Raw genomic sequence first — 43,576 nt, forward strand, 5'->3', positions numbered from 1 at the left:
TCGTCGCCGGGCGGGTGCTGGACGCGGCGGGTGTGCCGCACCAGCTGTACCGCCGGTGGGAAGGGGAGCTCGGTGGCGGCTCCCGTGTATGAGGGCCGGTCAGCGCTTCTTGGCCGCGCGCGGGGCGCGGGCCTTGTCGACGCGGTGGGCCGCGGCCGGCTGGTGGGCACGCGAGCGGTTGGCCAGGTCCTGCAGCTCGCGCATCCGGGCGTAGGCCATCTCGATCGTGTACACGGTGAAGTTCACTCCTGAAGATTCGAAAGCGTTTCTTGGATGATCTGAAAGATTCGCAGGGTGTGAACCCTGTTATGCCTTAGATTCTACACATAGACTCGCGGTACTGCTGAACAATGGAAGGTTTCAGTCATATGGACGCGGTGGACAGGCAGCTCATCCAGGCCCTCAGAGAGAACGGCAGGGCCTCGTACGCCGAGCTCGGACGGCTCGTCGGGCTCTCCGGGCCCAGCGTCACCGACCGCATCAACCGGCTGGAAACCGCCGGTGTCATCACCGGCTACCGGGCGACCGTCGACGCCGCGTCCCTGGGGCTCGGCGTCACCGCGCTCATCGGCATCTCGCTCTCCGACGCCGCCGACCACGAGGACGTGGCGCACCGGCTGAAGGACCTGGCGGAGATCGAGGACTGCTGGTTCATCGCCGGCGACGACTCGTTCATGCTCAAGGTCCGGGTCGGTGACGTGGACGGTCTGGAGAAGACGATCCGCAGGCTCAGCGGCACGAAGGGGGTCTCCCGGACGCGCACCACGGTCGTGCTCTCGACCAAGTGGGAGAACCGGGTCGGAGAACTTCCCGACGAGTCGTAGGCGTACGGTTGGCTGCCGGAGTCTGTTACGTAGAGACATGAGAGGGGCACTGGTGGACGCGGGACTCAAGCGCGAGCTGGAGGAGAAGGTCCGGGCCGGTGAGCGGCTGACCCGCGAGGACGGGATCGCGCTCTACGAGTCCGACGACCTGGCCTGGCTCGGTGGGCTGGCCCACGAGGTGCGCACGAGGAAGAACGGCGACGTCGTCCACTTCAACGTCAACCGTCACCTCAACATGACCAACGTGTGCACGGCGTCCTGCGCCTACTGCTCGTTCCAGCGGAAGCCGGGCGAGAAGGACGCGTACACGATGCGCATCGAGGAGGCCGTCCGTCTCGCCAAGGCGATGCAGGGCGAGAACCTCACCGAGCTGCACATCGTCAACGGGCTGCACCCCACCCTCCCGTGGCGCTACTACCCCCGTTCGCTCAGCGCGCTCAAGGAGGCGCTGCCCGAGGTGGCGCTCAAGGCGTTCACGGCGACGGAGATCCACCACTTCGAGACGATCTCCGGGCTCTCGGCCTCCGAGATCCTCGACGAGCTGATCGACGCCGGTCTGGAGTCCCTGACCGGCGGCGGCGCGGAGATCTTCGACTGGGAGGTCCGCCAGCACATCGTCGACCACAACACCCACTGGGAGGACTGGTCGCGCATCCACCGTCTGGCGCACGAGAAGGGGCTCAAGACCCCGGCGACGATGCTGTACGGGCACATCGAGGAGCCCCGTCACCGCGTCGACCACGTGCTGCGCCTGCGCGAGATGCAGGACGAGACCGGCGGTTTCCAGGTCTTCATCCCGCTGCGCTACCAGCACGACTTCGTGGACATGAAGGACGGCAAGGTCCGCAACACGCTGCAGGCCCGGACGTCGATGGCGACCGGCGCGGAGGCGCTCAAGACCTTCGCGGTCTCGCGGCTGCTCTTCGACAACGTCCCGCACGTCAAGGTGTTCTGGGTGATGCACGGCGTGCAGACCGCCCAGCTCGCGCTCCAGCACGGTGCGGACGACATGGACGGCTCGGTCGTCGAGTACAAGATCACGCACGACGCGGACGACTACGGCACGCCGAACAAGCTCGGCCGTGAGGATCTGCTGGACCTGATCCGGGACGCGGGCTTCCGGCCCGTGGAGCGCAACACCCGGTACGAGATCCTGCGCGAATACCCGGGACCGGACGCGGAGCGGCGTGAGTCGCCACAGCCGATGCGCGTCTGAGGCACCTCCGCCCGACGCCGCGCGACAGCCCCGGCCAGCCGCCCACGGCCGGGGCTCTCTCGCGTTCTGGACACGGTTTGAGGGCGCGAAGCGTAATAGTTAATCTGCGTATATGGCACTTACATTCGAGGTGGATCCCGCGTTCGACCGCACGCTGCGGGACGACATCACCGCCCTCTGGGTCGACGTCACCAACGCCGGCGGAGCCGTCGGGCTCGTGCCGCCGGTCACCGCCGGGGACGTCCGGCCGGAGCTGGTCACGCACCTCTCCGGGATGGTCGACGGCCGGACCCGGCTGGTCGTCGGCCGCGACGAGGACGGCACGGTGGCCGCCACCGCCTTCCTCACCCTCAACACCCACCGGCTGATGCGCCACTGGCTCCGGCTCTACACGGTGATGGTCCACCCGCGCCACCAGGGCAAGGGCTACGGGCGCGAGCTGATGGCCGCCGTCGCGGACGCGGCCTGCGGCATCCACGGCATCGACGCCATCCGGCTCACCTGCCGCGGCGGCACCGGTGCCGACCGCTTCTACGCCTCCTGCGGATACAAGGAGGTGGGCCGGGTCCCGAACGCCATCCGCGTCGCCGACGACGACTACCGCGACGACATCATCATGCTGCTCCCGCTCTTCCCGCAGAGGGCACCGGAGGCGGGCGCGACGCTCCGGGGGAACCCTGGGAAGTGATCGGATTCCGGGGCGTGCTTCACTGGTCGGGCGGAACCACAGACTGAACGACCGCACACCGAACAACCGCAGGAACGTCGGACGTAGAGAGAAGGCCAGCCGTGTCCGCTGCCAAGCCGAGCGCAACGATCCGGTACACCGCGATGCGCCTGCTGATTTTCGTCGGCTGCTTCTTCGTCTCCGGCGTGGCGGTGCACTTCGGCGTCCTGCCCGCGGGGGTCGGCGGCTCCAACGCCGTCTGGGTCGTCCTGCTCGGCCTGCTGCTCTCCGCGCCGCTCAGCTTCATCCTGCTGCGCAAGCAGCGCGACGAGATGTCCGAGCAGCTCATCTCCACGGTCGACCGGACCAAGGCCAGGCTCGAGGCGAACCGCACGCGCGAGGACAGCGTCACCCGGTAAGGGCCGCGTAAGGTTCCTCACACCCAGCACCCCGTACGCACGAAGACCCCGGACCGGAGCGACGCGCTCCAGCGCCGGGGTTTCGGCGTTCCGTGGGGTGCCGACCGGCCGTCCGACGCCCCCCGCAGGCCGCGTCTCGATCAAAGCGGACCTTTGAGGTCCTCAAAGTTCAAGTGTTAACGTATCCGTCATGAACGCAGCAGCGCGCCCTCGCCACGCCATGAGCACCCCGCTCGTGGTGCGCCTGCACGTCGATCTCTGCCGCTGTATGTCCGCGGTCTGTTGCCGCGACGTCTGAACCGGCATCATGCAGCGGCGCCACCCTTGACGCGGGCGCCGCACCCCCGTCCCCCGCTCGACCGCACGACCGTACGTCTGTCCTCGTACGTCCCGATGCGTCCCGTCTGGAGTGTCCGTGTCCGCGAATTCCGCGCCCCCCACCGCGACCGACGCCGGAAAGCCGTCCGGCTCCGGCTTCCGCATACCCCGCGTCCCGTTCTGGGCCCAGATCGTCGCCGGTCTGGTCCTCGGTGTCCTGCTCGGCTGGCTCGCCCGCAGCCAGGACATCGACTGGCTCTACACCACCCTCGACCAGGTCGGCCACATCTTCGTCCAGCTGCTGAAGCTGGCCGTCGCGCCCCTCGTCTTCTTCGCGATCCTGGTGTCGATCACCAACCTGCGCAAGGTCAACAACGCGGCCAGGCTGGCCACCCGCACCCTGCTCTGGTTCATGATCACGTCGCTGATCGCGGTCGCGATCGGCCTCGGGATCGGCCTGGTGACCAACCCGGGCGCCGGTACCGGTCTCACCCCGAAGGACGGCGAGCTCCCCGAGAGCAAGGGCTCCTGGCTCGACTTCCTGACCGGCATCATCCCGGACAACGTGATCACGCCGTTCACCGAGCTGAACGTCCTGCAGATCGTCTTCATGGCCGCCGTCGCCGGTATCGCCGCGCTCCAGCTCGGTGAGAAGGCCAAGCCCATCCTCACGCTCAGCGAGTCGATCCTGGAGCTCCTCCAGAAGGCCCTGTGGTGGGTCATCCGCCTCGCCCCGATCGGCACCGTCGGCCTCATCGGCTACGCGATCGCGGACTACGGCTGGGACCTGATCGGCAAGTACGCCACGTTCACCGCCGACGTCTACATCGGCTGCGCCCTGGTGATGTTCGGCGTCTACCCGCTGCTGCTCGCCACCGTCGCCAAGGTCAGCCCGCTCCAGTTCTTCAAGGGCGCCTGGCCCGCGATCCAGCTCGCCTTCGTCTCCCGCTCCTCGGTCGGCACGATGCCCGTCACCCAGAAGGTCACCGAGCGTCTCGGCGTCCCGAAGGAATACGCGTCCTTCGCCGTCCCGTTCGGCGCCACCACGAAGATGGACGGCTGCGCCGCGATCTACCCGGCGCTGGCGGCGATCTTCATCGCGCAGATCTTCGACGTGCAGCTGGGCATCGGCGACTACCTGCTGATCGCGTTCGTCTCGGTCATCGGCTCGGCGGCCACCGCCGGTCTCACCGGTGCGACGGTCATGCTGACCCTCACCCTGTCGACGCTGGGCCTCCCGCTGGAGGGCGTCGGCCTGCTGATGGCCATCGACCCGATCCTGGACATGATGCGCACGGCCACGAACGTGGCCGGCCAGGCGCTCGTGCCGGTGATCGTCGCGGCCCGCGAGAAGATCCTCGACCACGACGCGTACAACTCGGCCTCGGCCTCCCCGGTCGACGAGGCCGAGGTCGAGGTCGAGGACGCGAGGCCGTCGGGCGTGCCCGTCGCCGTGTGACGTCACCGAATTCGTGGAAGGACGTGCCCCGCACCCCCCCGGACGGGGTGCGGGGCACGTTCCGTCGGCGTGGACCATTGCCTCATGCGGCTGGTGAAGCTTTCGGCCGGTGACGAAGTCGGGCGGAGTCAGACACAGGAGCGCCCCGGCCCCCTACTCACGGAGCCGGGGCGCTCCTGTGTCCGCCGGGTCAGGGCTGATGGAGGACGACCTCGGGGTTGCCCGGTGTCGGGCCGTCCAGGAGTGGCTGGTGCCGGCCGTACAGGTGCTGGTCGAGGAAGGCGGCGACGTAGTCACGGGTGATCCGGACCTGGCGTTCGGTGGAGATCGTGACCGAGGGATCCAGCGTCACCTCCATCCGGTCCTCCAGGACGGGCACGTCCGTGAAGCTGGAATGGCCGGAGCCCTCGACACCGATCCAGCGCTTCCAGCCGTCCAGTCGCTGCCAGCCCTGGTCCCAGGACTCGTCCTCGCCGCCGGGGGAATGGAAGGCGTTGGTCCCCAGCATCATGAAGGGGCGCTCGCCGAGACCGGAAGCGGGAACGGGCTCCCTGAACGTGCCGTCCATGTTGACCCCCGCGTCGAAGCGGCGGTCGGCGAGCATCGCGGAGGCGGCCGCACTGCCCCCGATGGAATGGCCGGCCACGGCGACCCGGCCGGGGTCGATCATGCGGGAGTTCTTCCAGGCGGGACGGTGGCCGGTCAGCCGGTCCAGTACGAAGGAGAAGTCGGCGGCCCTGCCGGTGGAGAGGAGCCTGCCCAGCTCCTCCCGGGCCTCCTCGGAAGGCGCGGACGATATCTTCTCGCAGGCCACGCAGGTCAGGAGCCGGCCGTCGGGCAGCTCGGTCCCGACGGACTCGTAGGCATGGTCGACGCCGGCCACCACGTAGCCGCGGCTCGCCAGGTCCTCCGCGAGCGAGGTGACCGTGGCCCGGGGATTACCGAACCCGGGGGAGAGCAGCACCAGGGGGAACCGCCGGGGGGCCGTCCGGGCGCCGGTGCGGGCGTGGGTGCCGAGCTCGCTGAGCGCCGTCGGTTCCACGGGGACTTCCAGGCCGATGCCCGCCAGCACCAGCCGGGCTTCGCCGGTGGTCATGTACGGGGCGGTGGCGCCCGGCCGTCCGGGGCGGGCGGGGCGGGCGGGGTAGTACAGGGACACCATCAGTTCCCGGTCCCCGGCTTCGGGCACCCAGGGGTCGGTGCGGCTGCGGTCGGTGAGGTGCAGGACCTCGGTGCCGACGGCGTACGGGCCGGTCGGGCGGGGCAGTTCGAGCGTGGCCGCGGATGTGGCGGGGGTGGGCGCGGGGCCGGACAGGGCCTGGGCGGTGACGGTGGGCGCGGTCAGCAGGGTCAGGGCCGTGAGGGCGACGACGGCCGTTCGTCCGCGGAGTCTGATCGTCATGCCAGGGACACTAGGCGGCGGTATCGGACGACAGCATCGGACCACGGTGTGACTCCGTGGGGTACCTGGGGCGTACGGGGTGCCCCCGTCAGGGGCGGGGTGGACGACTACCGGTCAGCGTGGCCGGGCGGCGCCCCTTCCGTACGACGGGGGTGGGAGCCGCGCCGTACTCTTACCGAGAGGTAGGGCAGTGGGGGCGGGGAGGGGAGTTGGACATGAGTGCGGTGAAGAGCAAACGGATGCCACGCGCGGTGCGCGAGCAGCAGATGATGGACGCTGCGGTGCGGACCTTCGGGCAGCGGGGGTACCGTGCCGCCTCGATGGACGAGATCGCCGAGTCGGCCGGGGTCTCCAAGCCGTTGGTCTACCTGTACCTGAACTCCAAGGAGGAACTCTTCACCGCGTGCATCCGCCGTGAGGCGAAGTCGCTGGTGGAGGCGGTGCGGGCCGGAGTGGAGCCGGGGCTGCCCGCCGACCGGCAACTGTGGTCCGGGCTGCGGGCGTTCTTCACGCACACCGCGGAGAACCCGGACGGCTGGGCCGTGCTGCACCAGCAGGCGCCCTCACAGGGGGAGCCGTTCGTCAGCGAGGTCGCGGTGCTGCGGGAGGAGATCATTGCGTTCGTGACGGGTCTGATCGGGGCCGCGGCGCGTGAGGCGCACCATGATCCCGCGCTGCCCGACCGTGATGTGGCCGGGCTCGCGCAGGCGCTCGTGGGTGCCGCGGAGGCGCTCGCCGGATGGGCGAACGTCACTCCGGGCGTCTCGGCCAAGGAGGCCGCGGGCACCCTGATGAACTTCTCGTGGGCGGGCCTGGAGAACCTCATGCACGGCCGCGGCTGGCAGTCCCGGGGGGAGTGACCCGGCGGGCTGTCAGTCGGCCTCCCGGGTGATGCTGCCGGTGAGGTGGACGCGGTCGGTGCCGCGGACCTCGAAGGCGGAGCCCGCCGCGGCGTACGTCACGGTGGCCGGCAGCAGGACGGGGGCCCTGAAGTCGGCCCGTACGGAACGGATCCGGCCGTCGGTCCCTTCAGCTGCCCCCACACCGGCTTCCGCTGCCGCCGCCGCTTCCGCGAGGCAGCGGGCGACGGTCCACATGCCGTGGGCGATGTGCCGGGGGAAGCCGAACAGCCGGGCCGTCAGCGGGTGCAGGTGGATGGGGTTCCGGTCGCCCGACGCGGCCGCGTACCGCCGCCCGAGGTCGCCAGGCAGCCGCCACTCCGCCACGGCGGGGAGGTCCGTCGGGGCCGCCGCGTGCGGAGAAGCGGCGGTGGCCGTCGTGTGGCGGGACAGATAGCCGCTGCGGGACTCCCAGGCCAGGTCCCCGGCCAGCCGTGCCTCGGTCACCATGGTGACCTCGGTGCCCCGGCGATGGGGTGTCAGTTCATCGGCGTACACGCTCAGTTCGAGCGCGTCCGCCGGGCGCGGGGTGCGGTGGGCGGTGATCTCGATCCAGGTGTGGACCAGTCCCAGCACCGGCAGCGGGAAGGCCCGGCCCGTCATGACGCGCATGGCCAGGGGGAAGCCCAGGACGTGCGGGTAGGTGAGCGGCAGCACGTCCGGCTCGGTGAAGCCGCAGATCCTGCGGTAGGCGGCGAGGGGGGCGGGGGCGGCGCGGCCGGGCGGCAGCACCGCGCGGCCGGTGGGCAGTGTGGCGCCGGGGCGCCCCGGCCGCTTGAACGGGGAGGTGACGGCCCCGCGTACGAGGGACACGCTCAGACCGGCCACGGGATCAGGCCCCCAGCAGGCTCTGGCCGCAGACCCGCACGACCTGGCCGTTGACGGCACTGGACGCGGGCTGGGCGAACCAGGCGGTGGTCTCGGCGACGTCGATCGGGAGCCCGCCCTGGGACAGCGAGTTCATCCGGCGGCCGGCCTCCCGGATGAAGAGCGGCACGGCGGCCGTCATCCTCGTCTCGATGAAGCCGGGCGCGACCGCGTTGACGGTGACGTCGTGGTCGGCGGCGGCGCGCGGGGCGAGGGAGCGGACCATGCCGATGATGCCCGCCTTGCTCGCCGCGTAGTTGGTCTGGCCGTTGTTGCCGGCGATGCCCGCGATGGACGCGGTGGCGACGATCCGGCCGCCCCGGTTGACCGTGCCCGCGTCGAGGAGGGCGTCCGTGGTGCGCAGGACGCTGTCGAGGTTGACCTCGATGACCGAGGCCCAGCGGTCGGCGGGCATGTTGGCGAGCCGCCGGTCCCGGGTTATGCCCGCGTTGTGGACGAGGACGTCGAGGCCGTCGGGGGCCGCCTCGGCGATCCGGGCGGCGGCGTCGGGCGCGGTGATGTCCAGCGGCAGGGCGGTGGCGCCGAGCCGGTCCGCGGTGCGGATCAGCTCCTCCTCGGCCTGCGGGACGTCCAGGCAGATCACCCGGGCGCCGTCGCGCGCCAGCACGGAGGCGACCGAAGCGCCGATGCCGCGGGCCGCGCCGGTGACCAGTGCGGTGCGCCCGGCCAGCGGTGCCAGCCAGTCGGCCACCGGGCCGGGGGCGGCCGCGGTGAGCTCGATGACCTGGCCGCTGACGTACGCGGACCGGGGGGACAGCAGGAAGCGGAGCGTGGACTCGGCGGACGCGGCCGCCCCCGGGGCGACGCGCAGCAGCTGCGTGGTGGCTCCCCTGCCGATCTCCTTGCCGAGCGAGCGGACGAATCCTTCGAGGGCCTGCTGGGCGGCCGCCTGGTGGTGGTCGTCGGGGGAAGGCGGTGTGCCGAGGACGACGACACGGCCGCCGGTCGCCAGGGACCGTACGACGGGGTGCAGTGCGGTGTGCAGGTGCCCGAGGCCGGCGGCCGAGGTGATTCCGGTCGCGTCCACGACGATGCCCGCAGGGCGTTCGGCGTGCTCGGTGACCTTCAGGCCGGTTGCCGCGAGGACCGGTCCGAGCGTGCCCCCCAGGGCCGACCCGCCCGCTGTGAGGTGCAGCAACGGCCCGTCGAGGGCCGGTGTGCCCACCGTCCAGCGGCGCAGTCGCTCGGGCTGTGGGAGCCCGAGCCGGCGGGTCAGAAAGCGGCCGGGTGCTGTGCCGGTGAGGTGCAGATAGCGGTCGGCCATTGTCCAGACTCCCTGCTCATCGTAGATTTACTCTTGAGTAAGGTTACTCAAGAGTCAGGAGCTGGTCGAGATGAGCTGGTCGAGTTGATACCCCTCGCACTTCCGCAGCCCCGCCGCGTCGCCGTCCTCGGCGGCAGCCGCATCCCGTTCGCACGCTCCGACGGCCCGTACGCGCGCGCCTCCAACCAGCAGATGCTCACCGCCGCGCTGGACGGGCTCGTCGAGCGGTTCGGCCTGGGCGGACGGCAGGTGGGCGAGTTCGTCGCCGGCGCGGTCCTCAAGCACAGCCGGGACTTCAATCTGGCCCGCGAGACCGTCCTCGGCTCCGCCCTCGACCCGCGTACCCCGGCGTACGACATCCAGCAGGCGTGCGGAACCGGACTGCAGGCCGTCGTCGCGGCCGCCAACAAGATCGCGCTCGGCGCCGTCGACTCCGCGATCGCGGGCGGCGCGGACACCACGAGCGACGCCCCCCTCGGCGTCAACGACCAACTGCGCAGGATCCTGCTGGACGCGCGCCGGGCGAGGTCCACGGGCGGCCGGCTCAAGGCCCTGGCGGGCGTACGCCCCCGCCACCTCGTCCCGGACATCCCGCGCAACGCCGAACCCCGCACCGGCCTCTCGATGGGCGAGCACGCCGCCGTCACCGCCCGGAAGTGGGGCGTCGCCCGCGCGGACCAGGACCTGCTGGCGGCCACCAGTCACCAGCGGCTCGCCGCGGCCTACGAGCGGGGCTTCCTGGACGACCTCGTCGTCCCCTACCTCGGCCTGGACCGTGACCAGAACCTGCGTCCCGGCTCCACGGTGGAGAAACTCGCCACGCTGAAGCCGGTGTTCGGCGCCGATCACCCGGACGCGACGATGACGGCGGGCAATTCGACCCCCCTCACGGACGGTGCGGCCACCGTGCTGCTGGCGAGCGAGGAGTGGGCCGAGGCCCACGGTCTGGAGCCGCTGGCCTACCTGTCGCTGTACGAGACGGCGGCCGTGGACTACGTGGACGGCGAGGACGGGCTGCTTATGGCGCCCGCGTACGCAGTCCCGCGCATGCTGGAGCGCGCCGGGCTCACCATCGAGGACTTCGACCTCTTCGAGATCCACGAGGCCTTCGCCTCCCAGGTCCTCGCCACGCTGGCCTCCTGGGAGCAGCGGGGCCTGGCCCCCGTCGACAGGGACAAGCTGAACGTGGTCGGATCGTCCCTCGCCACGGGCCATCCGTTCGCCGCGACCGGTGCCCGGATCGTGGCGACCCTGGCCAAGCTCCTCGCGGAACGGGACGCACCCGGCCGGGGCCTCATCTCGGTCTGCGCCGCGGGCGGCCAGGGGGTGACGGCGATCCTGGAGCGCCCCTGACCCCGAGCCACCCCGCAGCTCGCACGTGTACGACCCCCCGCACCCAGCAGCCCGTACGGCGCCGGACCCCAGGCACGGGCCCGGCGCCGGCCCCCATGTCGAGGAGCCGCTCGTGTCCACGCCCGCATCCGCCGCCGTATCCGCCACGCCCGCCGTGCCCGTCCTGGTCGAGCCGACCAGGGTCAGGGCCGCCGACGGCACGGTACGGGAGGTCTCCGTACCGCTGTTCGCACCGACGGTCCGACGCGGATCGCTCGCCGAGATCCCGTTCGACAACGCCGCCGAGGCCCCGGACGAACCCGTCCTCAGCCGCAAGCAGGCAGACGACAGCTGGCAGGACGTGACCGCCGCCGACTTCGCCGCCGAGGTCCGGGCCGTCGCCAAGGGCCTGATCGCCGAAGGCCTCCGGGCCGGAGACCGGATCGCGATCATGGCCCGTACGACCTACGAGTGGACGCTGCTCGACTTCGCGTCCTGGGCGGCCGGGCTGGTCACCGTGCCGATCTACCCCACCTCGTCCGCCTTCCAGGCCCGCTGGATCCTCCAGGACTCGGGGGCCGTCGCCTGCGCCGTCGAGACGAAGGAGCAGGGACGGCTGATCAGCCAGGAGCGCCAGCAGCTCGGCGACCTCGCCCATCTCTGGCAGTTCGACACGGGCGCCGTCGGCCGGCTGAAGAAGCTCGGCCGGGAGATCCCGGACGCGGTCGTCGCCGCCCGCCGCGCCACGCTGGAGCCGCACAGCCCCGCCACCCTCATCTACACCTCGGGCACCACAGGCCGCCCCAAGGGCTGCGTCCTGAGCCACGGGAACTTCTTCGCCGAGGTCGACAACGCCATCGAGCTGCTCCACCCGGTCTTCAAATCGGTCTCGAAGTACCCCGCGTCCACCCTGCTGTTCCTGCCCCTCTCGCACGTCTTCGGCCGGATGGTCGCGATCGGCTGCATGCGCGCCCGGGTCCGGCTCGGGCACGCGCCGTCCATCCGGACGGAGGACCTGCTCGCGGACCTGGCGGGCTTCAAGCCGTCGTTCCTGCTGGCCATCCCGTACGTCCTGGAGAAGGTCTACAACACCGGCCGGGCCACCGCCGAGAACATGGGCCGCGCCTCGTCCTTCGACCGGGCCGCCCGGATCGCGCAGCGCTACGGCGAGGCGGTCGAGGCGCAGCAGCACGGCACCGGCCCCGGCCCGGGCCTCGGTCTGCGCGCCGCGCGCGCCCTCTACGACCCCCTGGTCTACCGGCGCATCCGGGCCGCGCTGGGCGGTCACGTCCGGTACGCGATCTGTGGCGGCTCGCCGCTGGGGCACCGGCTCGCCGCCTTCTACGCGGGCGCGGGCATCCAGATCTTCGAGGGCTACGGCCTGACGGAGACCACCGCCGCCGCCACGGTCACCCCGCCCCTCAAGCCCCGGCTGGGCACGGTGGGCTGGCCCCTGCCCGGCACCGCCGTACGGATCGCGGACGACGGGGAGGTCCTGCTCGGCGGCGGCCAGGTGTTCCAGGGCTACTGGGACGCCGAACAGGGCAAGGCGGTCCCATACGCGGAGGAGGGCAACTGGTTCCCCACCGGCGACCTGGGCGCGCTGGACGAGGACGGCTACCTCACGATCACCGGCCGCAAGAAGGACATCATCATCACGTCCGGCGGCAAGAACGTCACCCCCGCACCGCTGGAGGACTGGCTGCGCGCCCATCCGCTGGTCGGGCAGTGCATGGTGGTCGGCGACAACCGGTCGTTCATCAGCGCCCTGATCACCCTGGAGCCGGACGGTCTCGCGCACTGGCGCCGGATGCGGAAGAAGGAGGGCGTCCCGCTGCGTGAGCTCGTCGAGGACGAGGAGCTGCGCACGGCGCTGCAGCGCGCTGTCGACGAGGCCAACCGGCTGGTCTCGCGCGCCGAGTCCATCCGCAAGTTCACGGTCCTGCCGGTGGAGTTCACCGAGCAGAGCGGGCACCTGACCCCCTCGCTGAAGCTGAAGCGGGACGCCATCGCACGGGACTTCGACGCGGTGATCGAGGAGATCTACCGCAAGTAGGGGCGGCGACGGGCGCGAGGGCGGGGCCCGGCCGGGCCCGCCCTCCTGTTCCGTGGGTCTACTGGTGAGGCGCGGATTGCGGCACCCTGGGGTCCGTCCGACACGGATCGATGCCCGTATCCCGAACCCGCACCTCCCCGCATCCCACTCCCGGAGGAACCATGCGCTCGATACGTATCGCGCTGCTGGGGCTGACCGCCCTGGTGGCGGGCCTGCTCACCGCGACCCCGGCGGCGGCGGCACCGAACTTCAAGGCCCCTTACCCCTGCGGCCAGCAGTGGACGTACAGTCACCACTCGGCCGAGGTCAGACAGGCCCTCGACTTCGTCCGCACCGACGGCGGATCCACCGCGGGATCCCCCGTCCTCGCCTCCTCGGGCGGCACCGCCCACCGCTACTCGCAGCCGAGCGGCGCGGGCAACTACATCGCCATCGACCACGGGGGCGGCTGGCAGACCTACTACTTCCACCTGGCCTCCTACTCCGTGGCCAACGGCGCCCAGGTGTCCCAGGGGCAGCAGATCGGCGTGACCGGCTCCACCGGCAACAGCTCCGGCGCCCACATCCACTACGAGCAGCTGTACAACGGCGTCGGCCAGAGCATCGCGATCAACGGCCGGTCGCTCGCCCCGTACCCGGGCTCGTACTACGGCAAGTACCTCACCAGCGACAACGGCTGTGGCGGCGGCACCTCGAAGTACTGGGTCGACACCTTCGCCGCCGCGACGGGCTACGCTGCGGCGAACACCGCCGACGCGCAGGGCGTGCTGAACGCCGGCACCAACTACGTGTACTGCAAGGTGTGGGGCGCCCAGGTCGGCTCCGGAAGCAGCTACAACCACTGGTGGCTGAGGACGGACCTGGACACCGTCTACGCGGGCAAGAACGGACGCGGGGCGTATGTGTCCGCGTACTACCTCTCCCGCTGGGGCAACGACGAGGCCCGCGACAACAACGGCGCGGTCATCCCGAACTGCTGAGCGCACGGCCGCGGCCGGCCCCGCGCGCCTTTTCAGGGGCCCGTCAGCTCGCGCGCCAGTAACCCAGTGCGTTGACCCGGTCCCTGGGGACACCCAGCTCCTTGCGGGCGAACGACCCCAGGGCCCGGGTCGTCGACGTGTCGCAGGCGATCCAGACGAACACGTCCGAGGTGTCGGTGCCCAGCAGGCCGGGCAGGGCGGCCTTCACCTCGGCCACCAGGTGCGCGCCCGCGTCGCGGCGCGGGACCGTGCGCAGGGTGTGGTGCGCCGGGTCCAGACGGAAGGGGAGCTCCTCGTCCGAGGCGTGCGCCGTCTCGAACCAGATCGTCGCGGGGGTCCCCGGGACCGCGTCCAGCAGGGAGTTGATCGCGGGCAGCGAGGCCGTGTCGCCGACCACGAAGAGCCGTGCGGGCGCGGGCTCGGGCAGCGTGAACCCGGTGCCCTGGAGCGTCGCGTCGATCGTGTCGCCGACCCGTGCCGCCCGGGCCCAGGCGCTCGCCGCCCCGTCGTGGAGGGCGAACTCCAGGCCGAACGTCCCGGCGGCCGGGTCCGGATCGACCAGGGTGTAGGCGCGCTGGTGCGGCTTGCCGCCCTGCTCGAACCAGATCCTGACCCACATCGTCGGATGCGCGCCACCGGTCGCGGCGAGGAGGCCGCCGTCGGTCACGCTCACCCGCCGGAAGTCCTCGGTGACCTGCTCGACACCGGTGACGGTGAAGGTGAAGTCCCGTCCCCGCATGAGCTTGAGGACGACGCCCTCCCAGCCGTGACCCATGACTGTCCCTCCCCGAACCCGGAATTACTGAGGTTAGGCTAACCTGAATTTCAGGGTCCCGGGGCGACCGGTCCGTCATTCCCCGCCGACGCTCCCGCTCCCGAGGAACAGCGGGTTGGTGAGGGCCGCCAGGGCGCCCGGCAGCCCCGGCACCGACGCCGGGTGCCGGACCTCGGCCCGCACATAGGCGGCGTACGCCGGGGTGGTCCGCCACTCCACCGTGCCCGCCCCGGACGCGGGGAGCGCGGCCGTGTGCAACGTGCCCTGGTCGGTGACGAAGTGCGCGGTGCACCCAGGGGCCCCGCCGACCTCCAGCCGCACGGTGACGGGTGTGTCCGGGCCGGCCGGGAGCCGTTCCCCGATCCCGGCGTGCAGACCTCGTCCGCCCGTGGCGCCGAAGGTGAGCGTGACGCCCGACGACTCGGCGAGATACGAGCGGCCCGCCCGGATGCCGTCGGTGATCGCCTCGCGGGACAGCTCACGGGCCAGGACGACGGTCTGCGGGAGCCCCACCTCGTCAGGCTCCCGGTGCGCGTCGCTGCTTCCCACGGCCGGGATCCACGGCCTCGACGAACGGGTGGCCGCGACGAGGGAGTTGTCCCACTCGGCGAGGGCGATCTCGTCCTCCGGGGTGTACGGACCGTTCCACACCTCCACCGCGTCCGCCTCGCCGTAGCCGAACTTCCAGTGACAGCCGATGCAGGTGGCGTGCGGGTGCGCGGGCACGACCAGCCCGCCGGCCCGCCGCACGGCCTTCGCGAAGTGCCCGAAGCGGTTGTCGCGGGCCCGGTAGCGCCAGTCGACGAAGGTGCCGGGGTCGGTGGCGACCGCGACGACGTGCCCGTTGCGGGTGGTGACCTCCTCGCCCGTCAGGATCAGCAGGTCGTCACCCCACAGGCCCTGCCAGGCGCTGTGCGCGGAGTGGGTGTTGTGCTCGCTGCTGTTGATGAAGTCGAGCCCGGCGGCGCGCGCGGCGGCGGCGATCTCCGCCGGGGTGCGCCTGCCGTCGGAGTGGACGGAGTGCAGATGGCAGTCGCCCCGGTACCACGCCCGGCCGCGCCCCTTGGCGCGCTCCGGCGGATACACGGGCTCCGGCGTGGCCGCCGACGCGCCGAAGCGCAGGGCCACCGTCACCTCGTACGGCAGCCCGTCGGGCGCCACGGTGTACGGCCCGAGCGCGATGTGCCAGGTCCCGGCGCGTACGGGGCCGGGAATGTAGCCGGGAGTCGCCTCGTCGGCCCGGATGAAGAAGGAGCTCCGCGCCCCGCCGGACCAGCCGCGGAAGCCCCGCCCGCCCAGGTCCGTGCCGCGCTAGTCGAAGATGCCGATGTCGAGGGCGTTGCCCTGGGTGCCGGCCGGGACGGGCGTCCGCTCGTACGTGTAGGAGACGGTGATCTCCCGCACGCCGCGCGGGACCTCGACGGGCAGGTAGACGAAGTCGGGCGAACCGGCGGGCAGCGTGCCGCGCACCGTCCGCTCCGTGTACTCCCCGGCCCCCTCCCCCTCCCGGGGAGCGGCGTCGGCGAAGCGCACGGGTCCCAGCGTCAGTGCGGTGGCGGCGGTGGTGAGAAGAAGGCCGCGTCTGGCGATCGATCCGGTCATACGAGTGGCTCCCCAGGGTGTCGTGAGTGACGAGGACGACGTACGCGCACTCTGGTGTCCGGCGGTGAACTGACGGGAAACACCGCGGGAGTTACGGCCGAAACGGAGCCACGGAAGCCCCCGGACGGGCCGAACGTTCCGCCTGGGGCGCCGCACGGCATACGTTGGGTTCGTCACGGACGACGACGGAGGTGTCCTCACATGCGGATCGCCACAACGATCTTTCTCACCGATGAGACGATCACGCCGGTACGACTGGCCCGCGAGCTGGAGCAGCGGGGATTCGCCGGGCTGTACCTGCCCGAGCACACCCATATCCCGGTGAGCAGGGACACCCCGTACCCGGCAGGCGGCGAACTGCCGCCCGAGTACGGCCGCACCCTCGACCCCTTCGTCGCCCTGGGGCAGGCATCGGCGGTCACCGAGCGGCTGGCGCTCGGCACCGGCATCACGCTGGTCGCCCAGCACGACCCCGTCGACCTGGCGAAGCAGGCCGCCACGCTCGACCACCTCTCCGGCGGCCGCTTCACGCTCGGCGTCGGCTTCGGCTGGAATGTGGAGGAGGCCGCGGACCACGGGGTCCACTGGCCGACCCGGCGGGCACTGGTCCGCGACCGGATGGCGCTGATGCGCGCCCTGTGGGCGGACGGGCCGACGGCGTACGAGGGCGAGTTCGGCTCGGTGCGGGCGAGTCACGCCTACCCCAAGCCGGTGCGGGAGCCGCGCGGCCCGGTGATCGGGCCGCGCACCCTGATCGGCGGGGCCGCGGGACCGAAACTGTTCGCGCAGATCGCCGAGACCGCGGACGGCTGGCTGCCGATCGGCGGGCGCGGTCTGACGGAGTCCGTACCGGCGCTGCGTGCCGCCTGGGACAAGGCCGGGCGTGACCCGGAACACCTCCAGGTGGTGCCGTACGCCGTCATTCCCAGCCCCGGCAAGCTGGCACACTACGCGGAGCTGGGCATCGGGGAAGTCGTCCTGCAGCTGCCCCCGGCGGGGGAGGCGGAGGTGCTGCGGGCCCTGGACGCCTACGCGGCGTATCTGTAGCCGGGGGCGCGTCCGCGCGGTGGCCGAGTTCGACCGGCGGCGGTCCCGGGTGCAACCATCAAGGCTAAAATTGCATCTTTCACCTCCGGACATCGATGGTGCGGCCCGTGTGCGTGTGTGCTCGGCTGCCGGGGAGCAGGAGCACGATGAACAGGCCGTTGCGGCACATAGCCATTTTCTGCGGGCTGCTGATGCTGGCTCTGCTGATACGGACCAACTGGCTCCAGTTCGCCCAGAGCGAGGAGCTCTCCACCCACGAGCACAACCGAAGGGTCAAGATCACCCAGTTCGCGACCCCGCGCGGTGACATCATCGTGGGCGGCAAGGCGATCACCGGGTCGAAGGAGGTCGAGGGGACCGACTTCAAGTACCAGCGCACCTTCAAGCAGGGCCCGATGTACGCGCCGGTCACCGGCTACGCCTCCCAGGCGCAGGGCATGTCGCTCCTGGAGAAGACGTACGACAGCATCCTCAGCGGCCAGGACGAGCGCTTCGCCTTCCGGCACGCCAAGGACATCCTCATGGGCGAGCAGCGGCGCGGCGGCGACGTGATCACGACCATCGACCCGAAGGCGCAGGAGGCGGCCTACAAGGGCCTGACCGACCTCGACGCACGGGGTGCGGTCGTCGCGCTCGACCCGGCGACGGGCAAGGTCCTCGCGCTGGTGTCGACACCGTCGTACGACCCCTCGGTCTTCGCCGGCAACTCCTTCAAGGAGGGCGACAAGTTCCAGTCGCTGATCGACGAGAAGGGCAAGCCGCTGGCCAACCGCCCGCTGCGTGAGACCTTCCCGCCCGGCTCCACCTTCAAGATCGTGACCGCCGCGGCCGCCCTGGAGCACGGTGTCGTCACGGACGTCAACGCGCCGACCGACGCGGTCTCCCCCTACCCGCTGCCGCTCTCCTCGAGGAAGATCAGCAGCGAGGCGGGCGACGCGGTCTGCAACAAGGCCTCGCTCAAGACGGCCATGCAGTACTCCTGCAACAACGTCTTCCTCGACGCGGCGTCCAAGCTCGGTGACGACAAGATGCGTGAGACGGCCGAGAAGTTCGGCTTCAACGAGGACATCTACTCCGAGGACTTCGGCGACATGCTCGCCACGAAGAGCCTCTACCCGGAGGAGCTCGACAAGCCCGGCACCGCCCTCACGGGCATGGGCCAGGGCAGCCTGACGAGCACCCCGATGCAGATGGCGATGGTGACGGCCGCCCTCGCCAACGGCGGCAAGATGATGCAGCCCTACATCGTCGACAAGCTCCAGGGACCGGACCTGTCCACCCTCGAGGAGCACCAGCCGAAGGTGAAGAACCAGGCCGTCTCCGAGGAGACGGCGAAGAAGGTCCAGGAGATGATGGAGTTCACCGCCAAGGAGGGCAGCGCGCAGAAGGCGCTGATCGACGGCATCACGGTGGGCGGCAAGACGGGTACGGCGCAGCGTGGCGACGACGTGACCAAGGAGGTGCCGTACGGCTGGTTCGTCTCGTACGGCAAGAAGGCCGACGGTCAGGCCGTGGCGGTCGCGGTGTTCATCGACCCGACGGCGATGGACATCTCCCGCTCGGACATCTCCGGCGGTGGCCTGGGCGCGCCGATCGCCAAGAGCGTGATGCGGGCGGTGCTGGGCAAGTAACGCCGCGGACGGACACGCGCACGGGCCGGGCTCTCCACCCCTGATGGAGAGCCCGGCCCGACCGGACAGCCGGGCTCCCGGCCCTCATGCCCCGGACGGGACCGCCCGGATGGCGGGGCGGGACCGTTGCGCCTTGATCAGCAGGGCCGGCAGATCCGTCAGCGCGTCGATGCGCCAGTCCGCCGTGTCCGTCACGTCCGGGTGGTCCGCCCACCAGTGCCCGTACGCCCCCCGGCGGATGTGGGCCGCCTGCAGCCCGGAGGACTTCGCCGGGAACAGGTCCTCGGCCGGATGGTCACCCACGTAAAGGGTGGCGTGCGGGGCGGCCTCCGAGACCTCCAGCACCCGCCGGAAGAACTCAGGGTGCGGCTTCGCCACGCCCCACTCCTCCGACGTGACGACCAGGTCCGCCGGCAGGTCCAGGGCCCGCAGCAACTCCCCGGCCCGCACCGTCCGGTTCCCCGCGACCACGACCCGCAGGCCGAGCGCGCGCAGCTCCGCCAAGGCGGGGCGGACGTCGGGGTAGAGGTCCCGCTCGTCCAGGTGCTCGCCGCGGCCGGCCGCCGCGCGGGCGTGGTACGCCTCGTCGACGTCCATGTCGGGGCGCAGGATGCGCAGCGCGTCCGAGGCGTCGCGGCCCTGGACGACCGCGGCGCCGACGAGGGCACTGACGGTGTGCGGCGGGACTCCGAGCCAGTCGGCCCAGGAGGCCCAGTGGCGGTCGTCGCGGACGAGGGTTTCGTCGATGTCGAAGACGATCGTTTCCATCACCCCCCCGAGCCTACGGGGCACAAGGGACATAACGGTCAAGGCGCCAGGGTGGTCCGGGCGGTTACGCCGGACAGAGGCCCTGGTCCGGGCAGGGTGTCCCGCTCGTATGCTCGGTTCATGACCGATCCTCAGCGCGGACGTCCCACGACCAACGCCATGCGGCGCGCCCTCCGACGGGCCCGCGACGGCGTCGCCCTCGATGTGGCCGAGGCCGCCGTACTGCTCCAGGCGCGGGGGGACGATCTGACGGATCTGGCCGCGTCCGCCGCCCGGGTGCGCGACGCCGGGCTCGACGCGGCGGGCCGTCCGGGCGTGATCACGTACTCCCGCAAGGTCTTCATCCCGCTGACCCGGCTCTGCCGCGACACCTGCCACTACTGCACCTTCGTCACCGTGCCCGGGAAGCTCAGGCGGGCGGGCCACGGGATGTTCCTGTCGCCGGACGAGGTCCTCGACATCGCCCGCAAGGGTGCCGGACTGGGCTGCAAGGAAGCGCTGTTCACGCTCGGCGACCGGCCGGAGGACCGCTGGCCCGAGGCGCGGGAGTGGCTGGAGGCCGAGGGGTACGACGACACCCTGGCGTACGTACGCGCCATGGCTATCCGGGTGCTGGAGGAGACCGGGCTGCTGCCCCACCTCAACCCCGGGGTGCTGACCTGGACCGATCTGCAGCGGCTCAAGCCCGTCGCGCCGTCCATGGGCATGATGCTGGAGACGACGGCGACCCGGCTCTGGTCCGAGAGGGGCGGCCCGCACCACGGGTCGCCCGACAAGGAACCCGCCGTCCGGCTGCGGGTGCTGGAGGACGCCGGACGGTCCAACGTCCCGTTCACGACCGGCATCCTGATCGGCATCGGCGAGACGTACGAGGAGCGCGCCGACTCCCTGTTCGAGCTGCGCAAGACCGCCCGTGCCTATCACGGCGTCCAGGAGGTCATCGTCCAGAACTTCCGCGCCAAGCCGGACACGGCGATGCGCGGGATGCCGGACGCCGAGCTGGAGGAACTGGCCGCCGCGATCGCCGTGGCCCGCCACATCCTGGGCCCCTCCGCCCGCATCCAGGCCCCGCCGAACCTCGTCGACGCCGAGTACGCGCTGCTGATCGGCGCGGGCATCGACGACTGGGGCGGCGTGTCACCGCTCACGCCCGACCATGTGAACCCCGAGCGCCCCTGGCCGCACATCGACGAACTCGCCGCCCGTACGGCCGAGTCCGGTTTCCGGTTGCGTGAACGCCTGACCATCTACCCGGAGTTCATCCGGCGCGGCGAGCCCTGGCTCGACCCCCGTCTCCTCCCGCACGTGCGGGCGCTCGCCGACCCGGAGACCGGCCTCGCGAAGGAGGACGCGATTCCCGTCGGCCTGCCCTGGCAGGAGCCCGACGAGGGGTTCAACGCCTCCGGCCGCACCGACCTCCACCGCACCATCGACACCGAGGGCCGCACCGGCGACCGGCGCGACGACTTCGACGAGGTGTACGGGGACTGGGAGGCGCTCCGCGAAGCCGCCGCCCCCGGCATGGTCCCGTCCCGCATCGACGCCGACGTGCGCCAGGCGCTGAGCCAGGCCGCCGACGACCCGACGAAGCTCACCGACGACCAGGCCCTCGCGCTGCTCCACGCGGACGGACCGGCGCTGGACGAGCTGTGCCGGATCGCGGACGCCCTGCGCAAGGACGTGGTCGGTGACGACGTCACCTACATCGTCACCAGGAACATCAACTTCACCAACGTCTGCTACACCGGCTGCCGTTTCTGCGCCTTCGCCCAGCGGCGCACGGACGCCGACGCGTACACCCTGTCCCTGGACCAGGTCGCCGACCGTGCCGCGCAGGCCTGGGACGTCGGCGCGGTCGAGGTCTGCATGCAGGGCGGCATCCACCCGGACCTGCCCGGCACCGCGTACTTCGACATCGCTCGCGCGGTGAAGGAGCGCGTCCCCGGCATGCACGTCCACGCCTTCTCACCGATGGAGGTCGTCAACGGCGCGACCCGCACGGGGATGTCCCTCCGCGACTGGCTGACCGCCGCCAAGGAGGCCGGTCTCGACTCGATCCCCGGTACCGCCGCCGAGATCCTCGACGACGAGGTCCGCTGGGTCCTCACCAAGGGCAAGCTGCCGACCGCCACCTGGCTGGAGGTCATCAAGACCGCCCATGAGGTCGGGCTGCGGTCCTCGTCGACCATGATGTACGGGCACGTCGACCAGCCCCGGCACTGGCTCGGCCACCTCAGGACGCTGGCCCGCCTCCAGCAGGAGACCGGGGGCCTGACCGAATTCGTGACGCTGCCCTTCATCCACACCAACGCCCCGGTCTACCTGGCCGGGATCGCCCGCCCCGGCCCCACCGACCGTGACAACCGGGCGGTCACGGCGATGGCCCGGCTGCTCCTCCACCCGCACGTCACCAACATCCAGACCAGCTGGGTGAAGCTCGGTACGGAGGGTGCGGCCGAGATGCTGCGCTCGGGGGCCAACGACCTCGGCGGGACGCTGATGGAGGAGACCATCTCCCGGATGGCGGGCTCCGGCTACGGCTCGTACCGCTCCGTCCAGGACCTGGTGGCCATCGCCGAGCTCGCGGGACGGCCGGCGAAGCCGCGTACGACGCTGTACGGCGAGGTGTCCGAGGAGCGCGTCACGGCCGCCGCGGCGTCGGACGGCCACCTGCCCGAGCTGCTGCCGGTGCTGCCGAACTGAGGCGCTCGCGGCAGGCGCTCAGGCCGGGGCGTGCCCCATGAGGACCCGGCCCCCGGCCCGAGCGTGTGGAGGACACCACCGGACCCCGCCCGATGTCACCGCAACTGGGCTGGGCACACCGGGAGTTGAGATGGCGAAAAGTGCCGGTCCGAGTCGTCGTGTCCGTGATGCCCCGTGATCAGACCGTGGTTGTTCAATGTTCATCTTTCGCGTCGATCCTCCTCACGCGGTCGCAGTGGCGCCGCAGGGACTGAGGAGACCGGCATGGGACACGGGCACGGACACGGGCACCACCACCATCACGACCACAGCCACGAGGCGGGTCCGGAGCTGCCCGCCGCGTTCGACACCTCGGTGCCCGACGAGGCCCTGACCCCCGAACAGCAGTCCCGCCGCACCCTGCTGCGGCGCGCGGGCCTGCTGGGCGCGGGCCTGGCCGCCGGCGGCATCCTCACCCAGGGCGGCACGACCCCCGCGTACGCCGCCGAGGGACGCCGGAAGAACAGCGGCTTCCTGTGGCTGGCCGGTGACCACCACGTCCACACCCAGTACAGCAACGACGGCAAGTACCGGGTCGCCGACCAGGTCCGCCAAGGCGCCCGGCACGGCCTCGACTGGATGGTCATCACCGACCACGGCAACGAGACGCACGCCAGGATCGGCGTGGAGAAGGTCAACCCGGACATCAAGGAGGCCCGGGAGGCGTACGCGGACACGCTCGTCTTCCAGGGCCTGGAGTGGAACATCCCGGCCGCCGAGCACGGCACCGTCTTCGTCCACCCGGGCAAGAACGAGGTCTCCGTCCTCAAGCAGTTCGAGCTGTCCTACGACGGCGGCGTGCGGAAGGCGACGGACTCGACGCCCGCGAACGAGGCACTCGCCGTCGCCGGCCTCAACTTCCTCGCCGAGCAGGTCCAGCGCCGCAAGGTCAAGGACATCCTGATGCTGGCGAACCACCCCGCCCGCAAGGGCATCGACTCGCCCCACGAGATCCGCGCCTGGCGCGACGCCACGTCCGCCCGCCACCAGATCGCCGTGGGCATGGAGGGCGCACCCGGCCACCAGGCCGCCGGTATCGAGCAGTCCACCGGCATGGGCCGTGCCCGCGGCCTCTACGACGGCAGCCCCGGCGCCAACTCCTTCGCCGGATACCCCCTGGAGAGCTACCGCACCTGGGGCGGCTTCGACTGGATGACCGCCACCGTCGGCGGCCTGTGGGACAGCCTCCTCGCCGAGGGCAAGCCCTGGTGGATCACCGCCAACTCCGACTCGCACAACGTGTACGCGGACACCGCGAAGCGCGGCGGCCCCGACAGCGACTACCTCACCAACGGCAAGCACACCGACCCCGTCTACCGCGGCGGGATCGACCTCACCGAGGGCGACTACTGGCCCGGCCAGTACAGCCGCACCCACGTCGGCGCCGACGGCTTCGACTACGCCGCCGTCATGGACGGAATCCGCGCCGGCCGCGTCTGGGTCGACCACGGCCAGCTGGTCAGCGGGCTCGACGTCCGGGTCTCGGGTGGCAGCCGATGGGCCACGCTCGGCGGCGCGCTGCACGTCAGGAAGGGCACGAAGGTGACGCTCACCGTGGACATCGCCCTCGCCGGAGCCACGAACTGGGCCGGTTTCGTCCCCGAGCTGGCCCGGGTCGACGTCATCCAGGGCGATGTCACGGGCACGGTCTCCGACAAGGACACCTTCACCGCACCGACGGCGAAGGTGGTGAAGTCGTACGAGGTCGGGAAGTCCACCGGACAGGTCAGGCTCACGTACGAACTCGGCCGCGTCGACCGCCCGCTGTACGTCCGCCTGCGCGGCACCGACGGAAACCGGTCCGCGACGGGACTGCGGGGAGCCGCGGTGGACCCCGCGGGCCCGGCCGTCGACGTCGTCGGCGACGCGGACCCGTGGAACGACCTGTGGTTCTACTCCAACCCCGTGTGGATCCTGCCTTCGTGAACACCTTCTGGATCGACACCGGTACGACGACCCTGGGCGAGGCGGACCGGCTCCTGACGTCACTGGCGGCCGGCCTCGGCCTCACGGAGGACGCGTTCGGCTGCACCCACCTCGTACGCGGCGACCGGCCACGGGTCGTGCTCTCGTTCACGGTGGCCTCGGCGGAGCCGGCCCGCCGGCTGGCGGCGGACGGGTACGAGGTGACGGCCGGAACGCCCGACGACGCGGGACGGGCCGTGCTCTTCCCCGGTGCGTCCGCCCTCACCGGCACGCTGACCGTCGCGGAACTCCTCCGGACCTCCGCGATCGACCGGGTCACTGTGCTGGGCACCGCCGGTGAACCCGACCTCGGCCAACGGCTCATGACGCGCGATCACGTGCGGCCGGCCTGGCAGGCGGGCGAACTGGTCCTCACCGCCATGCCGGCCGCGGGCGGTGTACTGGTCCCTTTCGAGGAGCCGGACCCCACTCCCTGCTGCGCCGACCACTGACCACGCAATCCGTCCCGCGATCACCTTCGGTAATCCCGGCCGCGCGGGCGTCTGCGCGAATCCTTCCCGAAACCTCCCCGGCCGAATTTCCGGGGCGGGATTCCAAAGATCATTCCGGGGATCGCTCCGGAGATCGTTCGGGGAAACCCATCCAGGAAAACCGTGAGGAATGCCGTTCAAAAGTGCTCCGAAGTGCGACTCCGTACATAACGTTCCACCCCTGAATCGGCTCTTCCCGTTCGATTACAGTGCTTGCGCAGTCGCAAGCCGGTGAACGAACGGAAGGGGCACGGTGAGCACAGGGACCACGGCTGTCTGGGGCCGTGCCGCGCAACAGGACTTCCGCAGCCGGGTGCGGGGCTCCCTGCTCGGCGGCGCCATCGGTGACGCGCTCGGGGCGGGGGTCGCGGGATACACCCTGGAGGCGATCCGCGCCGCCCACGGGGTGGACGGCGTCGTCGACTTCGTCCCCGTCGGCGGCAGGCGCGGCGCCGTCACCGCCGTCACACAGCTCACCCTCTTCACCGTCGACGGGCTGATACGGGCGCAGGTCCGCCGCGACACCGGCGCCTGGCACCCGCCCACCGACGTGTACCGCGCCCATCTGCGCTGGGCGGCCACCCAGAGCGCCTGGGGGCCCGACGAACGCCGCAAGGACAACGGCTGGCTGGCCGGGGAGGAGTGGCTGTACACCCGCCGCGCCCCCACCAGGGAGTGCCTCATGGGCTTCGGCGACACCACGATGGGCACCCTCGCCGTGCCCAAGAACCCCGCGGCGCGGGACTCGGCCGCGCTCACCCGCTCCGCGCCGTTCGGGCTGCTCGTCGGCTGGGAGCCGGCGCTCGTCCTCCAGCTGGCCGTCGAGTGCGCGGCCCACACCCACGGCCATGCCACCGCCCAGCTCGCCGCCGGAGCCCTCGCCGTCATGGTGCACGGGCTGGCCCGTGGCGAGACCCTGGACGGCTCCGTACAGAACGCGCTCGCCCTGCTCGCCGAACGCCCGGGCAACGAACAGGTCACCGAAGCGCTCCGCCAGGCCCTCGGCTCCGTACGCCAGGGCATCCCCGGGCCCGCCCTCATCGAGGCGCTCGGCGACACCGACTCCGCGGAGGAGGTCCTGGCCGTGGCCCTGTACTGCGCGCTGGTCGGCGAGGACGTACGGCACGGGCTGCGTCTCGCGGTGAACCACTCCGGGCCGTCCGCGGCCACCGGAGCCGTCTGCGGAGCGCTCCTCGGGGCCCTGCACGGCGAGACGGCCCTGCCCCCGGCCTGGCTGGCCGAGCTGGAGGGCCGCTCGACCGTCCTCGAACTCTCCGACGACTTCGCCATGGAGATGACCCAGGGCCCGGCCCTGCACAGCCCCACCGCCATAGCCCCCGGCTGGCTGGCCCGCTACCCCCGGGGCTGAGCCCGGAACACAGTGGTGGGCGGGCACCGCCGCGCCCGCCCACCACTGCCGGTCCCTCCGCACGCGCGGGTCAGTCCTTCACCCCCTCGGGCACCACCGTGCCGTCCGGGCCTGTCTGCTGCGCCGGGACTGCCGCCGCGGCGGACCCGCCCGCCGGGCCCCCGTCGTCCGAATTGATCAAGTCGATGAGGGCGTCCCGCTCCGGGGTGTCCTCCGGCTTGATGAACCCGATCACGATGTAGAGCACCAGCGAGATCGCCAGCGGCAACGCCACCTGGTACTGCAGCGCGACGTCCGTCTTCACCGAACCGTCGAAGTTGTAGTTGGTGAGGTAGAACGCGAGCAGGCCCGCCGCCCAGCTGGTGAGCGCCGCCGTCGGCCCCGACCTGCGGAACCTGCGCAGCAGACCCAGCATGAACGGGATCGCGATCGGACCCATGAGGCCGGCCACCCACTTGATGACCACCGAGATGATGTCCTTGAACGTCGGCGAGTTGATCTGGGTCGCCAGTGCCATGGACAGGGCGAGGAAGGCGAGCGTGGACAGCCGCGCGGCCATGAGCCCGCTGCGGTTGCTCCAGGTGCGGGCCGCCTTGGAGAAGACCGGCGCGATGTCCCGGGTGAACACCGCCGAGATGGCGTTGGCGTCGGAGGAGCACATGGCCATCGTGTGCGAGAAGAACCCGACGACGACCAGGCCCAGCAGTCCGTGCGGCAGCAGCTGCTCGGTCATCAGGGCGTAACTGTCCGAGGCGTCGGGCTTCTTGGCCTCCACGAGCAGCGGGGCCACCCACATCGGGAAGAAGAGCACGACCGGCCAGACCAGCCACAGAATGGCGGACAGCCGGGCCGAACGGGTCGCGGAGCGCGCGGAGTCCGTGGCCATGTAGCGCTGGGCCTGGTTCCACATGCCGCCGTTGTACTCGAAGGTCTTGATGAAGAGGTACGCCAGCAGGAAGGTCACCGTGTAGGGCCCGGCCGTCGGGTCCGTGTGGCCCTCGGGAAGCTTGTCCCAGACAGTCCACAGCGAACTGAAGCCGCCCAGCTTGCTCATGACGATCACCAGCATGGCCAGACCGGCGAACAGCTGGATGATGAACTGCCCGAGTTCGGTGAGCGCGTCGGCCCACAGCCCGCCGACGGTGCAGTAGACGGCCGTGATGGCGCCGGTGATGAAGATGCCCTGGGTGAGGGAGATGCCCGTGAAGACGGAGAGCAGCGTGGCGATGGCCGCCCACTTGGCACCCACGTCCACGATCTTCAGCAGCAGCCCCGACCAGGCCAGGGCCTGCTGGGTCTGGATGTTGTAGCGGTTCTTCAGGTACTCGAGCGGCGAGGCGACGTGCAGGCGCGAGCGCAGCCGGTTGAGCCGGGGCGCGAAGAGCTTCGCACCGATGCCGATGCCGATGGCGATCGGCAGTGACCAGGTCACGAAGGACGTGACGCCGTACTGGTACGCGATCCCGGCGTAGCCGGTGAACATCACCGCGCTGTAGCCGGACATGTGGTGCGAGATGCCCGAGAGCCACCACGGCATCTTGCCGCCGGCCGTGAAGAAGTCGCTGACGTTGTCCACGCGCTTGTGCGACCAGAGTCCGATCGCGACCATCACACCGAAGTAGCCGATGAGCACGGCCCAGTCGAGACTGTTCATGTGCCCCCTCCAGGGGTCCGCCTTGTGAACGGGAACGCGCTTCGTCAGTACGGCCGTTCAGCGGTGCCCCCGTGCGGGAACGGGGGACTTGGGGGATTGAACCGTCTGTTCGGCTCCTCGGTCAAGCCACTCACGGTCAAGGATATGAACACAGATCAGCAAGGCGAACGATTTTGCCTTTTCTTGACCTAGCGGGGCGTTGTCGTGAACGTGACCACGGCCACACGATGAGCGGGCACTTCGTCAGGCGGTGCGGAGATCGAAGCAGCACCGACATCAGGAACGCCCGAGAACGCAGAACGACCGCGCGGGATGCGGGTCCCGTGCGGCCGGAAGAAGGAGGGGAGCTGAAGAACCGGGGTCTGAGCGCTGAAGGTCTCGTGTGTTGAAGGCCTCCGAGTGCTGACGCGCTGTACAACTGTCGGCCACGCGGCCGTGCGGGTGGGCCGACATGTCGGAGCAGGTCGCGTGGGGTGGCCCGAGCCCTCTCAGCCAGGACGGCGGATCAGTCGAGAGGGCTCCTGTCGGTGTGCGCGGCGACCGGTGCAGGCGCCGGTCGCGCGCCTGTCAGGCGCCGACGGGACCCTCTGCCACGTCGCACACGAATGCGTTCCACGCGCCGGAGGCGAAGGTGAGTGAGGGGCCCTCGGGGGCCTTCGAGTCACGTACGGCAATGATCAGTGTGGCGGGGGACTTGATCTCCACGCATGCTCCGTTGCCGCCGGAGAACGACGACTTCATCCATCTTTCCGTAGCACCCTGACGTATAGCCATGTTCACTCCAATTCAGAGAGTTGGGTGAGCGGCGCCGACTTCGTTGCTGTCGGCGTGATCAACGGCCGTGGAGGGCAGAGGAGCGCCGAGGTTTCCGGTAGCGGCCGTGTCTACCAGACCGGTCGCGATCGGCACACCAACGAACGGGGGGCGGGACCGAGCGTCACGCGGAAGATCTCGTGCAGGGCAGGACACCGGGGCTACGAGGCCGTGTCCACCAGTCGGTCGGCGACCAGCACGTCACCGAGAACCACGACCACCGGGTGCCGGACCAGGGTTCATCCCTCTCCGGGCCGTCCATGCAGCTCGAGAGCGGCCGAATCCATGTTCTACACGGAACGGGCGGCTGCGGCAAGACCGCTGTGGCCCAGACCCTCTTCAACAAGGTCGCGGGCCAAGGCGGCCGCACAGGGCTGTGGGTCAACGCCTCCGAGCGGGCCACACTGCGCGCGGGAATGCTTGCCGTGGCCGCCGATCGTGGGGCGGAGACTTCCGAGCTCGCCGCCGCGTACGACGGGCGCCGCGCGGCAGCCGATCTCGTGTGGCATTACCTGAACTATTCGGCACAGCCCTGGTTCCTGGTTCTGGACAACGCGGATGATCCCGCGGCTCTCGAAGAGGGCGCATGGCTCAGGTCCAGTCCGCAAGGAACCGTCGTCGTGACCACGCGCGCAGCCGGCTCACGTGTGTGGAGCGGGGCGGAGCTGCACCAGGTGGGTGTACTTCCGCTGGAAGACGCCGCATTGGTGCTGCATGACCTCGCTCCGGACGCGGGTACTCCGCATGAGGCGGAAATCGTGGCCAGAAGGCTCGAATGTCTTCCACTCGCCCTGACCTTGGCCGGATCCTTTCTGTCCCGTCAACTTCTGGAGAGCTGGTCCATGAGCGACTACCGGCGCCACCTCGACGAGAATCCCACCGAACTGATCGACCGGGGTGCGGCACCGGGAAGTTCGGAGGGGAATGCCCGGCAACTCGTCGGGCGGACATGGGAGATCTCTCTGCGGGCCCTGGCCGAGAACGGCGTTCCCGAGTGCGAGTCGCTGCTCCGCCTGCTCTCCTGCTGGAGCTCCGACCCGGTTCCGCTGTCACTGTTGCGTCCCCTGTCCGTGGGCGCGGTGGATCTCGGTGCCGTGGAGCCGCCGCTGCCCGGCGGCCGGGTCGAGACTGCTCTCCGGGGCCTGCTGGATCACTCCATGATCTCGCTCGTCGACTCGGAGGAGAGCGGCGAAGTCGTGCGGTGCGTCAAGACGCACGGAGTGCTGCTCGACAGTGTCGCGACCTCGGTGCCGAACGATCAGAAGCCGCTCCTGGTCGAGGGAGCGGCACGTCTGCTCGCGGCGGAGATCCCCGCCGAGGTGGGCGGCGGAGTGGCGGAAGGCCGAGTCCGGAGACTGATTCCGCACGTGATGAACCTGCTTCGACTGGTGGCGGATCACGACACCGGAGTCAGCGTGGTCCGGGTCGCGAATCTGCTGGCCCAGCACGTCTTCGCGAGTGGGGACTATCAGGCTTCCCTGCATGTGGCCCAAGCTGCCGCGATGGTGGCGGAGACGCGTCTGGGGGCGGATCATCCGCTCACTCTCGGCGCCGGCCACGACGCGGCCCTGGCTCTCTTCAGGCTGGGGCGGTTCGAGGATTCCGAGGCGCTGCACCGGAAGGTTCTGGACGGCCGGGAGAGGGTCTTCGGCGAAGAACACCCGGAAACACTGCAGAGCTTCCTTTCCTTTCACGAACCACTTGGCCAACTGGGGCGTGTCGAAGAATGTGTCGCGGCTCTGAGGAAGGCTCAGGAAGTTCGAGGACGGGTTCTCGGTGAGAATCATCCGGACACCCTCTATGCCCGGGCTCTGCTCATCGAATACCTGGCGGTTGCCGGTGAAGTCGAAGAATTCGACCGTGTCGGCCCGGAAATCATCTCCCTCTGTGAGGAGTTCCTCGGGAATGACTCATTGGCCGCCGTCACGAGTCGCCATAACTTCGCCTTCGGCCTCTATCGTTTCGGCAGGTACGAACAGGCGGAACCCGTCGCGCGAAGGGCACTGTCGGACCGGCGGCGCGTACATGGCGCCGAGCACGCGCTGGCGCTCTCGGCCACGATCCTCTTGAGCTGGATCCTGGCCGAGCGCGGTGCGCTGGAGGAGTCGATCTCGTTCGCAAGGCTTGCGGTGGAAGGACAGGAACGGGCTCTGGGGCCTGAGCACCCCTACCTGCTCACGAACCGGGCGGGGCTGGCCGCATCGCTGTCGGCCGCCGGCCGTGTGGCCGAAGCTCAGGCGCTCGCGCGCCTGAACCTGCCGTTGTGCGAGCGCGTGCTGGGTTCGGACGACCCTGTCACGGTGAAGACCCGCAGCCTGTCGGCTACTCCCTGAGTGAGCAGCAACCCTCTCGGCCAGGACGGCGGACCAGTCGAGAGGGCGTGGCTGGGGCGGCTCGCGTGGGTAGGCCGGCCTTTCGGTCGGCCTCAGCGCCGCGAGGTCCGGCTGACGTCCGAGAGGAATGCCGACCAGGAGTCGGCCGCGAAGCCGAGGATCCCGGTGTGCGGATCCTTCGAATCGCGCACCGCCACGGCATTGTGCCCGGCCGTCTTGACCTCGACGCAATCCCCATTTACGGCGGAATGCGAGGACTTGGTCCATTCGGACAGCTTGTCGTGCTTGAACAGCATGGTGACTCCGATGATCGGGGCAGTCGTCGGGCGTTGCGTGCCCAGTCGCTGCGAGTCGGCGACTTCATGGGCGACGCTACGCTGCGGCCTCATCGAAGGTGAGCGGCCTTCACTCCTTTGGGTGAAACATTCCTTTGGGGGCTTCCTGGACAGGGTCGCGCGGGCGTATATTGCCGCTTTTCCTGGCGGATTGAGCCAGGACAATTGATCAGGGTCGGCAGTTGTCGGCTGCCGCGAGGATGAACTCACGTGACTGTTCCGCGCTCAGGGCCTTGGCCCGGAGGTGCTCGTACATCACGGCGTAACTCTGGACGTCGTTGGCCTTCTCCAGGTACAGGTCGCTCGTGACGCCCTCGAGGTAGACGACGCTGGCGTCCATCGTCTCCTGGAACTCCAGGATGGCGAACTTTCCGTACATGCCGGGATGTGCGCCCACGTCGTACGGCAGCACCTGAAGTGTCACGTGCGGTAGTTCGCTCAACTCGGCCAGGTGGAGCAGTTGGGCGTTCATCGTCTGCGGGTCGCCGACGATGCGGCGCAGCAGCGCTTCGTCGATCACCGCCCAGAAGCGCAGCGGATTGACGGGGTCGGTGAGGCGATCCTGGCGCTTCAGGCGGATCTGGATTCGCTTGTCGATCTCGCTGGGTGTGGCCTCGGGCCACATTCCCTCGATGACCGCCTGCGCGTACTCGCGTGTCTGCAGCAGCCCGGGAACGATCAGCGACTCATAGACGCGGAGCGAGGCGGCATCCGTCTCCAGACCGATGTAGACGCTGTACGGGATGTCGCCGAATGCGTGCCACCAGCCCTGCTGCCGGGAGTCCTTGGCCATCTGCATGAGCGAGTCGACGATCCGGTGGTCCTCGACCTCGTAGACCCCGCACAGGTCGCGTACGTCGCGCTGGCTGATGGATCGGCGGCCGTTCTCCAGGCGGCTGATCTTCGACTGCGAGACGAGCAGCCGCTCCGCCACCTCCTCGGCCGTCATGCCCTTGATCTCGCGGAGGCGGCGCAGTTCCTGACCCAGCCGGCGTCGCCTGACAGTGGGATTGACGTTGGTCGGCACGGGAACGGCACCTCCGGCTATGCAGCTGTTGTAGCTGTGCGTATCTGCTTGCTCAGCAGATTGCCACCCGGGGCCCCGGCCGCGCTGGGAAATGGCCACACGCAATCGACGGCACGCAAGAGCGCGGGGCAGCCGGTGGATCCGGCTGCCCCGCGCCTGGTGCGGCTCCCGAACCGGGTCATGGGGACGACGGCACGGCGGTATTCGGTGCTCCGCGCAACTGTCCGCGCGGTCGTGCGGTCAGTGGACGGAGGTGTGCGCCATGCTGCCGCTACGCGCTTGGGCTTGCGGCTGCAACGGCACCCCTGCCGTCTGCTGATTACGGCGTGGCTGGACGGCCACACCGTTCTGGACGTCCATCACGGCATGCGCCACGAGACCGCCCATCGGGTCGTGTCTGATCAGGTCCCGGAGCCGGGAGCGCGATGAGCGCCCCTCGTTCCCGGGGTACAGGTGCTTGCCGAGTCCGACCGCGTGGGCCAGTGCGGCGAGCGCCGCGGTCCGCGGGTCCGGCGGTACGCCGGTGCGGATCGCACTGTCCAGCCGGGCTTTGATGTCCCGGCTGATCGCCGTGTCCGTCGCTTGGTAGCGAGTCGTCGGCAGCACTCCGCACATCTGGCCCGCCACGGCATGCACCATGCCGCACCGCTCCAGATGAGCGAGGTAGATCTGGCGAAGTCCCAGTCGGGGCCCGCCAATCCAGTGGACGGCCCGAACCGGGCTGCCGCGACGGCGCAGCAGTTCCAGTGCGGAGTCCAGAGTCGGATCTCCTGTCGGCCGTGGCATCACCACGGCGATACGATCCCCGTCAGGGGCTATCCGTCCTGCCAGAGCCAGCTCTACTAGCTGTGCCCCGGCCAGGCCGAGGTCGAGCGACTGCGGCTGCGCTGTGGTACCCGTGGTCGGGTCCAGAGCGAGCAGCAGAAGCTCCTCCGGAATTGTTCTGCGGCTCCTGCCCATCCATGCCTCCCCGCGTGGATGAGTGACAGGGTGACCCCTCTCACATTGGTCTGTCGAGGGTGCCTGGGTGCTTTGTGAGGGAACCGTTAGGTATGTCGTTCTCGTCTAGCAGCCCGGCCAAGGGTTCACACAGGACACTGGTAGATGGTTCGGACAGTGCGGGCATGTCCCCGCGGCGCATCAAGGAGGCATCGGTGGCGGGCGAGTCCCCCGACAAGTCGGAGCAGCGGAAGTCGTCGGGGACGGCTGAGGAACGCGATCCGCGTTTCGCCGTGTTCCGCGAACCGGTCGCCGCGGCGGGTACCGGAAGCACGACGGGCAGGACGACGGACACCGTGACGGATACCGCGACAGCGGTCTTCCGCTCGCCGCACTCCGCGGACACGGCCGACGACCCGGACGAGGTGTCGTCGGACGCGTCCACGGACGCGTCCACGGACGCGTCCACGGACGCACCCGAGGACGCACCCGAGGGCGTCGGAAGCGAAACGGGCACGGACCGGGCCGAGGCCGCCGCCGCATCGGGCGGCGAGCCGCAGGGCCCCGAAGCCTCCGAGGAGGGCGCAGAGGCCCCTCAGGAGGGCTCCACGGGCCTTGGGGCGGCCGAGGGGCCCGCTGGGGCCACCGAGGCGGACGAGGCGACGAGGAGCGAGGCCGTGGCGCCCGCGCCGGACGCACCGTCCACCGTCGAGCCCGAGCCCGACTCCGAGCCCGACTCCAGGTCCGGCGATCGGCCGGACACCGTGACGGCTTCGGGGACCACCGCAGGGTCGGGTGACGGCTCGGACTCCGACGCCGACGCGGAGTCCGAAGTGGGCTCCGGCACCGAACCCGCCGACGTCACCGCTTCCGGTTCCGCCGCCGAGGACGAGCCGGACGACGCTCCTGACGCCGGTACGGCCCCGGATGCCGCGGCCGGCACGCGGGACGAGGGCAGCGCGCGGGACGAGTCCGACGACCAGCCGCGGACGGATGGCGACGCCGGCACCGGCACGCGGCCCGAGGGCCGTGACCAGGCTGAGCCCGACGACGAGCACCCCGAGGCCGACGGGAAGGCCGACGCGGCCGACCCGGCAGGCAAGGCCTCCGACGCCGACGAGCCCGCCGACTCCTCCGAAGCGCCCCGGGTGCCGAAGTCCCGTACGGAGCCCTCCACTCCCGAGGCCGCCCCCCGGGCCGCCGGTGAGCCCGCTCCCGAGGACTCGGACCCCGCCGGGGACGAGCGAGGCATCGATCAGCCGACCACCGTCTTCAAGGCGCTGCGGCCGAAGCAGGCCGACCAGCCGACCACCGCGCTGAAGCTCCCCGCGAGGTCCGACCTCGAGCCGAAGCCCACCCCCGAGGCCCCCGCCGAGCGGACCAGCAAGTTCGTACCGTTGCGGGCGGACGACATACGGCCCGGTGCGGCCGGCGCGTCCACGCCTCCGGTCGGCCCGACGGTCACCCCGGACATCACGGCGAAGCCGGACACCGCCAAGGCGTCCCGGACGCCCGGGTACCCCGTGGCCGGACTCGTCGAGGCCGAGCGGACCCGGCAGCAGCCCATGCCGCCCAAGCCGCCGCTCGACCTCCTCGCCGAGCTGACGAACACCCCGCCGCCCCGGCAGACCCCGGTCCGCACGGTGTTCAGACGGATCAAGATCTGGACACCCCTGGTGCTCCTCCTCGTGGTCGCCTTCGCGATCGCACAGGCGGTGCGTCCGCTTCCCGAGCCCACGCTGGGGCTCTCCGTGGCCTCCACGTACACCTTCGACGGCGAGAAGCTCGACATGCCGTGGCCCGCCGAAGGCCAGGGCGCGGTCGAGGTCGAGGGCGTCGGCACCATCGGCACGTACGGCACGGAGAAGTCCGCGCCGATCGCGAGCGTCGCGAAGATCATGACCGCGTACGTGATCCTCCAGGGCCACCCGATCACCGGCAAGCAGGACGGTGAGGAGATCGTGGTCGACGAGAAGGCGGGCGAGGAGGCCAACCGTCCCGACGAGTCCACGGCCCCGATCAAGGAGGGGCAGAAGTACACGCAGCGTCAGATGCTCCAGCTCCTGATGATCCCCTCGGGGAACAACGTGGCCCGTCTGCTCGCCCGTTGGGACGCCACGACCGTGGAAGCCTTCGTCGAGAAGATGAACGTGGCGGCCGAGGACCTCGGGATGACGAAGTCCGTGTACACGGACCCGAGCGGTCTCGAGTCCTCCACCCGGTCCACGCCCGCGGACCAGCTGAAGCTGGCCAAGGCGGTCATGCGGAACGACGTCTTCCGCGAGATCGTCAACATGCCCCAGGCGGACATCCCCGCCATCGGCAAGACGATCTACAACAACAACGTGATCCTCCTGGAGCCCGGGGTGAGCGGCATCAAGACCGGCTCCTCCACCCCGGCCGGCGGCAACCTGGTCTGGACCGCCGACACCGTCATCGACGGGAAGAGCCGCCGGATCATCGGCGCGGTGATGGGCGCCGACCTGGACGGGACTCTCGACGCCAAGCTGCAGCGGGCCATACAGAACAGCCTCAAGCTGATCCAGGCCGCCCAGAAGGGTGTCGAGTCCGCCACCGTCGTCAAGAAGGGCCAGGTCGTCGGGTACGTCGACAACGGGCTCGGCGGCCGCACCCCGGTGGTCTCCACCAAGGACCTGAAGGCGGTCGGCTGGGGTGGGCTCGAGGTCGAGCTCGACCTCGGTGACGGCGGGGAGCCGCTCCAGCACGCGGCGAAGGCCGGCACGGTCGTGGGCGAGGTGACGGTCGGGACCGGCACCGGAAAGGTGTCCGCCCCCGTCGCCCTGCAGAGCGAGATGACGGAACCGGCCTTCGGCGACAAGCTGACCCGCATCACCTGACCCGCATCACCGGACCCGGCCACGTGACCCGCGTCACCTGGCCGGGTCCGGCCGCGTCCGACCGGCCGATACGGTCCCGCGCCCCCGCACCGGGGGCGTCCGACCGTCCGCCGGGGGGCAGCGCGGAGAAAAACGTGCGTGCTAGCGTCCGAAAGCAACGGAAGACCGCCGGGGCGCGTCCTTCCGCATACGGATGAGGCCCGTGCAGTACATCGACGGTTCGGCAGGCCCGGGCAAGGACGGGGAGAGTCGCAGTGACCACCGCTGAGCCGACGCGGGCGAACGACAGTGTGACGTCCACGAGTGTGTCCATCCGCATCCCGGCCCAGGCCGACGGCGGCAGGGACGGGACGGACCGGCCCCCGAGACGCCGGCTGTGGCGCCATCCGGTGGTGCTGACGACCGCGGTCGCCGCGGCGGTGCACCTGCTCTGGTTCTTCTTCCTCGCGAACAGCGGCGGCGACATCGCCGCCCAGGACGCCTGGGCCGAGTTCGTCGGCCGCCACCCCGGTACCGCGTACAACCTCGCCTGGTACGGGGGCATGCACCCCGTCTCGTACAGCGTGGTGTCGCCCTATCTGATGTCCCTGCTCGGCGTCCGCACGACGATGATGATCGTCGGTACGGTGTCGTCGGCGCTCACCGCGCTGATCCTGGTCCGGGTGCCCGCCGTCCGTAACCCTCTGGCGTGCTCGCTCGCCGGGACCTTCGCCTACCTGTGCAACGCCCTGTCCGGGCGGGTGACGTTCGGGCTCGGCATGATGTTCGCGCTGGGGGCGGTCGCGGCCGTCTTCTGCTGGCCGCACCGGTGGCGGTACAGGCGGTGGGCGAAGGCCGTCGTCGCCGCGCCGCTCGCCGCACTGGCGACGGCGGGCAGCCCGGTCGCCGGGCTCTTCCTCGGCGTGGTCGCCGCGGCGCTCTTCCTGAACAAACGGCGTCCCGGGGCGTACGCGATCGGCCTGCCGCCCGTCGTGGTCGTGGTGCTGTCCGCGTGGCTGTTCCCCTTCTCGGGTACGCAGCCGATGTCGCTCGGGACCCTGTCCCTGCCGTTCGTCTTCTCCGTCCTGGTGTTCGTCCTCGTACCCCGGGACTGGTACACCGTGCGCACGGCCGCCGCGGTGTACGGCGTCGGGACTCTGCTGACGTACGTGATCGACTCGCAGATCGGCTCGAACGTGTCGCGCATGGCGATGCTGTTCGCCGGGGTCGTGCTGCTCGCCGCCCTCCCGTACACGAAGCCGAGTACCCGCCGCTGGTACGCGCTGGTCATCGCCTTCGCCGGGCTGAACTTCTGGATCGGCTTCAAGGGCGTCGACGACATCGTCCGTACCGCCCCCACCGCTTCCTGGAACCGCGAGCTGGCCCCCCTGGTCAACCAGCTCCAGAAGGCCGGGGCGGAACGGGGCCGGGTCGAGGTGGTCCCCGCCAGCAGCCACCGGGAGGCCTCGGCGCTCGCCGGGTACGTCAACCTGGCGCGCGGCTGGAACCGGCAGGCCGACATGAAGCGCAACCCGCTCTTCTACGACGACACCCTGAACCCCGTGAACTACCGGGAATGGCTCGACCGCTGGGCCGTGCACTACGTGGTGCTGCCGAAGGGCAAGCCGGACTCCAGCGGGGCGGTTCAGGAGGCGGAGCTCGTCGAGAAGGGCCAGCCGTACCTGAGGCCGGTCTGGAGCGACGCCAACTGGAAGCTCTTCCGGGTCCTGGACCCGGTGCCGCTCGCCGATCCGCCCGCGACGGTCGAGCGGGCCGGTGACGACAAGCTGACGATCCGGGTGCGGTCGGCGGGCCGGGTGCTGATCCGGATCCCGTACTCGCACTGGCTCGCCGTCGTGGACGACGAGGGCGAGAGTGTGGAGCGGCCGCAGGAGACGGAGGCCTCCAGGAAGCGCTCGGAGGAGGACGGGGACGCCCCCAAGGACTTCACCAACGCACACGGCTGCCTGATCAAGGTGGAGGAGGGCCCGGACGGTGACGAGTGGACCGAGCTGCTCGCACCGCGGCCGGGGGTCTACCGGCTGGCCGCGCCCTACCAACTGCAGCCGGGCACACCGTGCCCGGAGGAACTGCGCTGACGGACTGTGCTGAAGGACTGCGCTCACGGACTGCGCTGACGGGCTCCTGACCGGCGGACCGTCGGGCGAATAATGCGGGAACTCTCCCGACCGGCGCCGGGCACTGGCAAGGTGTGCTGCCATGAGGTGCCAACATTGCGGCGGCGAACACGCGGGTCAGCTGCCGGGCATGGCCTGTCCCCGGCGCGGTTCCGTGGCGCGATCGGCCGGCGGGAGCGGTTCCTGGATCGCGCAGGAGACGCTGATGGGCCGGGTCTCCACCCTGCCCCGGAGGCGAAAAGCCCTGCTGGCGGCCGGAGTCGTCGTCGCCGTGGGCAGTCTGGCGACCGCCGTGTCGCTGCTCGCCGCGGGCGACGGGGGCGGACGCCCGGAGGCGGCCGGCCGTGCCGGGACCGCGCCCGCCCCGATCGGCGGCGGAGCCCCGACGCGGATCGGTGGCGAGGACCCGGAGAGCCCGGACGATCCGGCGGAGGAGACGGCGAAGCCGCCCGGGCGGACCGGCGGTTACCGCTACGCGGTCTGGGCGGGACCCGGCTGCACGACCGGCGACTACGTCGAGCACGGCCGCTTCGAGAACGGTGACGCGGGCTGGTACACCGTCGAGACCGGTGGTTTCAGGGACAGTTCGTGCGACGGACGGTTCAGCGCGGTCCCGATGTCCGGGAGCCCGGACGAGGACCGGGGCAGTAGTGCCGTCTGGACCTGGCACCTCGGTGACGGTTTCAGCGAGTGCGCGCTGACGGTCTTCGTGCCGAGCAGCGTCCGCGCGAGCGACGTGGCGGGCAGTCCCACCGTGTACCGGGTGCTCTCCGACCCGAATGACGCGGACTCCGCCTATACGGGCTTCGCGGTGCGTCAGCCGGAACACCGGGGCGCCCCGGTCGACGTGCGGAGCTACCCGGTCAAGGGCGACACCTTCGCCGTGCAGCTGATCGACCGGGGGAGGGACTGGGGCGACGCGGCACTGGTGGGCGCGCACCACGCGGCGGCCCAGCTGAAGGCGTCCTGCCGCTGACGTGCCCTCGCCCCGGAGAAGACCGCGGCGGGCGGTGCGCGCCGGATGGACGGCCCCGACGACGCCCGCGACGTCCGCGCCGTCCGCGCCGTCCACGCCCGGGACTTCAGGGTGCCGGTCACCCGCTGCCTCACGGACAACGGGGGAGGGGAGGCCGACGGACGAACGGGCGGTCCCGCTCAGCCAGTTGTGCGGCAGGACCGGCGGCCCTGAGCACCACGTCCAGCGCGCGGTCCGGGTCCGAGGCGTAAGCACCAGCGGCCCACGCGGCGTTGGCCTCGACGACCGCCCACTGCCCCGCTTCGGTCGGTCCGGCGTCGACGACGATCGCGGACGGCAGGGTGTGTCCGGCGGAAGCGAGCAGTTCCGCACCGAACGCGTGCGCCGCCGCGGACAGCGGACCCAGATGGAGCCGCCCCGACTCGGCGTAGCGGCTGCCTGTGTGCACCTGTCCGTCGAGCAGGTACAGCCGGTACTCCGCCTCGAAGGTGACGACATCGCTCACCAGCACCACCGTCTCCGGATCGACCGCGTCCGGCCCCGGCAGCCGGGATCCGTCCGCGTACACCAGAGCCGGAATGTTCTTGTCATTCGGCGACTTGACGAATGCGGGGCGGCGCAGCCCGTACGCCTCACGGATCGGCACGGCACGGATCTCACGCCGGACGAACGAGGCGGGCAGCCGGGCCAGCCAGTCGGCCGGTGCCTCCAGCGGCGCGATGCCCAGTGCGGGAGCCACGGCGTCGGCGAAGGCCGGACCGGCGTGCAGGTACGCGTCCCCGTCCCGCAGTGTCTCGGGCACCTGGAAGTCGGGCAGTTGCACGGTCCGCAGGCCGCGCCGCCGGGCGGTGTCGCGGAGGACGCGTGCGGAAGCGGTGAGCCGGGGCGGGAGTACGAGGGCCATGGGCACCGATCCTCCCGCGGCGGGTGCGTGCGGCCCACCGGATTTCTTACGGAAGCCGCCGGCCGCGGAGTTGCCCGAGTGGGCGGGTCCGCCGGTCGGGGCTTTCGTACCACGGGCGGCCAACCGGGCGAGGGCCGGTATGTGATCGGCGAGATCCTCACGGACGCGGACGGCCCGGGTACGGGTGCGGGCCCGGGCGTGGTCCGAGTGTGCTTCCCCTCGCCGGTTCGACCCGGACGCGAGGCGGACCGGGCATGGTCCGGCCATGTCAGTGACAACGCACCGGAGCGGACCCGCGGGCGCATGGGCGGCGCAGATCACCAGGCCGCAGGGGACTCTCACGCAGACCTTCCACTTCACCGCGGACGGCCAGGTCTTCATGGCCACCGGTGGTGCCGGCACCTGGACGGCCACCGGCCCCGGCGCCTTCGCCTTCAGGCTCTCCGAGCCGGTCTACGACGAACACGGCGACTGTGTCGCCTGGGTGGCCATCGACCAGCGGGCCGTCCAGCAGGGGGACGGCTTCACCAGCGAGGGCCGGTCCACCGTGACCGGAAGCGACGGAAGCCCGCTGCGCACCGTCGAGGTATCGATCGCGGCCGCCCGGCACGGCGGGCGCGGCGAAGGGTGACCCGGGGGCTTCCGGGCGGGGCCGGACACACTGTCGGCGGCCGCGACCGCAGGGCTCGTCGCCCGTACGGGTCCTGGCCGCCGAGGCCGCAGCGGTGGGCTCAGTGCGCGACGCGTTCGAGCAGCGGCGTGTAGATGTTCGGCTCGCTGCTGCCGAGCTTCTGCAGAGCCGTGCGGTGGACGGCGAACTCCGGCAGGCCGAGCGCCCGGCGGAAGGACTCCTCGTCCGTCCAGTCGGCCACGTTCACATACCGGCCCGGTGCGTTCAGGTGCTTCAGCATGCGGTGCCCGACGAAGCCGGGCTGGGCGGCGAAGAACGCCGAGGTCTCCTCGAACGCGGCCTCGAACTCCTCGATCGACCCGGTGACTTCGAATCGGTTGATGAACGTGATCACAGCGATTCCTTCCGAAAGGCGGATATGCCGGGGTGAAGCCCGTGCACGGTCGCAGTCCGTACTGGAGTAACGGTCGAACAGCGCACCGCCCGGCGCCACCCGGTCCGACCACGTTCCCGCCGCATCGCCGCATCGCCACCCGCTGTATCGCCGCACCGCCCCGGCCACACCGCAGGGCGAGAACCAGCCGGATTCCCGGAGCTTTCCGGCACTCGACCGGTTCTGTAGCGGCCGTCCCTAGCGTCGGAGCGAATGAAACGAGCCAGTAGGGAGGACACGGGGTGAGTTCAGTCATTGAGCCCTATCGGGCAGAAGTCGCGCAGGCGGATCTCGAGGATCTTCGCGCCCGGCTGAACAGCACACGCTGGCCGGACCGGGAGACCGTGGACGACTGGTCCCAGGGGTCGAGACTGGAGACCGTCCAGGACCTGTGCGGGTACTGGGCCGACGGATACGACTGGCGGGCGACCGAGGCCCGGCTGAACACCTTCCCGCAGTACACCACCGAGATCGACGGGCTGCGGATCCACTTCGTGCACGTGCGCTCGCCCCACCCGGGTGCCGTACCGCTGCTGCTCACCCACGGCTGGCCCAGCTCGATCGTGGAGTACCTCGACCTGATCCAGCTGCTCACCGACCCGCCGGACCCGGCCGACGCCTTCCACGTCATCTGCCCTTCCCTGCCGGGCCACGGCTTCGGCGACCGGCCGACCGGAACCGGCTGGACCGTGCAGCGGACGGCCGAGGCCTGGGCCGCGCTCATGGCACGGCTCGGCTACGACCAGTACGTGGCCCACGGCGGCGACTGGGGCTCCTGGGTCTCCGCGGCGCTCGGCAGCACCGACGCCGCGCACCTGCGGGGCATCCACCTGACGATGCCGTTGGCCAGGCCGCCGGAGCACTCCGTCGAGCTGGACGAGCGGGACCGGGCCGCCATGGCGCGCATGCAGAGCTTCGGCAAGAACCGCTCGGGATACGCCGCCATCCAGTCCACCCGTCCGCAGGCGCTCGGCTACGGGCTCGCCGACTCGCCGGCCGGTCAGCTCGCCTGGATCCTCGACCGGTTCTGGGAGTGGGTCGACCACGAGGGCGACCTCGACAAGGCCATCGGCCGCGACCGGCTGCTGGACATCGTCTCCATGTACTGGTTCACCAACACCGGGGCCTCGTCGGGCCGGCTGTTCTGGGAGAGCTTCACGGACGAGCCGATGCGGGCCACGGACGTACCGACCGGCTGCTCGGTCTTCCCCAAGGACGCCTGGATGCCGCGGGCCTGGGCCCGTGAACGCTTCACCGACCTGCGCTACTGGCAGGACCTCCCGGACGGCGGCCACTTCCCGGCACTGGAGCGGCCCGAGGTGCTGGCCCGCGAACTCAGGCTGTTCAACCGCGCACTGGGCTGACCGACCGAACGACCGACACCGCGCGCCGCAGGATCGGCACACGTACCCGCGCCGGTCGAGACGCGCACCGCAGGACCTCACACGCGTACCGCGTCCGCTCCACACGCGACCGCACCCGGCCGGTCACCGCACCCGGCCGGTCACCGCACCGCACCCACCAACCACCGCACCGTGCCCGGTCACCGCGCGCGCTGTCTCGATACGACCGCGCGCGGGACCGAAGCCGCGCACCGGACCGCACCGCACGCCGGTCCCCATGGCATCTACATCGATGAGAGGAACCTCCCATGATCACGCGAATAGACGGGCGAGCGGAGCGCATCGCCCGCCGGGTGGGCCGTGTCTTCTGCGCCACCGCCCTGGCCGCGTCCGTAGCCCTGGCTGTTCCCGCCGTGGCCGGTGCCCGGCCCGCCGCCACCGCACCGGCCGCCGCCTCCGCCGCATCCGCCAAGTCGGCCTCCACGCCCGTCGGCCGGTGGCAGGGAACGGTGGAGCACGCCAACGGATCCGGCAACATCACCCTGTCCTTCCACACCAGCGGCCTGGTCTGCCTGGGCTCGGGCGACGGCTCGACCGGCGGCGGCCAGGGCATGGGCGTGTGGTGGCCGACCGGCACCGACACCTTCTCCTACCGCGTGCTGGAGGTCCTGCGCGAGGCCGAGGGCCCGGTGACCGGATTCGTCGACGTCAACCAGAAGGCAACGCAGAACGTCACGACCGTCACCAGCTCGGGTGTCTCCAAGATCTACGACGCGCAGGGCACGTACCTCCTGTCCGCCAACGCGACCGTCAACGTCAAGCGGGTCGCCACCACTCCCGGATCCTGCTGACCCGATCCGCGACCACCGTGCCTGAGGCGCGGCGCAGCCCCCGGACAGGCCCAGGATTCCGGCCCGTCCGGGGGCGCGACGCGTTGACCGGCGGCAGCGCTCCAGGTCGATGAGCAGGGACCGGAACCGTACCGACTGCGCGGCGGCGGGGGGGGGGGGGCGGGGGGCGGCGGCGGCGGCGGGCCCCCCCCCCCCCCCCCCCCCCCCCCCCCCCCCCGCGCCCCGCCCGGCCGGCGCGCGGGCGGGGA

General features: G+C 70.9%; 36 protein-coding genes and 1 pseudogene (1 of these 37 only partly in view). 23 read left to right on the forward strand and 14 right to left on the reverse strand.

What is annotated here, in order from left to right; genetic code table 11:
* Positions 1-92: the final stretch of a UbiX family flavin prenyltransferase gene (locus ACFWVP_RS26465; RefSeq protein WP_384500313.1), read on the forward strand. 583 nt of this gene lie to the left of the window's left edge; only the last 92 of its 675 coding nucleotides appear in the window; the start codon falls outside the window, past its left edge; the stop codon is at positions 90-92.
* Between the two features lie 7 nt (positions 93-99).
* On the opposite strand, the gene ACFWVP_RS26470 is transcribed toward ACFWVP_RS26465, so the two are convergent.
* Complete coding sequence (locus tag ACFWVP_RS26470; RefSeq protein WP_384500314.1) at positions 100-246, reverse strand: hypothetical protein; 147 nt, start codon at positions 244-246, stop codon at positions 100-102.
* Positions 247-368: 122 nt separating this feature from the next.
* On the opposite strand from ACFWVP_RS26470, the gene ACFWVP_RS26475 reads away from it, so the two are divergent.
* The 5 genes from ACFWVP_RS26475 to ACFWVP_RS26495 all read left to right on the forward strand — a co-directional run bounded on the left by ACFWVP_RS26475 (position 369) and on the right by ACFWVP_RS26495 (position 4,903).
* Complete coding sequence (locus ACFWVP_RS26475) at positions 369-824, forward strand: Lrp/AsnC family transcriptional regulator (protein WP_384500316.1); 456 nt, start codon at positions 369-371, stop codon at positions 822-824.
* Between the two features lie 52 nt (positions 825-876).
* Entirely contained in the window at positions 877-2,040 is a 1,164-nt protein-coding gene (gene mqnE / locus ACFWVP_RS26480) for an aminofutalosine synthase MqnE (RefSeq protein WP_384500377.1), read from the forward strand.
* A gap of 112 nt (positions 2,041-2,152) precedes the next feature.
* Positions 2,153-2,728, forward strand: coding sequence for a GNAT family N-acetyltransferase (locus tag ACFWVP_RS26485; RefSeq protein ID WP_384500318.1), 576 nt, complete (start codon positions 2,153-2,155; stop codon positions 2,726-2,728).
* A 101-nt stretch (positions 2,729-2,829) separates the two neighbouring features.
* Positions 2,830-3,126 (forward strand): DUF4229 domain-containing protein, encoded by a 297-nt coding sequence (locus ACFWVP_RS26490; protein WP_384500320.1) that lies wholly within the window; start codon positions 2,830-2,832, stop codon positions 3,124-3,126.
* Positions 3,127-3,541: 415 nt separating this feature from the next.
* Positions 3,542-4,903 (forward strand): dicarboxylate/amino acid:cation symporter, encoded by a 1,362-nt coding sequence (locus ACFWVP_RS26495; RefSeq protein ID WP_384500322.1) that lies wholly within the window; start codon positions 3,542-3,544, stop codon positions 4,901-4,903.
* 190 nt (positions 4,904-5,093) lie between these two features.
* On the opposite strand, the gene ACFWVP_RS26500 is transcribed toward ACFWVP_RS26495, so the two are convergent.
* A complete protein-coding gene (locus tag ACFWVP_RS26500) occupies positions 5,094-6,305 on the reverse strand; it encodes an alpha/beta hydrolase family protein (RefSeq protein WP_384500324.1) in 1,212 nt (403 codons plus the stop codon).
* A gap of 215 nt (positions 6,306-6,520) precedes the next feature.
* Here ACFWVP_RS26500 and ACFWVP_RS26505 point away from each other — a divergent pair, with 215 nt between their 5' ends.
* The gene (locus tag ACFWVP_RS26505) at positions 6,521-7,165 is read left to right on the forward strand and encodes a TetR/AcrR family transcriptional regulator (RefSeq protein ID WP_384500326.1); all 645 of its coding nucleotides are present in this window, start codon (positions 6,521-6,523) and stop codon (positions 7,163-7,165) included.
* A 12-nt stretch (positions 7,166-7,177) separates the two neighbouring features.
* On the opposite strand, the gene ACFWVP_RS26510 is transcribed toward ACFWVP_RS26505, so the two are convergent.
* Complete coding sequence (locus tag ACFWVP_RS26510; RefSeq protein ID WP_384500328.1) at positions 7,178-8,032, reverse strand: MaoC family dehydratase; 855 nt, start codon at positions 8,030-8,032, stop codon at positions 7,178-7,180.
* A 4-nt stretch (positions 8,033-8,036) separates the two neighbouring features.
* Complete coding sequence (locus tag ACFWVP_RS26515; RefSeq protein WP_384500330.1) at positions 8,037-9,356, reverse strand: 3-oxoacyl-ACP reductase; 1,320 nt, start codon at positions 9,354-9,356, stop codon at positions 8,037-8,039.
* A 75-nt stretch (positions 9,357-9,431) separates the two neighbouring features.
* Here ACFWVP_RS26515 and ACFWVP_RS26520 point away from each other — a divergent pair, with 75 nt between their 5' ends.
* The 3 genes from ACFWVP_RS26520 (at position 9,432) to ACFWVP_RS26530 (ending at position 13,724) form a co-directional block, all read left to right on the forward strand.
* Positions 9,432-10,709 (forward strand): acetyl-CoA C-acetyltransferase, encoded by a 1,278-nt coding sequence (locus tag ACFWVP_RS26520; protein WP_384500379.1) that lies wholly within the window; start codon positions 9,432-9,434, stop codon positions 10,707-10,709.
* Between the two features lie 112 nt (positions 10,710-10,821).
* Positions 10,822-12,744, forward strand: coding sequence for an AMP-dependent synthetase/ligase (locus ACFWVP_RS26525; protein WP_384500332.1), 1,923 nt, complete (start codon positions 10,822-10,824; stop codon positions 12,742-12,744).
* 161 nt (positions 12,745-12,905) lie between these two features.
* Positions 12,906-13,724, forward strand: coding sequence for a M23 family metallopeptidase (locus ACFWVP_RS26530; protein ID WP_384500334.1), 819 nt, complete (start codon positions 12,906-12,908; stop codon positions 13,722-13,724).
* Positions 13,725-13,767: 43 nt separating this feature from the next.
* Here the strand turns inward: ACFWVP_RS26530 and ACFWVP_RS26535 are convergent, their stop codons facing one another.
* Positions 13,768-14,499 (reverse strand): siderophore-interacting protein, encoded by a 732-nt coding sequence (locus ACFWVP_RS26535; RefSeq protein ID WP_384500336.1) that lies wholly within the window; start codon positions 14,497-14,499, stop codon positions 13,768-13,770.
* 75 nt (positions 14,500-14,574) lie between these two features.
* Positions 14,575-16,101 (reverse strand): annotated as a pseudogene (locus tag ACFWVP_RS26540) (CehA/McbA family metallohydrolase).
* Positions 16,102-16,302: 201 nt separating this feature from the next.
* Here ACFWVP_RS26540 and ACFWVP_RS26545 point away from each other — a divergent pair.
* Positions 16,303-17,148, forward strand: a complete 846-nt coding sequence (locus ACFWVP_RS26545; protein WP_384500338.1) for a TIGR03619 family F420-dependent LLM class oxidoreductase — start codon at positions 16,303-16,305, stop codon at positions 17,146-17,148.
* A 146-nt stretch (positions 17,149-17,294) separates the two neighbouring features.
* On the forward strand, positions 17,295-18,779 hold the full coding sequence (locus ACFWVP_RS26550; RefSeq protein WP_384500340.1) for a peptidoglycan D,D-transpeptidase FtsI family protein: 1,485 nt from the start codon (positions 17,295-17,297) through the stop codon (positions 18,777-18,779).
* A gap of 84 nt (positions 18,780-18,863) precedes the next feature.
* Here ACFWVP_RS26550 and ACFWVP_RS26555 read toward each other — a convergent pair whose 3' ends face one another.
* Complete coding sequence (locus tag ACFWVP_RS26555; RefSeq protein WP_384500380.1) at positions 18,864-19,547, reverse strand: HAD family hydrolase; 684 nt, start codon at positions 19,545-19,547, stop codon at positions 18,864-18,866.
* A 120-nt stretch (positions 19,548-19,667) separates the two neighbouring features.
* Between ACFWVP_RS26555 and ACFWVP_RS26560 the strand changes: the two genes are divergently transcribed.
* The 4 genes from ACFWVP_RS26560 (at position 19,668) to ACFWVP_RS26575 (ending at position 26,114) form a co-directional block, all read left to right on the forward strand.
* Positions 19,668-22,250, forward strand: coding sequence for a bifunctional FO biosynthesis protein CofGH (locus ACFWVP_RS26560; protein ID WP_384500342.1), 2,583 nt, complete (start codon positions 19,668-19,670; stop codon positions 22,248-22,250).
* A 264-nt stretch (positions 22,251-22,514) separates the two neighbouring features.
* Positions 22,515-24,215 (forward strand): PHP domain-containing protein, encoded by a 1,701-nt coding sequence (locus tag ACFWVP_RS26565; protein ID WP_384500344.1) that lies wholly within the window; start codon positions 22,515-22,517, stop codon positions 24,213-24,215.
* Complete coding sequence (locus ACFWVP_RS26570) at positions 24,212-24,706, forward strand: hypothetical protein (protein ID WP_384500346.1); 495 nt, start codon at positions 24,212-24,214, stop codon at positions 24,704-24,706. The genes ACFWVP_RS26565 and ACFWVP_RS26570 overlap by 4 nt, the downstream gene beginning before the upstream one ends.
* A 292-nt stretch (positions 24,707-24,998) precedes the next feature.
* Complete coding sequence (locus ACFWVP_RS26575; protein ID WP_384500348.1) at positions 24,999-26,114, forward strand: ADP-ribosylglycohydrolase family protein; 1,116 nt, start codon at positions 24,999-25,001, stop codon at positions 26,112-26,114.
* A 70-nt stretch (positions 26,115-26,184) separates the two neighbouring features.
* On the opposite strand, the gene ACFWVP_RS26580 is transcribed toward ACFWVP_RS26575, so the two are convergent.
* Both ACFWVP_RS26580 and ACFWVP_RS26585 read right to left on the reverse strand, forming a co-directional pair.
* Complete coding sequence (locus ACFWVP_RS26580) at positions 26,185-27,768, reverse strand: sodium:solute symporter family protein (protein WP_384500350.1); 1,584 nt, start codon at positions 27,766-27,768, stop codon at positions 26,185-26,187.
* Between the two features lie 567 nt (positions 27,769-28,335).
* Positions 28,336-28,542: a DUF397 domain-containing protein gene (locus tag ACFWVP_RS26585; RefSeq protein ID WP_384500352.1), complete on the reverse strand. Its 207-nt coding sequence runs from the start codon at positions 28,540-28,542 to the stop codon at positions 28,336-28,338.
* A 179-nt stretch (positions 28,543-28,721) separates the two neighbouring features.
* Between ACFWVP_RS26585 and ACFWVP_RS26590 the strand changes: the two genes are divergently transcribed.
* Positions 28,722-30,914 (forward strand): tetratricopeptide repeat protein, encoded by a 2,193-nt coding sequence (locus tag ACFWVP_RS26590; RefSeq protein WP_384500353.1) that lies wholly within the window; start codon positions 28,722-28,724, stop codon positions 30,912-30,914.
* Positions 30,915-31,006: 92 nt separating this feature from the next.
* Here the strand turns inward: ACFWVP_RS26590 and ACFWVP_RS26595 are convergent, their stop codons facing one another.
* The 3 genes from ACFWVP_RS26595 to ACFWVP_RS26605 all read right to left on the reverse strand — a co-directional run bounded on the left by ACFWVP_RS26595 (position 31,007) and on the right by ACFWVP_RS26605 (position 33,236).
* Positions 31,007-31,210 carry a DUF397 domain-containing protein gene (locus tag ACFWVP_RS26595; protein ID WP_384500355.1) on the reverse strand — a complete coding sequence of 68 codons (204 nt, stop codon included), beginning with the start codon at positions 31,208-31,210 and terminating at the stop codon, positions 31,007-31,009.
* 208 nt (positions 31,211-31,418) lie between these two features.
* A complete protein-coding gene (locus ACFWVP_RS26600; RefSeq protein ID WP_384500357.1) occupies positions 31,419-32,276 on the reverse strand; it encodes a helix-turn-helix domain-containing protein in 858 nt (285 codons plus the stop codon).
* A gap of 240 nt (positions 32,277-32,516) precedes the next feature.
* Complete coding sequence (locus ACFWVP_RS26605; RefSeq protein WP_384500358.1) at positions 32,517-33,236, reverse strand: GPP34 family phosphoprotein; 720 nt, start codon at positions 33,234-33,236, stop codon at positions 32,517-32,519.
* Between the two features lie 164 nt (positions 33,237-33,400).
* Between ACFWVP_RS26605 and ACFWVP_RS26610 the strand changes: the two genes are divergently transcribed.
* The 3 genes from ACFWVP_RS26610 (at position 33,401) to ACFWVP_RS26620 (ending at position 39,166) form a co-directional block, all read left to right on the forward strand.
* Entirely contained in the window at positions 33,401-36,073 is a 2,673-nt protein-coding gene (locus ACFWVP_RS26610) for a D-alanyl-D-alanine carboxypeptidase (RefSeq protein ID WP_384500359.1), read from the forward strand.
* A gap of 254 nt (positions 36,074-36,327) precedes the next feature.
* A complete protein-coding gene (locus tag ACFWVP_RS26615; RefSeq protein ID WP_384500360.1) occupies positions 36,328-38,151 on the forward strand; it encodes an MFS transporter in 1,824 nt (607 codons plus the stop codon).
* 121 nt (positions 38,152-38,272) lie between these two features.
* Positions 38,273-39,166, forward strand: a complete 894-nt coding sequence (locus ACFWVP_RS26620; protein ID WP_384500362.1) for an adhesin — start codon at positions 38,273-38,275, stop codon at positions 39,164-39,166.
* A 130-nt stretch (positions 39,167-39,296) separates the two neighbouring features.
* On the opposite strand, the gene ACFWVP_RS26625 is transcribed toward ACFWVP_RS26620, so the two are convergent.
* Entirely contained in the window at positions 39,297-40,070 is a 774-nt protein-coding gene (locus ACFWVP_RS26625) for an ATP-grasp domain-containing protein (RefSeq protein ID WP_384500363.1), read from the reverse strand.
* A gap of 265 nt (positions 40,071-40,335) precedes the next feature.
* Between ACFWVP_RS26625 and ACFWVP_RS26630 the strand changes: the two genes are divergently transcribed.
* Positions 40,336-40,701: a hypothetical protein gene (locus ACFWVP_RS26630; protein WP_384500364.1), complete on the forward strand. Its 366-nt coding sequence runs from the start codon at positions 40,336-40,338 to the stop codon at positions 40,699-40,701.
* A gap of 100 nt (positions 40,702-40,801) precedes the next feature.
* Here the strand turns inward: ACFWVP_RS26630 and ACFWVP_RS26635 are convergent, their stop codons facing one another.
* Positions 40,802-41,095 carry an antibiotic biosynthesis monooxygenase family protein gene (locus ACFWVP_RS26635; RefSeq protein WP_384500366.1) on the reverse strand — a complete coding sequence of 98 codons (294 nt, stop codon included), beginning with the start codon at positions 41,093-41,095 and terminating at the stop codon, positions 40,802-40,804.
* A 281-nt stretch (positions 41,096-41,376) separates the two neighbouring features.
* Here ACFWVP_RS26635 and ACFWVP_RS26640 point away from each other — a divergent pair, with 281 nt between their 5' ends.
* Together ACFWVP_RS26640 and ACFWVP_RS26645 are read left to right on the forward strand one after the other, a co-directional pair.
* The gene (locus tag ACFWVP_RS26640; protein WP_384500367.1) at positions 41,377-42,498 is read left to right on the forward strand and encodes an epoxide hydrolase family protein; all 1,122 of its coding nucleotides are present in this window, start codon (positions 41,377-41,379) and stop codon (positions 42,496-42,498) included.
* Positions 42,499-42,785: 287 nt separating this feature from the next.
* Complete coding sequence (locus ACFWVP_RS26645; protein WP_384500368.1) at positions 42,786-43,328, forward strand: hypothetical protein; 543 nt, start codon at positions 42,786-42,788, stop codon at positions 43,326-43,328.
* Positions 43,329-43,576 lie beyond the last annotated feature (248 nt).

The organism is Streptomyces sp. NPDC058637, assembly GCF_042717325.1.
Classification (GTDB): Bacteria; Actinomycetota; Actinomycetes; order Streptomycetales; family Streptomycetaceae; genus Streptomyces.

Excerpts from the sequence above, each read along its gene's own strand:
- ACFWVP_RS26555 (WP_384500380.1), bottom strand. The coding sequence starts at position 19,547 with ATGGAAACGATCGTCTTCGACATCGACGAAACCCTCGTCCGCGACGAC.
- ACFWVP_RS26595 (WP_384500355.1), bottom strand. The coding sequence starts at position 31,210 with ATGCTGTTCAAGCACGACAAGCTGTCCGAATGGACCAAGTCCTCGCAT.
- ACFWVP_RS26620 (WP_384500362.1), top strand. The coding sequence starts at position 38,273 with ATGAGGTGCCAACATTGCGGCGGCGAACACGCGGGTCAGCTGCCGGGC.
- ACFWVP_RS26605 (WP_384500358.1), bottom strand. The coding sequence starts at position 33,236 with ATGGGCAGGAGCCGCAGAACAATTCCGGAGGAGCTTCTGCTGCTCGCT.
- ACFWVP_RS26645 (WP_384500368.1), top strand. The coding sequence starts at position 42,786 with ATGATCACGCGAATAGACGGGCGAGCGGAGCGCATCGCCCGCCGGGTG.
- ACFWVP_RS26545 (WP_384500338.1), top strand. The coding sequence starts at position 16,303 with ATGCGGATCGCCACAACGATCTTTCTCACCGATGAGACGATCACGCCG.
- ACFWVP_RS26505 (WP_384500326.1), top strand. The coding sequence starts at position 6,521 with ATGAGTGCGGTGAAGAGCAAACGGATGCCACGCGCGGTGCGCGAGCAG.
- ACFWVP_RS26625 (WP_384500363.1), bottom strand. The coding sequence starts at position 40,070 with ATGGCCCTCGTACTCCCGCCCCGGCTCACCGCTTCCGCACGCGTCCTC.
- ACFWVP_RS26560 (WP_384500342.1), top strand. The coding sequence starts at position 19,668 with ATGACCGATCCTCAGCGCGGACGTCCCACGACCAACGCCATGCGGCGC.
- ACFWVP_RS26475 (WP_384500316.1), top strand. The coding sequence starts at position 369 with ATGGACGCGGTGGACAGGCAGCTCATCCAGGCCCTCAGAGAGAACGGC.
- ACFWVP_RS26515 (WP_384500330.1), bottom strand. The coding sequence starts at position 9,356 with ATGGCCGACCGCTATCTGCACCTCACCGGCACAGCACCCGGCCGCTTT.
- ACFWVP_RS26500 (WP_384500324.1), bottom strand. The coding sequence starts at position 6,305 with ATGACGATCAGACTCCGCGGACGAACGGCCGTCGTCGCCCTCACGGCC.
- ACFWVP_RS26485 (WP_384500318.1), top strand. The coding sequence starts at position 2,153 with ATGGCACTTACATTCGAGGTGGATCCCGCGTTCGACCGCACGCTGCGG.
- ACFWVP_RS26530 (WP_384500334.1), top strand. The coding sequence starts at position 12,906 with ATGCGCTCGATACGTATCGCGCTGCTGGGGCTGACCGCCCTGGTGGCG.
- ACFWVP_RS26610 (WP_384500359.1), top strand. The coding sequence starts at position 33,401 with ATGTCCCCGCGGCGCATCAAGGAGGCATCGGTGGCGGGCGAGTCCCCC.
- ACFWVP_RS26585 (WP_384500352.1), bottom strand. The coding sequence starts at position 28,542 with ATGGCTATACGTCAGGGTGCTACGGAAAGATGGATGAAGTCGTCGTTC.
- ACFWVP_RS26630 (WP_384500364.1), top strand. The coding sequence starts at position 40,336 with ATGTCAGTGACAACGCACCGGAGCGGACCCGCGGGCGCATGGGCGGCG.
- ACFWVP_RS26535 (WP_384500336.1), bottom strand. The coding sequence starts at position 14,499 with ATGGGTCACGGCTGGGAGGGCGTCGTCCTCAAGCTCATGCGGGGACGG.
- ACFWVP_RS26580 (WP_384500350.1), bottom strand. The coding sequence starts at position 27,768 with ATGAACAGTCTCGACTGGGCCGTGCTCATCGGCTACTTCGGTGTGATG.
- ACFWVP_RS26565 (WP_384500344.1), top strand. The coding sequence starts at position 22,515 with ATGGGACACGGGCACGGACACGGGCACCACCACCATCACGACCACAGC.
- ACFWVP_RS26550 (WP_384500340.1), top strand. The coding sequence starts at position 17,295 with ATGAACAGGCCGTTGCGGCACATAGCCATTTTCTGCGGGCTGCTGATG.